Origin of the sequence: Rhodococcus sp. NPDC057297, from assembly GCF_042667435.1 — a bacterium.
Classification (GTDB): Bacteria; Actinomycetota; Actinomycetes; order Mycobacteriales; family Mycobacteriaceae; genus Rhodococcoides.
The window spans coordinates 227,525-275,005 of sequence record NZ_JBHUZE010000009.1 but is presented as its reverse complement, the minus strand read 5'-3'; the positions used below and the strand labels follow the sequence as shown (position 1 = coordinate 275,005).

General features: G+C 62.4%; 43 protein-coding genes and 2 pseudogenes (1 of these 45 running past the window's edge). 27 read left to right on the top strand and 18 right to left on the bottom strand.

The features are described from left to right. The first annotated feature begins 230 nt into the window (after positions 1 to 230). From ACFULT_RS23210 to ACFULT_RS23190, 5 genes are all read left to right on the top strand, one after another. A complete protein-coding gene (locus tag ACFULT_RS23210; RefSeq protein WP_378482667.1) occupies positions 231 to 560 on the top strand; it encodes a hypothetical protein in 330 nt (109 codons plus the stop codon). Between the two features lie 262 nt (positions 561 to 822). Continuing rightward, complete coding sequence (locus ACFULT_RS23205; RefSeq protein ID WP_378482666.1) at positions 823 to 1,623, top strand: GAF and ANTAR domain-containing protein; 801 nt, start codon at positions 823 to 825, stop codon at positions 1,621 to 1,623. A gap of 659 nt (positions 1,624 to 2,282) precedes the next feature. Continuing rightward, positions 2,283 to 2,639 (top strand): hypothetical protein, encoded by a 357-nt coding sequence (locus ACFULT_RS23200; protein WP_378482665.1) that lies wholly within the window; start codon positions 2,283 to 2,285, stop codon positions 2,637 to 2,639. Then, positions 2,639 to 3,250 carry a zeta toxin family protein gene (locus ACFULT_RS23195; RefSeq protein WP_378482664.1) on the top strand — a complete coding sequence of 204 codons (612 nt, stop codon included), beginning with the start codon at positions 2,639 to 2,641 and terminating at the stop codon, positions 3,248 to 3,250. Before ACFULT_RS23200 ends, ACFULT_RS23195 begins: the two co-directional genes overlap by 1 nt. Before the next feature lie 936 nt (positions 3,251 to 4,186). Beyond that, positions 4,187 to 5,155, top strand: a complete 969-nt coding sequence (locus tag ACFULT_RS23190) for a thiamine-phosphate kinase (RefSeq protein ID WP_378482663.1) — start codon at positions 4,187 to 4,189, stop codon at positions 5,153 to 5,155. 117 nt (positions 5,156 to 5,272) lie between these two features. Here ACFULT_RS23190 and ACFULT_RS23185 read toward each other — a convergent pair whose 3' ends face one another. Next, the gene (locus ACFULT_RS23185) at positions 5,273 to 5,668 is read right to left on the bottom strand and encodes a hypothetical protein (RefSeq protein ID WP_378482662.1); all 396 of its coding nucleotides are present in this window, start codon (positions 5,666 to 5,668) and stop codon (positions 5,273 to 5,275) included. 178 nt (positions 5,669 to 5,846) lie between these two features. Continuing rightward, on the bottom strand, positions 5,847 to 6,992 hold the full coding sequence (locus ACFULT_RS23180) for an isobutyryl-CoA dehydrogenase (RefSeq protein WP_378482661.1): 1,146 nt from the start codon (positions 6,990 to 6,992) through the stop codon (positions 5,847 to 5,849). Between the two features lie 439 nt (positions 6,993 to 7,431). Here ACFULT_RS23180 and ACFULT_RS23175 point away from each other — a divergent pair, with 439 nt between their 5' ends. From ACFULT_RS23175 to ACFULT_RS23165, 3 genes are all read left to right on the top strand, one after another. Further along, positions 7,432 to 8,934 (top strand): aldehyde dehydrogenase family protein, encoded by a 1,503-nt coding sequence (locus tag ACFULT_RS23175; RefSeq protein ID WP_378482660.1) that lies wholly within the window; start codon positions 7,432 to 7,434, stop codon positions 8,932 to 8,934. A 67-nt stretch (positions 8,935 to 9,001) separates the two neighbouring features. Then, positions 9,002 to 10,219: a CaiB/BaiF CoA transferase family protein gene (locus ACFULT_RS23170; RefSeq protein ID WP_378482659.1), complete on the top strand. Its 1,218-nt coding sequence runs from the start codon at positions 9,002 to 9,004 to the stop codon at positions 10,217 to 10,219. A 105-nt stretch (positions 10,220 to 10,324) separates the two neighbouring features. Then, positions 10,325 to 11,140, top strand: coding sequence for an ABC transporter ATP-binding protein (locus ACFULT_RS23165; protein WP_378482658.1), 816 nt, complete (start codon positions 10,325 to 10,327; stop codon positions 11,138 to 11,140). Here ACFULT_RS23165 and ACFULT_RS23160 read toward each other — a convergent pair. The 12 genes and pseudogenes from ACFULT_RS23160 to ACFULT_RS23105 all read right to left on the bottom strand — a co-directional run bounded on the left by ACFULT_RS23160 (position 11,120) and on the right by ACFULT_RS23105 (position 20,764). Continuing rightward, a complete protein-coding gene (locus ACFULT_RS23160) occupies positions 11,120 to 11,860 on the bottom strand; it encodes a LysR substrate-binding domain-containing protein (RefSeq protein WP_378482678.1) in 741 nt (246 codons plus the stop codon). The genes ACFULT_RS23165 and ACFULT_RS23160 overlap by 21 nt on opposite strands. A gap of 15 nt (positions 11,861 to 11,875) precedes the next feature. After that, positions 11,876 to 12,100: pseudogene (locus ACFULT_RS23155) on the bottom strand (LysR family transcriptional regulator); the annotation flags it as partial. Positions 12,101 to 12,248: 148 nt separating this feature from the next. Then, on the bottom strand, positions 12,249 to 12,470 hold the full coding sequence (locus ACFULT_RS23150; protein ID WP_378482657.1) for a hypothetical protein: 222 nt from the start codon (positions 12,468 to 12,470) through the stop codon (positions 12,249 to 12,251). 148 nt (positions 12,471 to 12,618) lie between these two features. Then, positions 12,619 to 13,806 carry an NADP-dependent malic enzyme gene (locus tag ACFULT_RS23145; RefSeq protein WP_378482656.1) on the bottom strand — a complete coding sequence of 396 codons (1,188 nt, stop codon included), beginning with the start codon at positions 13,804 to 13,806 and terminating at the stop codon, positions 12,619 to 12,621. Positions 13,807 to 13,981: 175 nt separating this feature from the next. Next, entirely contained in the window at positions 13,982 to 14,578 is a 597-nt protein-coding gene (locus tag ACFULT_RS23140; RefSeq protein WP_378482655.1) for a MarR family winged helix-turn-helix transcriptional regulator, read from the bottom strand. Beyond that, positions 14,575 to 15,747, bottom strand: a complete 1,173-nt coding sequence (locus ACFULT_RS23135; RefSeq protein ID WP_378482654.1) for an alcohol dehydrogenase catalytic domain-containing protein — start codon at positions 15,745 to 15,747, stop codon at positions 14,575 to 14,577. The genes ACFULT_RS23140 and ACFULT_RS23135 overlap by 4 nt, the downstream gene beginning before the upstream one ends. Positions 15,748 to 15,800: 53 nt before the next feature. Continuing rightward, a complete protein-coding gene (locus ACFULT_RS23130; RefSeq protein ID WP_378482653.1) occupies positions 15,801 to 16,751 on the bottom strand; it encodes an SDR family NAD(P)-dependent oxidoreductase in 951 nt (316 codons plus the stop codon). A 139-nt stretch (positions 16,752 to 16,890) separates the two neighbouring features. Beyond that, a complete protein-coding gene (locus ACFULT_RS23125; protein WP_378482652.1) occupies positions 16,891 to 17,187 on the bottom strand; it encodes a hypothetical protein in 297 nt (98 codons plus the stop codon). 5 nt (positions 17,188 to 17,192) lie between these two features. Further along, positions 17,193 to 18,362, bottom strand: coding sequence for an NAD(P)/FAD-dependent oxidoreductase (locus tag ACFULT_RS23120; protein WP_378482651.1), 1,170 nt, complete (start codon positions 18,360 to 18,362; stop codon positions 17,193 to 17,195). Further along, positions 18,359 to 18,559, bottom strand: a complete 201-nt coding sequence (locus ACFULT_RS23115; RefSeq protein ID WP_378482650.1) for a ferredoxin — start codon at positions 18,557 to 18,559, stop codon at positions 18,359 to 18,361. Before ACFULT_RS23115 ends, ACFULT_RS23120 begins: the two co-directional genes overlap by 4 nt. A 1-nt stretch (position 18,560) precedes the next feature. After that, positions 18,561 to 19,754 carry a cytochrome P450 gene (locus tag ACFULT_RS23110; RefSeq protein ID WP_378482649.1) on the bottom strand — a complete coding sequence of 398 codons (1,194 nt, stop codon included), beginning with the start codon at positions 19,752 to 19,754 and terminating at the stop codon, positions 18,561 to 18,563. 167 nt (positions 19,755 to 19,921) lie between these two features. Continuing rightward, positions 19,922 to 20,764, bottom strand: coding sequence for an IclR family transcriptional regulator (locus ACFULT_RS23105; protein ID WP_378482648.1), 843 nt, complete (start codon positions 20,762 to 20,764; stop codon positions 19,922 to 19,924). A gap of 202 nt (positions 20,765 to 20,966) precedes the next feature. Between ACFULT_RS23105 and ACFULT_RS23100 the strand changes: the two genes are divergently transcribed. From ACFULT_RS23100 to ACFULT_RS23060, 9 genes are all read left to right on the top strand, one after another. Further along, complete coding sequence (locus ACFULT_RS23100; protein WP_378482647.1) at positions 20,967 to 21,647, top strand: TetR/AcrR family transcriptional regulator; 681 nt, start codon at positions 20,967 to 20,969, stop codon at positions 21,645 to 21,647. Positions 21,648 to 21,887: 240 nt separating this feature from the next. Continuing rightward, positions 21,888 to 23,492 (top strand): mycofactocin system GMC family oxidoreductase MftG, encoded by a 1,605-nt coding sequence (gene mftG / locus ACFULT_RS23095; RefSeq protein WP_378482646.1) that lies wholly within the window; start codon positions 21,888 to 21,890, stop codon positions 23,490 to 23,492. Between the two features lie 30 nt (positions 23,493 to 23,522). Beyond that, entirely contained in the window at positions 23,523 to 25,361 is a 1,839-nt protein-coding gene (locus tag ACFULT_RS23090; RefSeq protein ID WP_378482645.1) for a thiamine pyrophosphate-binding protein, read from the top strand. Positions 25,362 to 25,387: 26 nt separating this feature from the next. Beyond that, a complete protein-coding gene (locus tag ACFULT_RS23085) occupies positions 25,388 to 26,281 on the top strand; it encodes a sugar phosphate isomerase/epimerase family protein (RefSeq protein ID WP_378482644.1) in 894 nt (297 codons plus the stop codon). A gap of 9 nt (positions 26,282 to 26,290) precedes the next feature. Further along, positions 26,291 to 27,661, top strand: a complete 1,371-nt coding sequence (locus tag ACFULT_RS23080) for an MFS transporter (RefSeq protein WP_378482643.1) — start codon at positions 26,291 to 26,293, stop codon at positions 27,659 to 27,661. Further along, the gene (locus ACFULT_RS23075) at positions 27,658 to 28,656 is read left to right on the top strand and encodes a zinc-binding alcohol dehydrogenase (protein WP_378482642.1); all 999 of its coding nucleotides are present in this window, start codon (positions 27,658 to 27,660) and stop codon (positions 28,654 to 28,656) included. Before ACFULT_RS23080 ends, ACFULT_RS23075 begins: the two co-directional genes overlap by 4 nt. Before the next feature lie 125 nt (positions 28,657 to 28,781). Then, on the top strand, positions 28,782 to 29,756 hold the full coding sequence (locus ACFULT_RS23070) for an amidohydrolase family protein (RefSeq protein WP_378482641.1): 975 nt from the start codon (positions 28,782 to 28,784) through the stop codon (positions 29,754 to 29,756). Between the two features lie 41 nt (positions 29,757 to 29,797). Beyond that, complete coding sequence (locus tag ACFULT_RS23065; protein ID WP_378482640.1) at positions 29,798 to 30,220, top strand: limonene-1,2-epoxide hydrolase family protein; 423 nt, start codon at positions 29,798 to 29,800, stop codon at positions 30,218 to 30,220. Between the two features lie 4 nt (positions 30,221 to 30,224). Further along, complete coding sequence (locus ACFULT_RS23060; protein ID WP_378482639.1) at positions 30,225 to 30,977, top strand: cyclase family protein; 753 nt, start codon at positions 30,225 to 30,227, stop codon at positions 30,975 to 30,977. Between the two features lie 75 nt (positions 30,978 to 31,052). Here the strand turns inward: ACFULT_RS23060 and ACFULT_RS23055 are convergent, their stop codons facing one another. After that, positions 31,053 to 31,538 carry a MarR family winged helix-turn-helix transcriptional regulator gene (locus tag ACFULT_RS23055; RefSeq protein WP_378482638.1) on the bottom strand — a complete coding sequence of 162 codons (486 nt, stop codon included), beginning with the start codon at positions 31,536 to 31,538 and terminating at the stop codon, positions 31,053 to 31,055. A 117-nt stretch (positions 31,539 to 31,655) separates the two neighbouring features. On the opposite strand from ACFULT_RS23055, the gene ACFULT_RS23050 reads away from it, so the two are divergent. From ACFULT_RS23050 to ACFULT_RS23015, 8 genes are all read left to right on the top strand, one after another. Further along, a complete protein-coding gene (locus tag ACFULT_RS23050) occupies positions 31,656 to 32,501 on the top strand; it encodes a p-hydroxycinnamoyl CoA hydratase/lyase (protein WP_378482637.1) in 846 nt (281 codons plus the stop codon). A 10-nt stretch (positions 32,502 to 32,511) separates the two neighbouring features. Then, complete coding sequence (locus tag ACFULT_RS23045) at positions 32,512 to 33,984, top strand: aldehyde dehydrogenase (protein WP_378482636.1); 1,473 nt, start codon at positions 32,512 to 32,514, stop codon at positions 33,982 to 33,984. Positions 33,985 to 33,996: 12 nt separating this feature from the next. After that, complete coding sequence (locus tag ACFULT_RS23040) at positions 33,997 to 35,544, top strand: class I adenylate-forming enzyme family protein (RefSeq protein WP_378482635.1); 1,548 nt, start codon at positions 33,997 to 33,999, stop codon at positions 35,542 to 35,544. Between the two features lie 75 nt (positions 35,545 to 35,619). Beyond that, positions 35,620 to 36,828, top strand: coding sequence for an FAD-dependent monooxygenase (locus tag ACFULT_RS23035; protein WP_378482634.1), 1,209 nt, complete (start codon positions 35,620 to 35,622; stop codon positions 36,826 to 36,828). Continuing rightward, positions 36,825 to 37,904 carry a maleylacetate reductase gene (locus ACFULT_RS23030; RefSeq protein ID WP_378482633.1) on the top strand — a complete coding sequence of 360 codons (1,080 nt, stop codon included), beginning with the start codon at positions 36,825 to 36,827 and terminating at the stop codon, positions 37,902 to 37,904. Before ACFULT_RS23035 ends, ACFULT_RS23030 begins: the two co-directional genes overlap by 4 nt. Then, on the top strand, positions 37,901 to 38,836 hold the full coding sequence (locus ACFULT_RS23025; protein ID WP_378482632.1) for a dioxygenase: 936 nt from the start codon (positions 37,901 to 37,903) through the stop codon (positions 38,834 to 38,836). Before ACFULT_RS23030 ends, ACFULT_RS23025 begins: the two co-directional genes overlap by 4 nt. Next, on the top strand, positions 38,833 to 40,665 hold the full coding sequence (locus ACFULT_RS23020) for an acyl-CoA dehydrogenase (protein WP_378482631.1): 1,833 nt from the start codon (positions 38,833 to 38,835) through the stop codon (positions 40,663 to 40,665). Before ACFULT_RS23025 ends, ACFULT_RS23020 begins: the two co-directional genes overlap by 4 nt. A gap of 271 nt (positions 40,666 to 40,936) precedes the next feature. Then, the gene (locus ACFULT_RS23015; RefSeq protein WP_378482677.1) at positions 40,937 to 42,034 is read left to right on the top strand and encodes an alcohol dehydrogenase catalytic domain-containing protein; all 1,098 of its coding nucleotides are present in this window, start codon (positions 40,937 to 40,939) and stop codon (positions 42,032 to 42,034) included. 500 nt (positions 42,035 to 42,534) lie between these two features. On the opposite strand, the gene istB is transcribed toward ACFULT_RS23015, so the two are convergent. Continuing rightward, a complete protein-coding gene (gene istB, locus ACFULT_RS23010) occupies positions 42,535 to 43,344 on the bottom strand; it encodes an IS21-like element helper ATPase IstB (RefSeq protein WP_378482630.1) in 810 nt (269 codons plus the stop codon). Continuing rightward, positions 43,341 to 44,859, bottom strand: a pseudogene (gene istA, locus ACFULT_RS23005) (IS21 family transposase). The gene istB and the pseudogene istA overlap by 4 nt, the downstream one beginning before the upstream one ends. Positions 44,860 to 45,320: 461 nt before the next feature. Between istA and ACFULT_RS23000 the strand changes: the two are divergent. Then, positions 45,321 to 45,536: a hypothetical protein gene (locus ACFULT_RS23000; protein ID WP_378482629.1), complete on the top strand. Its 216-nt coding sequence runs from the start codon at positions 45,321 to 45,323 to the stop codon at positions 45,534 to 45,536. Positions 45,537 to 45,543: 7 nt separating this feature from the next. Here ACFULT_RS23000 and ACFULT_RS22995 read toward each other — a convergent pair whose 3' ends face one another. Next, positions 45,544 to 46,386, bottom strand: a complete 843-nt coding sequence (locus tag ACFULT_RS22995) for an IclR family transcriptional regulator (RefSeq protein WP_378482628.1) — start codon at positions 46,384 to 46,386, stop codon at positions 45,544 to 45,546. Between the two features lie 135 nt (positions 46,387 to 46,521). Here ACFULT_RS22995 and ACFULT_RS22990 point away from each other — a divergent pair, with 135 nt between their 5' ends. Next, on the top strand, positions 46,522 to 47,481 hold the 5' portion of the coding sequence (locus tag ACFULT_RS22990) for an alcohol dehydrogenase catalytic domain-containing protein (RefSeq protein ID WP_378482627.1). Its footprint extends 171 nt past the window's final position; the window shows 960 of its 1,131 coding nt (coding positions 1-960); its start codon is at positions 46,522 to 46,524; its stop codon lies off the right edge, out of view.

Below are 47,481 nucleotides of genomic sequence, written 5' to 3'. Positions count from 1 at the left end.
GAAGCGAAGCACAGCAACCACCTCCATCAACTCCAGATGCACCCGCCCCTGTAGCGGGCTGCTCTTGACTGTGCGATACAGAAATTAGCACTCTCACCATCCGAGTGCCAAGATGGTTGTGCACAATTTTTCGAAAAATTTTCGGGGCAGGTGCTGTCTCACGAGGACGGCCGATGATGCTGCGCAAGAACCGCATCGGGCAGCATGCGACACACGAAGGAGCACACGCAATGACGTTGACGGCCGACAGGAACAATCCCGAGGGAACCGCCGGCGGACCCGAGGATCGGCGGTGGTGGAACCGGCGGGCATTCGACCGCCGCGAGAACACCGACTCAGCGCTGATGATCGGCGCACTGTCGATCGTGTGCTTCTGGACCCCAGGTTTCGGAGTCGCGCTCGGCATCCTCGCTCTCGGCGCCGCGCTCTGGGCCGACCGCAGCCCGATCCTTTCGGGGCCTCCCGCCCCGCGGGCCGACGCTTTCCTCGCCTACGGCGCCGGCGCCCTCGGCATCATCCTGGGAATCGGATTCCTGACCATCGTCCTTCCGAACTGGTGACCGGTCGCGGCGGAGAAGATTCTGCGAGAACTGAGTGAACGAGTGCCGCTGCCGCGGCCTCTGACCTTGTTGGTTGCATCGCTCGCGCCTCGGTCAGGTCGACGCGCGGTGTGGTGTCGACCGGAGATGGTTCGGCGAACCGATCGAACAGGGGGGAATGTTCGCCGGTTCGGACGCTGGATCGCACTCGGGTGCCCGAAGCGGGTGATTCGGGCCGTAGGGTGAGCGGTACACGGCGTCGGCGCGCTGTTCACCGGTTCTCGTGGAGAAGGGGCGCGGGGCCTGGGTGTGTACGCCGCACGTGCCGAGGCCCACCTTCGACGGCTGGAGCTTTTTCGATGCACGACCACGAACCCGACGCCCCTGCAGTCCACGACCGGGACGCGCTCGAGCATGCGCTCGCGGTCGCCGCCCGCAGCTTCTTCCATCCCCGGAGCGTGGAGGAGACGTTCACCGCTGTGACCGAGTCGGTCACCGAGCTTATCGATGCCGCGACTGCGCCGACATACTCGTCGTCGCAGGCGCCAAAGCGTTCCAGTCGCACGCCGCGACCAGTGAACTGCCTCTTCGGCTCGACTCGCTGCAGGAACGACTCGGCGAAGGACCCTGCGTAGACGCCGCTCGCACCGAGGTGCTCGTCGCATCCGACGACCTCGCAACCGACCCCCGATGGCCACGATTCGGGCCCGCCGCGGTCGAGGCCGGGGAGCGCAGCGCGCTGTCCTTCCAGCTGTACACCAACGAGGACACGGTCGGAGCACTCAACGTGTTCGCCCTGACACCGAACGCGTTCGGTCCACGCGACATCGAGATCGGGGAAATATTGGCCACCCACGGAGCCGTCGCGGTGTACGCAGCGAACAAGAACAAGCAATTCGAATCCGCCCTCGCCTCACGTGATCTCATCGGCCAAGCGAAAGGCATGCTGATGGAACGCTACCGGATCGACGCAGCACAAGCGTTCGCGCTCATGTCCAAACTGTCCCAGGACTCCAACGTCCCGCTTGCCGCACTGGCAGCCGATATCGTCCGTCTCGGATGCGAAAGCTCCGGATCCCGATAGGGCCGTCGGCGCGACCGGTCGGGCACCGATCGCATTGCACTCGGTAGCCCAGGTCGGAGGTTTCAGCCTCCAGGCGAGATGGCAGTACCGCAGGCGGGTGCGGATGGGTCACGCTGTCCGCATTCCACGCGGGTCATCAAGAAGCGGTGCCATGCGGGAGCGTTCTCCCGCACGATCATCGTGCGGGAGAACGTCTTCCCGCCTCAGTGGCATGGCGGTAGCGAGTGGACGCGCAGCCGAGATCTGCAGCCAGCTGCGGTCGTGCTCGCGCCGGCGCCGCGACCCGAGTGCAGCGACGCCCCTCGGTGCCGGTTTCACGATCGAGCTGCCACAGCCTCATTGTCGCTTCGGCCCCGATACTGCTCGGTTGGCCGCGACCACCCACAGACGAGCGAGGGAGAGCGAGCGGTATGCCGCCGGGTCCTTTGCGGTGCCTCGATCGGTCAGGGTGTCGGGCGTTCAGATCGTGAACGCCATCTCGTGCACACCCCGCCCGCATGTTCGACCATACGTACGGTCGTACATATGGGCTTGTGTCTGTATAGCCTGCGGCTTCGCTTCCCACGGCCTGGTCGGCGGGGACGTCTGCAGCGATTTCCGGCCCGTGTCGAGGCCTCTTTGCACGTAGAATTGGGTGTAGCGCGGTGCTACAATCTGGTATGGTCAGGACCAGTCAGCCCACCCGATTGCCGGCGGATGTGTACGAGTCAGCAGCTGCTGCGACGCTCACCACTTCTCGGACGGTGCCGCAACAGATCGCGCACTGGGCGCGAATAGGGCGCGAACTCGAAATGTCGCCGCGTGTGAACCATCGCGCGATCAGTGAGGTCCTCGCTGGAACCGGGAACTACGACGACCTCGGGGAACACGAACAAGCACTTGTCCGTGAGGCATGGTCCGATCGCGCGGCATCTCTGCGCAGTCGACAGGACTACGCAGCCCAGTTCGCGGCGGCAGGGGAGTCCTACTCCGAAGTCGACGAGGACGGCAATCTGGTCGTGCACCCCGCGCACTGATGCCGCTGCTGCACCTACTGGCCGGGCCGAACGGCGCCGGAAAGTCAACGTACGCACGCGATGTGCTGATTCCGGTCACGGGCCTACCGTTCATCAACGCCGACGAGATCGCACTCGAACGATGGCCGGACGCACAGGTCGAACACGCATACGACGCTGCACAGATCGCCGAGGGCCGGCGCCGCGAAAACATCGCCCAGCGTCGCTCGTTCATCACCGAGACCGTGTTCTCGCACCCGAGCAAAGTTCAGCTGGTGTCCGACGCAGTCGACGCCGGCTACCTCGTTCACCTGCACATCGTCATCGTCCCGGTCGCACTGTCGATCCAGCGCGTCACCGAACGAGTTCGCCGCGGTGGCCACGCCGTACCGGAAGAGAAGATTCGGGACCGATACGAACGCCTGTGGACCCATCTCGATGCCGCGATCGACATCGCCGACGAAGTCGGGGTATTCGACAACGGTAGCGCACAGACACCGTTCCGGCCGTGCGCCCGTTACATCCACGGCACCCTCGTCGGACAAGCGAGCTGGCCGAAATGGGCACCCGCCGCACTCCGCGATCGTGCACACGCCGGGCGAGCCTCGCCATTGCCTGAACTCGACAAGTAAATCGATATCCGCTGTGCCCCAGCGACACACACTATTTCGTCACAGTGACGAAATAGTGTTCTTAGCTTGTGTCAGTACTGACAGGGATGAATGCAGGCTGTGGTCGAACATCGATGTCCTGATCGTTTCGTGGCCCATGGAGTTTGCAGGGAACGTGCAGTCGATGGACCCCGTCGCAGCAGTGGCACGAGCGAAACCGGCAAGTGGTGTCGTACATCCGGTCCGTCGGGCATATCTATATATCTTGACGTTAGTGGACGGCAGGCTTGGTCGCGGGTTGGAATGATTACTGCGTTTCGTCACTGGTGACGAAACGCAGTGTTGTCAGAGTCCAGGTTCGATTTGGCCGATCGGAACTGTGAGCAGGCGGCCTTGATCGGTGTGCTGCGCCGGGTCTGGGCGGATGTTCGATCCAGCGTGGGCCCGCTGGCGTGAACTCGCAGGTCCAGGCATGGCCCGCCTCGTGATCGACGGCGTAACGTGGTCGACCTCGAGTTGGCGAGTCTGCATGCTGCTGTTTAAACACGCACTGAATATGATGCAGCACAACGAATTCGGGCTTCAGGTTGTCATAACGTAAATTATCGGCAAATCTAAGTATGCTGAGTTACGTTGGCGCACAACGGTTATTTCTGATAATAGATATTACGTAAAGTAGTAGTTTTGTTATTCGCACTTTTGCGAACCCATCCAAATGGCACCCTCGGTGTAGGGTGCAACTACCGCACTACGCTCCATCGAGTGGCGGTTCAGGTTCTCGCTCGTCTCGGAGCAACGTATCGACAGCGACCATCTCGGTGTTGTGCGGTTCGTCAAAAACACTTCGTTGATCCGATTGCTAAGGTCAGCCAAGTAGCGAGAACAGAGCGGCGGGGCAAATCCGCTGAGCGAGCATCACCCGACGAATCATAGGGGCCAGTCATCAAAGAGCGTGGTTTGTCATGTGGCCAGACGGTTAGCGAAGTCGGCGAGTTTGGAGTCATTGAGCGGGCGACGCGGGATAGGAGACACCCAGCTCCTACGATTCTTGGTCCGGGTGATGACGCTGCGATTGTTGCTGCACCGCAGGGCTCGGTCGTCGTGTCCACGGATATGTTGGTGCAGGGTAGGCATTTTCGGTACGACTGGTCCAGTGCCGTCGACGTGGGTCGCAAAGCGATAGCGCAGAACGGTGCGGACATCGCAGCGATGGGCGCCCGGTGCACTGGTTTCCTCGTAGGGCTCGGATGTCCGCCCGACACACCCGTTTCCGTTGTCGACGAGTTGACCGACGGGTTCTGGCTCGAGGCCGAACGGGCGGGTGCGGGAGTGGTCGGGGGTGATGTAGTGCAAACGGAGATGCTCGTAATTTCCATTACGGCCCTTGGGGATCTCGATGGGCATGCACCGGTCCTTCGATCGGGTGCTGAATCTGGCGACGTAGTCGCGGTGGCAGGTCGGCTCGGATGGTCGGGTGCGGGTCTTGCTGTTCTCGCTGCCGGAATTGATGGCTACGACGGACTTGTCGCTGAACACAGGGTGCCAAGTGTGGACTACGCGCAAGGCCCTGTTGCCGCGCGTGCGGGCGCTACGTCGATGACGGATGTCTCCGACGGTTTGATTGCGGACCTCACACATATTTGTGAGGCATCCTCGGTCGCGATCGACATCGAGGCCGAGCGTCTTGTTGTCAGCGACGATCTCAAGGCTGCTGCAACAGAGCTCGGCGTTGCAGCACTCGGATGGGTGCTCGGCGGCGGAGAAGATCACGCGTTGGTCGGGACGTTCCGGGCCGGGTCGATGCTGCCCGACGGCTGGGTCATGATCGGCACCGTACGTGGGGGCTCGGGGGTCACCGTCGACGATCACGCATACGGCGGAAGCGGTGGTTGGTCTAGCTTCTCGACGGGCGTCCCGACGGTGTAGCCCGGGGGTCTGGCGAAGTATTTCCGCTATCGAACCCATCCGCCACTACTGGCGCGGGCGCGATCACAACACCTGAGGCGACTTGTGCGGTCCTCGTCAGCAGCAGAGGCATCCCTGTCAAAGGCGCTGAGTCGGCGATCCGGGGATACTGCCCCCTGAACGGGTGATAGCGGGGTCGAACCGAAACACCTCCAGTTGAAAGCCCACCGGTCGTTCCGAACACAGAGTTGACAGTGACGAACTCAATGCGCCGTGGAGTCCATCAATAATTTTGGTCAGGGTCGCGTCATCGCGGCCTCCGGCGACCTTGACTCGAACGTGCACGTATCCGTTTTCACCGCCGAAGACGTCCTCCGCGACGCGCGAATTCTCGACCGCGGTCGCGAATGTCCTGATGCCCCATTGCGGGAATATGTCCATTTGTTGCGCCGTGGAATGCAGGGCGTCTACAACATCTTGCACGTTCAGATGCCCCTCGAGGTTGGACGTGTATTCGATGGCTATATGTGGCACTGATTATTTCCTCCGATAGGCGGGACTACTCTAGGTACCTATTTCTGGGGTTGTCGTGGGGTGCCGACTCTTCGAACCTCTCGCCGACTGCTCGTGGTGCGCATCGTGGACGCGGCCTTAGAACGTGGCGGCTGGTCGAGGAATGGTGCTGGTATGAAGTCGGTTCAGACAGCCCACGTCACTCGACGCCTTGGCTCGTCATGGCGCGAGCCACGACGACTCGCATGATCTCGTTGGCTCCTTCGAGGATCTGGTGCACGCGAAGATCGCGGACGATCTTCTCCACACCGTACTCCGCAAGATACCCGTAACCACCGAGAAGCTGCAGGGCATCGTTGGCGACCTGGAAGCCTGTGTCGGTGGCGAATCGCTTTGCCATCGCGCACAGTTCGACCTTGTCCGGCACATCGTTCTGCAGACCGTCCGCGGCACGCCACAGCATTGTCCGTGCTGCTTCGAGTTCGGTCTTCATGTCCGCCAACCGGAATTGCAGTGCCTGCTGATCGAGCAACCTGGAGCCGAACGCCTTGCGCTCGAGCAGATACGAGACTGCCTTGTCGAGCGCGCTTTGTGCGCCGCCGATCGAGCACGCCGCGATGTTGAGCCGGCCACCGTTGAGGCCGTTCATTGCAATCCTGAAACCCTGGCCCTCACCGCCGAGCACATTCGCGGCCGGAACCCGGACGTCCTCGAAGATGACCTGACGCGTCGGCTGCGCATTCCAGCCCATCTTCTTCTCGTTGGCACCGAACGACAGACCCGCCGAATCCTTCGGCACGACAATCGCCGTGATGCCCTTCGGGCCCGGGTCTCCGGTACGGACCATCACGACATAGACGTCGGATGTGCCTGCGCCGGAGATAAATTGCTTCACACCGTTCAGTACGTACTCGTCGCCGTCGCGAACAGCCCTGGTGGACAAGGCCGCTGCGTCGGAACCCGCGCCGGGTTCGGTGAGGCAGTAACTGCCCAGCTGATCCATCGAGCACAGCCCCGGAACCCACTGGCGACGCTGCTCGTCGGTGCCGTAGGTGTCGATCATCCACGTCACCATGTTGTGGATCGAGATGTACGCCGCGATGGACGGATCACCCGTCGCGAGCTGCTCGAAGATACGCACCGAATCGAGGCGCGTCAGGCCGGATCCGCCGACGTCCTCGCCCACGTAGATCCCGCCCATCCCCAGACCCGCCGCTTTGCGCAGCACGTCCACCGGGAAGTGCTTGGCCTGGTCCCATTCCACCGCATTGGGGGCCAAGAATTCGTCCGCGAAATCTCTGGCCGTCTCGTTGATGGCCTTCTCGTCCTCGGTCAATGTGAACATCGATCACTTCCGTCTTCATTCTGGTTTCGAAGGCTCTAAATCCCTTGCTGTTTCGGATTCACGTCGAATGAGTTCACGGAGCGACAGCCGGGATGGGCTAATTGATTGGACGTACTATAATCGAACGCCCACTTATCTGTCCACCTTCAGGTTCGGGCAGGTCGATGGTTTTCACCCATGCCTAGGTGAACGCGGAGCGGGTGTACTGAGACGCCAACGCGTTTCGAGCGCAACTTCGAGCCGAAGTGCCACGGTGCGCAGCCTGGTCGCGAAGTCCACTGCGCATTTTTGCGCCCCCCGGTTGCAGGGATGGTGCTTGATCGCCCACTGGGTGGGCGAGCAGGGTGGGGTTCAGCCAATAATCCGCCCGGGCTGGGCTGCCGGACGCCTGGGATCGACGACTGTCGAATATCGGTCGATACGTTAGGAAGTGCTTGTCGTGACCTCTACTCAGGCTTCGCCCCAGCAGTTGGATATACCTGCCGCGAAGGACTATCCGATGTTCGTCGATGGGGAGTGGGCTGAAGCAGTAGGAGGCGGGTGGAGCGAGGTAACGACTCCGGCCTTGCGGGGACATTTGATCGCTCGGGTCCCGAGTTCGACGACAGAGGATGTCGATCGCGCCGTGAACGCTGCGCGACGTGCATTCAGACCCTGGCGATCACAACATTTCACTGCCCGGCAGCGGGCGCTGGGGAAGATCGCAGAAGCAATCGAAGCGCGTTCAGAAGAACTCGCGCGCCTAACTGCCTTGGACACCGGCAATGCGCTTCGCACACAGGCTCGGCCGGAAGTCACAACCCTGGTCAACCTTTTCCGCTTTTTCTCCGGAGTTGCGGGCGAAATCAAGGGCACAGTGCTCCCTGCAGGCGACGATCAGCTTCAGTATTCGCGGCAAGAACCGCTGGGTGTGGTGGGTTGCATTCTGCCTTGGAATTCGCCGTTGATGATCGCGGGATTCAAGATCCCAGCCGCTCTTGTCGCCGGAAACACAGTAGTAGTCAAGGCAGCCGAAGCAGCGCCGCTCAGTGTCTTGCTCTTGGCGGAAATCTGCGCCGAATTTCTTCCTGCCGGGACGCTGAACATTGTCACAGGTCGAGGTTCAGTCGTCGGAGAGGCTCTTGTCAACCACCCCGGTGTAGACAAGGTGTCGTTCACCGGATCGACGGAAGTTGGCCGGCACGTCGCCCGCGAGGCCGGCGGTCGCTTGGCTCACGTTTCGCTCGAACTCGGTGGCAAGAATCCCTCGATCGTTTTCCCCGACGTCGACGTGGACGAAGCGTTCATTGACAATCTCCTTCTCTCCACCCGGGTTCACAGGCAAGGACAAAGCTGCACTGCGGGATCACGATTGTTTCTGCATCGCGATATCTACGATGAGGTACTCGACAAACTCGTAACGACTTTGGCCGCACTCGAAGTGGGCAATCCCCTCTCGGAAACGTCCGACATCGGTGCGATCATCAACGACAAGCAGTTCTCTTCCGTCTGCAATTTCCTCGAAGACGGCTTGAGCTCATCCAAGGTGACAGCTGTCCTCGACGGCTCACCCAAAGATGGCACGAACACCGATGGCTACTACATGGGTCCCACAGTCTTCTCCGGAGCGGACAATTCGTGGAGGCTCTCGCGCGAAGAAATCTTCGGACCCGCACTCGTGGCCATCCCCTGGTCCGATCAATCGGATGTCATCGACATGGCCAACGACTCGCACTACGGTCTCGCCGCCTATGTGTGGACCCACAACCTGGACCAGGCCTTGTCCACCGCCCACGCCCTGGAGACCGGATGGGTTCAGGTCAATCAAGGCGGCGGCCAGATGGTGGGACAGTCCTACGGGGGCTACAAGCAGAGCGGAATCGGTCGAGAAGTGTCCTTGGAAGGCATGATCGCCGGCTTCACCCAGACGAAACAGATCAACGTCAAACTCCGCACTCCGTAACACCGCGCGACTTCAATTCAGCCGAAGTGCCTGCGTATTCGACACCTTTTGAAGAACGGGAACGACAATGACCGAGGGACCTTTGCAGGATGTGCTCGTGCTCGACCTCTCGCGTGCACTTGCCGGACCTATCGCCGCGATGATGATGGGTGATCTCGGCGCCCGGGTGATCAAGGTGGAGGCCCCCCGAACAGGTGACGATTCGCGGACGTGGGGTCCGCCGTTCGTCGGTCCGGAGGACGATCGGCAGTCGTCCTACTTCATGTCGGCCAACCGAAACAAAGAGTCGATCGTGTTGGACCTGAAGAGCGAGCACGGACGGCAGGCACTCACTCGACTCATCGAACGCGCGGACGTCCTCATCGAAAACCTGCGTCCTGGTGCATTCGACAGGCTCGGGTTCTCGCCGCTCGTTTTGCAAGAACTCAATCCTCGACTCATCACACTGTCCATCACCGGGTTCGGGCACGACGGACCGGAAGGCTCACGCGCCGGGTACGACCAAATCGCTCAGGGCGAAGCAGGGTTGATGGCGCTCACGGGCGATCCCGACGGCGGGCCTACCCGACTCGGCGTACCGATCGCCGATGTCCTGGCCGGCGTACACGGCGCCACAGGGGTGTGTGCGGCTCTGGCTGGGAGGGAAAAGACGGGCCGGGGAACGGTCGTCCGTACGTCGCTGCTCGCTGCAGCTGTCAGTGCTCACACTTTCCAAGGCACGAAATGGACGGTCGGCGAACAGGTAGCGGAACGCAGCGGAAATCAGCATCCTCAAATCGCACCCTACGGAACCTTCCGATGTTCGGACGGATACGTACAGGTTGCTGTCGGCAGCGAATCGATCTGGAAAAAGTTCGCACCCACCGTCGGCCTGAACGCCGAGGATCCTCGATTCACGCTGAACATCGACCGCGTAGCCCACCGTCCACAGCTCATCGAAGCAATCGAAGACCACTACGCAGATCGAACCCGCGCAGAGATACTGGACACGCTGGAGACCGCGGGAGTCCCTGCCGGCTCGATCAGAACGATCGACGAGGTGTACCAATGGGAGCAGACCCTCAGCCAGGGTTTGCTGGTGGATGTCGAGCACTCGGTTGTCGGGCCGGTGCAGCTGCCGGGTCCATCTCTGCGAATGGAGACACCGGACGGGCGGTCGGTGGTTCGGTCAAGCCATCAGGCGCCGCCTACTCTCGGACAACATACAAACGACATCTTGTCGTGGATCGGTTTGGACGCTGAGAAATCCCGAACGGCAGACCGCAGAATCGCGAGCCGCGCATGACCTTGGTTCCAGCTTGTCCGGAACTGAAGCCCGACGAGAGAACCATCTCCACTCGGCACGTCCGACCTGGCCCGGCGCCGAGTAGACCACTGCCCGGAGTGCCCTATGAGACCTGAGTTCGCTGTAGATGTCGTCGACGTCGACGTGGTGCGATCCCAGCGACGTCTTCTCACATCGATGAACCTGCAGATCGAGGTCGGTGAGCAATGGGTGGTGCTCGGGCCCAACGGCGCCGGTAAGTCGACATTGTTGAAGTTACTGGGAGCTCACATCCATCCCACCTGCGGCTCGGTTCGAGTGCTCGGTCACCAGCTGGGACGAGTCGACATGCGACAGCTCCGAACTCTGATAGGCCACGTCGATCCCCGGCATACCCCAGAACCTTTCTTGACCGCCGCGGACATTGTGCGGACGGGCCTGACCAACACCGCGCACCTGATGGAACGCCAACCGCCTTCCGACACTGTTCGGCGCCGGGTCGGCGAACTGTTGGCGCTCATCGGTATGGGTGAACGCACCGACCTGCGGTGGGCCACGATGTCGCAGGGAGAACGCACCCGCACCCTGGTTGCTCGTGCCTTGATGACCCAGCCGAGCCTGTTGTTACTCGATGAACCGTCGACCGGTCTCGACGTCGCCGCGCGGGAGGAACTGCTGAGAGTTCTTGGCGAACTTCAACTGGAAATGCCCTCTCTGTCCACTCTTCTGGTCACTCACCATTTCGAAGAGATACCGGACAGAGCCAGCCATGCACTACTACTACGGAACGGCCGCACGATCTCTCGCGGGCCGATCGACGAAGCACTGTCCTCCGAGCTCGTATCCCAGTGTTTCGGACACCCGTTGCACGTCGAGCAGCATGGAGGCCGTTGGTCGGTCCGGTCGCACCGTTCGGTCTCGTCAACTGCCCTGCACCAGTGATCGATCGTTCCGACCTGGCGGGTGAGGCACCAGTTCAGTACTGCGCCGGCCGACTTCCTCGTGAATGGCGTTGCGTACTGCCTGAACAGCTGGATTGGTCAAGCTCTCGCGACGCGTGGCAAGCGAGAATGAAAGACGGACATCGATGTGTTCGCTCAACACTCTCCGAAGGTCCTCGTGCTGACCAGCCAGGAACGCAGGGAGCAGCCCAATTCCGCCACCTGCGCGGGTAGCTGCAACATGAGCGAAGATATTGGTGGATGTGAATTTCGCAGTCACGCCGGGGAGATGACGGCCCAAGTCCAGATCGCCTACTTGCAACAAGGAGTCGACGAACGAGATCACCGGATGTGCTCGCAGTTCCTCCATGGATCGTGGAGCACCGTAATCTCTCACGTAACTGTCGCTGGCGTACAAACCCATCGAGTATGGACACACTGGCTCGGTGACCAGCCTGGTGCTGACCGGCGTTCCCACCGCGATAGCAAGGTCGAATCCGGATTGGAACACATTCAATTGCCTTGTCGCAGTAATGAGTTCGATAGTCAAATGAGGATGTTTCAACCGCAATTTTGCTAAAGCAGGAGCTACGAAAGCTGAGCCGAACCCGTCGGGAGCGGCGACCCTCAGCGTTCCTCGCAGCGGGTGCTCGTTCATACCCATCGCAACGTCTGCCGATTCCTGGACAGCTACTTCGACCAGCCTTGCCTTCTCGGCCACCGCTCGCCCTGTGTCGGTCAACTCCCACCCGTCAGCGCTGCGTTGAAGCAGCCGAACTCCGAGCGCCTTCTCCAGCGCCCTTACTCTGCGAGTAACCGTAGTGTGGTCGACTCCCAAATCTGCCGCCGCGGAGCGGCGTCGACCACTTCGGGCTATTGCCAACAGGTATCGCAGGTCATCGGAACGAATGCTGCGAACGTCGATCGGCGACCGGCTGTGCCCAGCGGTGGGCGCGGGCATCACCTCGGGCGACGGGTGCGGCTTCGTCATGGCGCAGCACTGGCCCACTCAGGGCTGTCGCTGATCTTCACACTGCGGTGTGGGTTGCGCTTCGACACACGTTCGATACGAGACGGTGTTTCGGCACGTTTTTCGAAACGAGGCGACATCAGTCATCACGCTCGATTTCCTTCGACGTACGCGGCCACGCTGCGATACACACGTGAACGAGGGATCCGATCGCCAAAGACGCGACGATCGACGTACTGAGCGGAGCATCGAAGACAACAGTGCAGATGAAGGTGTAGACACCCAACAGAAGCACGAATCGCAGTACCGAAGCGTCCGCCAGATTGGATGTGGTGGCCGTTCGCCGCCTGTGCCCGCTCACCGTCGAACTTCCCGCGTCGAGCCTGGCCGGCGAGGCAGAACACCAGTTGTGGGGGCTGTATCCGACAGTGGGTCGGTCAACGCTTCCACTCTCGCTGGGCAGGTCTCGCGCAGTGGCAGTGAGCAACCGATCGAGTTCGACATCGGGCTCAGAGGGCTGCGGTGGCCGCGGCTGATGTGTTGGCCTCTTCGACCGCGGCCGCGACCGCTGGAACGACGCGCGGATCCAACGCGCTGGGCACGATCCGTTCTCGATCGAGGTCATTGTAGGCGATGTCGGCAATGGCCCGTGCAGCAGCGACCTTCATGGCCTCGGTGATCGCTGTGGCGCCGCCGTTCAGGGCTCCGAGGAATACGCCTGGAAATGCCAGCACGTTGTTGATCTGGTTGGGGAAATCACTGCGTCCGGTAGCGACGATTGCCGCATGCTTTCGTGCTACGTCCGGATGGATTTCCGGATCGGGGTTCGACAGAGCGAACACGACCGAATCCGCCGCCATGGTCGCCACCAATTCCTCGGATACGTGACCCGATGACAATCCCAGGAACACATCGCTGCCAGCCAGAGCTTCGGCGAGGCCACCGGTGATGTTCGTGGGGTTGGTACTTTGTGCGACGTGTCGTTTGATCGCGTTGAGATCGGTGCGGTCAGCGCTGACAATGCCCTTGGAGTCGACCACGATGATGTTCGAAACACCAGCAGCAAGAAGAATTTTCGTGCACGCTACCCCTGCTGCGCCCGCGCCGAAGACCACAACCCGCTGTCGGGTGAGATCTCGGTCCAGCACAGTCATGGCCCCGTAGAGGGCGGCCAGAACGACGATGGCGGTTCCGTGTTGGTCGTCATGCATGACTGGACAGTCGAGTGCCGCTACCAGTTTGGTTTCCAACTCGAAGCACCTCGGTGCGCTGACATCTTCGAGGTTGACTGCCCCGAAGCTGGGGCGCAGGCGAACGAGGGTTTCGACGATTTCGTCGACATCGGTGGTATCGAGAACGAGGGGGATGGAATCCAGTCCTGCAAATTCACGAAAGAGAGCGGCTTTTCCTTCCATGACCGGTAGCGAAGCGCGTGGGCCGATATCACCCAATCCCAGAACTGCGGTTCCATCGCTCACGACCACGACCAGTCGCGAACTCCAGGTGTAGCGGTTAGCGAGGGATGGGTCGGCCGCGATCGCGCGCGATACCTCGGCAACCCCGGGGGTGTAGGCAAGAGAAAGCGCGCGCTTACTGGTCAAGGGAATTCGGGACGACACGGTCAGTTTGCCGCCGTCGTGAGCTGCGAAGATTTCGTCGCGGGTCAATTCGATTCCGAGGGTGTGATCGAGGGGCATAGATATCCTTGTCGCGTCGAGATACAGAATTTTCGGTGTAGGTCGGGTCGAGCGGAATCGGGTCGGCTTCGCTCGACGAGGTGTGCGGGTTCGGTGCTGTCGGGCAACTGCCGCCGACGATGTGAGCCCTGTGCGTTGGTTTCCCGGTTCGACACAAAACGCCGGATCTGTCGTGTCACAGGAGTGGTCCGTGCGTTGCCACTGTTCGGCGGCGCTCGCCAGGGTTTGTGGGTCTGAGCTGCGGGCGCGTAGCGAGGGCACCGAAAAGCTCGGCCACTTCGGTGGTTTGAGCCTCGCTCAATCCGTCGAGCACGAGGGAACGAGCAACTCTCGAGTAAGCGGGCGCGGCCTGCTCGAGAAGGGCTGCGCCACGCGATGTTAGTGTCACGACCGACCCTCGGTTGCGGTGGGGACGGCGCACGGTCAGCCCGCGCCCTTCGAGCACCACCATGGTGTGCGACACGCGCGATGGGGACGCATCCAACGCAGTGGTGATGTCGATCTGACGCATGCTCTGCTCGGGCGCGGTCGACAGCGTGCACAAGATCGCGGACGCGAAATGGGTGAGGCCGACTGAGCCGAGACAATGTGTGTCCAGCGCACCGGGCATTCGGAACAGCAGCGCGACGAGACTGCGCCATGCTTCCTGCTGTGTGGCATCGAGCCACCGGTGATGGTCTCGATCACGCTCGGGATACGGCACTTCGTTCGGTGTCGGATTCGTGGTCGGCCCTGTGTCCCCTGGTGATGCCTTTCGGTCGACGGGAGTCATGTTGCGGCGGCACCGAAGGGCGCGATGACGACGTTGGTGAAGCCCCCGTCTCGATCACCTGCTGCCAGAGACGCCATGGCAGCATCGATGTCTCCGAGTCCGTGGATTCGATGTTGAAAGACTTCGAAGTCGACGAGTCCGGCCGCGGCGAGTTCGGACATCTCTTGGCCCTCCTCCGATGTGAACCAGAACGACCCGAGATACGTCTGGTTGCTGGTCATGATCCGAGGTGGGCTGATCGACACGTCATCGAGGATGCCGCCGATGTTGACGTGGACGCCACCTCGCGCCAATGCCGCTGCAGCAGCAGTGAATGCAGTCGCGGGGCTTCGTTCGGGCAGGGCGTCGACAACGACATCGGCGCCGTAACCGTCTGTCAGGCCGCGAGCCCACTGCTCGGTCGACCTTTCGTCGGTCGGGGTGTGCACATGGATACGGTCGGGTGCGAGTGCGCGCACACGGGAGAGGCGCTCGGCGTCGCGACCGACACCGAGGATCGTCGAACATCCCAGCGCCAACGCGAACAGTGTCGCGCCCAATCCGAGGGTGCCGGAGATTCCGTTGATCAAGACGGTGGTGTTCGGACCGACGGCGGCGCGACGCAACCCGCTGTACGCGGTACCCAGATAACCCCAGCGAGCACCGGTTTCGAAACTCACGTTGTCCGGCAGCTTCACGACGCTGTAGTGCGGCGCGACCATGTATTCCGCGTACCCGCCCTGGGGGTAGTCCGCGACCATCTCTGCCGACTTCGGACCGGTTCCGAAGTAACCGTTCAACGCTGCGTAGTCGCACGCAAGGGGCTGTCCTTTTCGGCAAGGTCTACAGTTTCCGCAATATCGAAGCGGATTGACGTACACCCGATCGCCGATGTCGATTCCGTGGACGGATTCCCCGACCTCGACAACGACCCCCGCAGGGTCCAGGCCGTAGACGGCCGGCAGAGGCGGCGCCTGCACCATCGGGGGTGGGTCGAGCTGATTGATCGTATTGGGAACCAAACCGCAGGCCCGGACCTTGATCAAGACCTCCGTCGCACGTGGTCGCGGTGTGTCGATGGTCTCGACGGTGAACGGGTCACCTACTTTGGTGTACACCGCCGCTCGCATGCGATCGGGAACTACCGGCGGCACGAGGGCGACAGCTGTTTCTGCTCTCGGAGTGGTCATGTGCTCTCCCTTGGTCGTGACATGCGCTTCCGATTCGATCGGGCTGCGGTTCGTCAAATTCGGCGGCCGCGTAGGTTGTACGGCTTGGGGGCGAAAGAAAGAGCACCCGGGGGCAACGCTCCGGGGTCCGGCACGTCCGCAGAATCAGTGCGATCGACGATCAGCTCGATGTCCGCACCTACATCTTCGAGTGAGAGTTCCGGGTTCGGCCGCGTACCGGTGGTGGTTGCAAAGAAAACTTCCTTCACTCCCCCTGCCTCGGTGTGCAGGATTTTTCCCGAATACGTGCAGTCTTCGTGGGCGAGCCATGCTGCTACGGGCGCGACGACCTCGGGAACGACACCGCGCTTTCGGGCACCTGTACTGAAGTCTTCGGACAGCATCGTCTGCCAGGCGAGGGTGTCCGCGTTGGGCATGATGGCATTGGCGCGAATTCCGTGTTCTGCGCCTTCGGCGGCGAGCGCGCGCGTGAGACCCACGACGCCGAGTTTGGCGGCGCTGTAGATCGATTGCTGCGGAAGCCCTTTGAATGCGACCGATGAACTAACATTTACCAGGCGTCCGTATCGGTTGGCCTTCATATGGGGCCATGCCGCTCGGCACATCCAGATGTGGCCCATCAGATGCACTCCCACCACTTGTTCGATGTCGTGATCGGAGATTTCGTCGAACATCGCGAACGGGGCGATACCGGCGTTGTTGATCACGATGTCGAGTCGCCCCCACCTGTCGAGCGCAGAACTCACCACGCGCGCAGCCCCATCGCGGTCGGCGACACTGTCGTAGTTCGCGACCGCCTCACCGCCTGCCGCGTGGATGTCCGCGACGACTTCGTCGGGGCCGGAGCCGATCCGTCCGCGGCCGTCGGGTCCGACTCCCAAGTCGTTGACCACGACCTTCGCTCCGCGTGACGCCAAGAGCAGCGCGTAGGCCCGCCCGAGTCCGGGATTTCCGCCGGCGCCTGTGATCACCGCGACGCGGCCACTGAAGTCGAGTTCGTTCATGTTGTCCGTTCATTGGGGCGAGGGCGACGTGGCGACCTGTCCGACGTCTATCGAGCACGCCGAAACCCACCCCGTGGCAGGGGTGCGGAGTTTCGACTTTCATCGTTCGGTAGCACGCTTTCTCAGCGCGAGGCTGTGGTCACAACAACGCTGAGTGGCTATCGGTGCGTGTGCGACGGGGAGGACGGTGGGCGGAGAGCACATGGTTGGAGTGGTGTGCGAACCGCCGACACTGATTGAGAACGGTGTTTCGCTGAGCTTCGCTGAGGTCGTATGCCCCGGGTTCGGACAAGGCTGCCACGACACGGATCGAGAACTCCGGCGGTGAGATCCCGAATTCGACGAAGATGTCCCCGGATGCGCATCCCCCGTAGGGTGCCCACCGCGCAGCGAACGTCACCATCTGTTGCAGTTCGTCCACGGGACGGGCGGACATCGACCTCACTGCGCACCGACCGCAGCTTCGTCGGCAAGTCGGCGGAGTTTGACGACCGGCATTTTGCGATTGACGGTGGCGGCCGCAGCCACACGACCGGTCGTCGACGACGTCCATTGGAGCACCATCGAGTTGTTCTCGGCGTTCTGTTCGAGAATCGATGGGGTGTCGTCCGTGGGAATCAGCCCGCACACCTTGATCTGCAAATCGAACGCTTCGGTCCAGAAGTAGTGGTCCGGTTCGGCAATGGGGGCATCGTCGCCGTGAAGGAGGGCGAGAGCTGCACTTCGTGCTTGCCGAACAGCGTTGTTCCAGTGCGGAAGTCGATTCACAACACCGTTGTGGTCGCGGATGGCGGCGACATCCCCGGCTGCTGTGATGTCTCGGGTCGCTCTGCAGTGTTGGTCGACCACAAGTGGGCCCACACTCGCCAGCGAGCTGCCCGCGAGCCACTCCGAATTGGGAATGTCTCCCACAGCCGAGACGACAACGTCGGCCTCGACGGTCCGATCTCCGAAGCGGACACTACTAACAATGTCCTCACCGAGGAGTTCGACTCCGTTTGCTGCGACCTCGAACTGCACACCGGCCGCGCGTGCCTGCGCGACGACGACCGCGGAGAGCCAACTGCCGAGCAGTCGGCGCAGAGGAGGATCACGGTCGATGACGGTGACATCGAGTCCGAGCTTGATGCAGGTCGAGGCGATCTCCATCCCCAGAAACCCTGCGCCGACGACTACGACCGAACGTGCCGTGCGCAGCTGCGGCGACAGGGCACGCACATCGTCCATGTCGCGAATGACGTGTTCGCCGCGTTGCGTCGGTCTCGATAGTCGTCGAGCACGGGCCCCTGTTGCAATGACCAGTCCGTCGTAGCGCACTGTCTGCCCACCCTCGAGATGGACCAGCTTGCTCTCATCGTCCAACGCGATTGCTCGGCTGTGCAGTCGAATGTCGAAGTCGTCGGCGGTTACTGGGAGAGCGCAAGTTTCGTGCCCGGCTACCCCGGACAGAATGGCTTTCGACAGTGGTACCCGAGAATAGGGTGCGCACGCTTCTGCGGAGAGCATCGTGATCTCACCGTCGAAGCCTTCGGCTCGGAGGACCTGCGCGGACGTCACCGCTGCGATGGAGCCTCCGACGATGACGATGTTTTCGCGTTCGATGCGGGTCACTGATCACCGACCACGCGCAGTGCCGCTACGGGGCACACCCTCGCTCCGGCTTCGGCGGCTTTGGTCAACGACTCCGGCAGCGAACCAGCCAGGACGTCGAGCTCTCCTTCGTCGTCAAGGTGATACACGGCCGGAGCGATCTGCTCGCACGTGCCGTGGCCTTCGCACTTGTCTCGGTCCAGTTCGATGTAACTCATGTCAATTCCTTAGTGCGTTCAGCTGCAATGGCAGTCGGCTGATCCCCGCGAATCCGGGGACGTGGGATTGCCCTTCGATCTCGCCGACGAGATCGAGTGATTCCACCCGATTGAGCAGTGAGGTGATCAAGGCTTTGGCCTCGAGACGTGCCAGCCCCTGTCCTGCACAAGCGTGGGTGGCGTAACCGAGAGCGAGGTGATCGACGGGGTTACGGCGGATATCGAAAGTATCCGGATTCTCGTAATGCCGAGGATCTCGGTTGGCGGCGCCGGTGCCGAGGATGATGCGCCGGTTCGCCGGAAGGACTTGGCCCCCCATCTCGACATCGCGGGTGGTGACGCGATACGACAGCTGAACCGGTGAACCCAGTCTGACGGTTTCCTCGAAACCACTGCCGATCAGGGTCGGATCCTCTTTCAACGCTGCCCATGCAGAGGGATTCTCGACGAGATTCTTCAAATAGAAGCCCAGTGTGTGCACAGTGGTGTCCATGCCTGCGATGAGGTACGCGCTCATGAGCGGGACCGCGTGTTCCTGTTGGATGCGTCCGTCGTCGACGGCATCGAGGATGGCAGTGCCCCAGCTGTCGGGTTGAAGGACATCGCGGCTTGTGACGTGGTTCATGTACCCGACGAATTCTTCGATGGCGGGCATCTTCGCCAGCAGTCGCTCGTCGTACGGGCCGAAGGTGCAGAACATGGCTTCGGCGCCGGGGAGGAGAATTTCGCGGCCTTCGACCGGGAGTCCGATGAGGTCGGCGACGATGTCGACCGGAAGGCGTTTGCACAGCCCGTCCATGGCCTCGATAGTTCCGGCCTCCACGGCTTCGGAGACAAGCAGGTCCGCGCGTTCGGTGATGTGCGCGTTCAACTTTCGTAGCGCGCGCGGAGCCAGTTTGTCACTGAGGACCCCACGAAGATTGTCGTGCAGCGGAGGGTCCGTGGTCAGCGGAGTCTCCCCCAGCATCGCGCTCATCTCGTCGCTGTACACCGTGCCTTTGGCGGAGGTGAAGCTCTCCCAATCCGAGAGCGTGTCGCGCACCTCTTCGTAGCGGGTGATGAGCCAGGTGTCCCTGCTGGACAGATAGACGACACTGCCGAGCTCGCGAATGGTGGTCCAGACGGGGTTGGGATCACGAAGGGTGGCATCGCCGAAAATGTCGATGTCGGTCTGCGGCAGATCGGCCAGAGTCATTGCGGCTCCTCGAAATACGGATGGTCACCGATGTGGTCGGGACGCGGAAATCACCTCGAAGTCGGGTGGCTGACACCAGATTGCAGTATGGGGCAGCTCACAGTGGTCTCAATTCCGCTGAGTGGACAACTTTATAAGAGATTCTGCTATCCGACCTGATGTCGCACTCACGGACCTGGTGATCGGCCGGCCAGTCGCGGCGCGCTGATCGTGGGAATGGTGCGCTGGTGGGCCATTGTTGACGAGATTGCAGCAGCGGTGGCAGTAACTGATTGACTCCATCGTCTCGGGGGTCCGTCGCCGGCTGGTGTCACGACCGATATGGCGCCCAGCGCGGTATGACCTGGGCCGGTGATCGCTGCGGCACAGGACACGACGCCGACCGACAACTCCTCGGTGGACGTGGCGAATCCGCGGTCCCGAGTCAGGGCCAATTCTTTGAATAAGACACGCGCGTTGGTCGAGGTGTGTGCGGTGTAGGCGGCTAGTTGTCCGCTGAGATACGTGCCCTGGAAGTCTGGTGACGCAGCCGCCAGCAGTGCTTTTCCCACGGCACTTGCGTGGAGCGGTAACCGGCCTCCGGGTCGGCCGATCGTGGGTACAGCGTGCGGACTGGAGATTTTTTCGATCAACAGTGCATCGCTGCCGTCGAGCAAGGCCAGCTGAACATGGTGGCGACTGGAATCGAACAAGTCCTGCATGAAGGGCATCGCGGTCTCTCTCAAGTCGCAGCTTCGGCGGGACCGCGCGCCGATCTCCCACAGATGCAGACCGACCGCATAGTCGCCGTCCTCGGTTCTCTCCAAGCCGCCCCAGGCAACCAGTTCGCCCGCAAGGCGGTGCACGGTGGCGTGTGGTAGATCGCAAGCACGCGCGAGATCGGACAGACTCATCGCCACCCGATTACCACCGAACGCGTCCAGGATCCGAGTTGCCTTGGCCAACACGCTCTTCGCGGAACTGACGTTGTTTCCCGACACGACCTTGCCTGCTCTTTGACTATTGGTCAATCTTGCCTATGGTGCGAGCCTACTCGCTTGATCCGCTGAGCGGACACGATCGAGGGGCGGAAAAAGAGCGAAACAACCCCTTGGCTTATCAGCATCTCTGATATACGGTGACGTGACACACAGCGGACGAGATCAGGAGGTGGCAATGAGACGGCCCGAACCGCATCTCTCGCTCGACCCACGACGGAAGTAGTCTCCAGGAATGGCTCCGAAGAAGGACGCACGCGGAAAACGAGACTCGGCCCGCCGGCAACACATACTCGACGCGGCTCTGGCCTTGTTCTCCGCCAACGCCTACGAAGACGTCTCGGTCGACGACGTGTGCGAAAGCGCCGGAGTGGCACACGGGCTTATCTCGTACTACTTCGGGAACAAGCGCGGACTGTTCGCTGCGGCCGTGGACCAGGCCTGGAAAGAGTTGGTGGACTTCGAACGACCCACGGAGGTCGAACGGACACCGTCCGAACGTATTCACGGCTTCATCAGACGGCACTTCCAGTACGTGTGCGAGCATCCGACCAGATTTGCCACCTTGATGCGTACCGGTCATGCCGATCGTGAGGTGTACGAGATCGTCATCAACGCACGTGGGCAGGCGTTGAACGACCTACAGCTGAGTTTGGGTTGTCCCGCGAACCCGCCTCCGCACCTACGGGCCACGCTGCGAGCGTGGATGGGGTACCTGGACAACATGACACTCGACTGGGCCTTCCATCGGGACCTGGACCTAAATTTCGTCACAGACTTGTGCGTACAAGCTCTCGTCGGCGCAGTTCGGGCCTCGGGAGGCCAAACTTTCGACACGGCAGAGGAATTGGACGCCCTCGGTAAAGTCGTGACGGCATCACCTGTCCTGGCGGAAGCTGCTCTAACCCTCCGCTGACGTACCACCCATGAAGTAACAGTGCTCGTTCGGTCCAGGCTGGACGACGCGAGTAAATCGTTGCTACGCCCCGGATCGACAGCGCTTAAGCGCTGCCTGGTCCAGCCTCGATACTCCAGTTCGACTCGATTGCCCACATCGCCGGAAAGTCCCGGGGTAATCGCATCTCAGCAAGTTTGACTATCAGTCAAACTAGGCATATTTTGTGACTAGCGTCACCGTGCACGACAGGAGAAACCAATGGAATACGACGTCATAGTCGTGGGATCAGGATCGACCGGCTCGGTCCTCGCCGCTCGCCTGAGCGAAAAAGAAACCCGCTCGGTCCTGCTCGTCGAAGCCGGCGAGATGTATCAACAGTTGTCCGACATGCCAGAGGACATCCTCGACCCATCGAACATGTCCACCTCGATGCCCGGAAACAAGAGCTCGTGGAGTCTGCTCGGAACTCTCATTCCTGGTGTCTCCGTGCCGGTTCCACGCGGAAAGGGCATGGGCGGTTCCAGTGCCATCAACGGCGGATACTGGGAACGTGCCCCACGATCGAACTTCGACGATTGGGTGGGACTGGGCAACGACGAATGGTCCTACGACAAGGTTCTCCCGCACTACATCCGGAGTGAGAACGATCACGACTTCGACGGAGACCTGCACGGCAAGTCGGGGCCGATCAACGTCCATCGCGAAAACCCGGATCGCGCACCGGAATTCACAGCCGCCTTCACAGAGGCGTGCACGAAGATGGGGTTCCGTGAAGATCCGGACAAGAACGGTGACGGTCAGGGCGGAGTCGGACCCGTTCCATTGAACGTGTGGGACGGCAAACGTCAGAGTTCAGGGCTTGCCTATCTCCTGCCCGCGCTGGGTCGGCCCAACCTGCACGTGGTCGGCAAGGCTCAGGCGCGCCGGGTCCTCTTCGAGGGAACTCGTTGCATCGGAGTGGAAGCCGACGTCGCCGGAAAAATCACAACATTCCGCGGCAAGGAGGTCGTGCTGTCGACGGGTGCGCTGCGGTCACCGCAACTGCTGCTGCTGTCCGGTATCGGCCCCGCAGCACACCTGCGTGAGCACGGCATCGACGTCGTCCAGCACCTCCCCGGTGTCGGTCAGAACCTCACCGACCACCCCGAGCTCAGCGTGAAGTGGGAATTCGACGGCAAGTGCACCCAGAGCCCCGGTCGAGGCGTGCTGACCAGCGCCTTGAACTGGACTGCCGAAAACTCCTCGCACGCAGACGATCTGGAGCTTCTCCCCTTCGTCATCTCGTCCGGTGACATGATGCGAGTGACCACGATGGCGAAGAATCCGAAGCAGGCCTTGAGTGCACTGCGCAAGACGTCCACCAAGTTCATGGTCGATCAGGCACTGAACTTGAGGAGACCGTTCACAGTCGTCGGTCTGCAGCAGGAAGACAGCCGCGGCACCGTCGAACTCGACTCCTCGGACCCCACGAAACAGCCGAAGATCAACTGGAACCTGATGGCCGAGGAAAGCGACCGCGTTCGCTTCCGTGAGGGAATCAGAGTGGTCTCCGAGCTGTACGGTAGCGACGCCATGCGCGCCATCGGCGGCAAGATGACCAACCTCGACAAGTCGGACCTCGCCGACAACAAGAGCATCGACGCGTGGGCCCGCAGCCACATCTTCGCCGTCGGACATCCGTCCTGCACCTGCCGAATGGGCGCAGACCCAGACGACGGCGCGGTCGTCGACCAGTTCGGACGCGTGCACGGTGTCGAAGGACTCCGCGTCGCCGACACCTCCATCTTCCCGAAGATCACCAGCCGAGGACCCAACGCCACCGCAGTCATGGTCGGCGAACGACTCGTCGAATTCTTCGACTGACCAAAACGAGAAACGGAGAACAACGAACACATGAGTACAGACCAGACAGTCGAACCCGACACCACCAATCAGACCCCGGACGAAGTGCCCGGCGCCCCCGATGCGGCACCCAGCGAGATCCGCCGCGAAGGATCCGACGCCATCGCCGACTCACTGGTTGCATCCGGTGTGGAGATGATCTTCGGATACACCGGCGGTTCCGTTCCCGCCCTGGCACGCAGCCTGTTCGCGGAAGAGAAGCTGAAGGAATTCGGCGGACGTACCGAGCTCACCGCGGCCTGGATGTCCTACGGCTACAACCGAGTCAAGCGGCGCGCCGCATCAGCGGTCGTCAGCTGGGCCGTCGGAGCACTGCACGTCGCCCCGGCCGTCTACGGCGCAAAGCTCGACGGAACACCGCTGCTGGTGCTGGTGATGAACAACCCGCCGGCTTACGAAGCTCGCGATCCGCTACAGGACGCAGTCGAGGTCTACCCCTCGCTCAAGCCGATCTCGAAGTACATCAAGAAGGTCTCCGATGCAGGTGACCTCCCGGTCATCGTCCGGCAAGCAGTCAAGGAAGCCAGCACCGGCCGATTCGGCCCGTCGGTCCTCGATCTCGCGCAGACCGCGATGTACCAGACCACGAACATGGCAGTCGAGGAGCTCCACCTGCCGCATCCGCCGGCCGCTCGGGCCGACGATGTTGCCGCTACCTTCAAGCTGCTCCTCAAAGCAGAGCGACCAGTCCTCTATGTCGGTGCCGGCGTGCACATCTCCGATGCTGCCGAGGAACTTCGGGAATTGGCCGAACTGCTCAACATTCCGGTTGTCTCGACCTCATGGGGCGGCCGTGGACTGCTCCCCGACGCGCACCCGTTGTACGCCGGAGCGTCGGGCAACTTCGGGTGGCGCAGCGCGAACGACACACTGCAGCGATCCGACCTCTGGCTCGCGATCGGAACGTCGTTCTCACAGATGAGCACAGGATCCTGGTCGCTCAAGAAGCCGGAGACGGTAGTCCACGTCGACGTCGACCAACGAGAGATCGCAAAGATCTTCCAGCCGACCCTGGGGTTGGCGGCGGATGCGAAAGAGTTCATCACGCAGTTGCTCGACCTGGCGAAGCGCTCGCTGTCGGGATCGGCGTCGAACGGCGTGGTTGCAGCGGACACCACCGCATGGCGCGAGGAAGTCACCGGCATCAAAGCCGAATGGCTCGAAGAAATGGCGTCCTGGTACAACGGCACCGAGGTGCCGATCAACCAGTACTTCTTGATCAAGACACTCTCCGACCATCTCCCCGAAGACACTCTTGTCGTGGCCGACTCGGGTGGCAACGCGTTCGGGATGTACCGCGCCTTCGAGTACAAGACCGTCACACCGCTGGCCACGGGCGGGCGTTACATGTCGCTCGGTGCGGGACTGCCGGTGGCGATGGGCGCCAAGCTCGCCGATCCGTCGCGCACAGTGGTCAGCTACCACGGTGATGGTGGTCTGTACTACGACTTCGCCGAGCTCTCGAACCTCACTCAGCGCAACCTCAAGATCATCGTCATCATCGACAACAACCACTGCTTGCTCGCCAACCGGGCATCGGCGAAAGCGTCCGGTATCGACAACCCGTGGGTCGATCTGCCGCAGACGACCGACTTCGTGACAGTGGCCAAAGGCATGGGTGTCGACGGCGAACGCGTGGAAACCCCCGACCAGATCGTGCCCGCCCTGCAACGTGCACTCGACGCCGAAGGAAGCTACGTCCTCGACGTCCACACCGAGCCAGGCCTACGCATCATGCGTGCCCTGAGCGGCATCATCCCGATCGTCGGCGACAGGACACCGAAGAAGGGCCACCTCACCGACGTCATCGAAGGCTCCTGGCCCAGCTGATCCGAATCACCGAAAAGGACAAGCCCGTGTCGTTCACCCAGAGATACACAGCGCACCTCGGCTACGCCCCTCCTGCCCTGCGGCCGCAGTTCTCCGAGACCGTCGGATCCACGGATCCCGTCGATCTCATCGCCCACGCAGCGAGAATCGGTATGGCAGGGGTGTTCGATCCCTGGGCGACGCGCCGTGAAGAGCGCGAAATCGCCGAGATGGCAGCGGCGTTGAGCGACACGGGCTTGTCCTGCAGCAGCATCGTCAGCGTCCCCCTCGAATACATCAGCGCTCCCCTATGGACCGATCGAAGTCCAGCCGGACGCAGTGCACTCGAAGGGCACGTGCGCGCCGCTGCGACAACCGCGCGCACGCTGAGCAGCTCTCAACTGGCTGTTCTCGTCGCCGCCGATCCCGACCGCTCGGCCGACCGTCAGGTGGCGGACGCCGCAGCCAACCTCCGCGAGATGAGCATTCTCGCAGCCGACTTCGGAGCAGAGTTGGCCATCGAACCGATGGTCGCACTCCCGAACATGCTGCTGCGCAACATCACCGACGCCGTCGATATCGTGAAAGCCGCGGACACGACCGGAGTCGGCATCATCTTCGACACCGCACACGTCTCGGTCACCGACGGAGACCTGATGACTGCGCTGAATGCAGCCCGCGGTCACATCACGTCACTACAAGTAGTGGACATGCCCGGTCGAATCGAGCCGGGCGCCGGCCACCTCCCGATCGTGGAGTTGCTGACCGCAGCCCTTACTTCCGGCTACACCGGACTCATCGACCTCGAACACTATTGGCTCGAATCCACTCCCGCCGGTGAACAAACCGGCCTCGAACGCTTGCGCCAGTTCGACGCGCACGTCGCCGACGCCGTTCGCAGCACGACGAACACCCCCACCCCACTCACCGAACACATCTAGGAGACACACATGGCGGTCGAGGAAGGCCCGGTCCTGGGACGTCCCACACGGTCGAGTTCCGAAGAGAACAACGATCCGTCACCTCCGAGCGAGGTCCGGCGCGTCACCATCTCCACCTACGCCGGCAACACGATCGAGTACTACGACTTCATCTTGTACGGATCCGCTGCCGCACTCATCTTCGGCCCCTTGTTCTTCTCAAATCTCTCCCCCACGATGGCCACCATCGCCTCCTTCAGCACCCTGGCAACCGGATACCTGTGCCGGCCGCTCGGTGGGTTGCTCTTCGGATACCTGGGAGACAAGCACGGCCGCAAGCCCACCCTTCTGGCGACGATGGTTCTCATGGGGTTCGCGACCGGACTGATCGGATTGCTCCCGACGACGGCCCAGGTGGGAGTCTGGGCACCGATCATGTTGATCGTCCTGCGTCTGACCCAGGGGATTGCGGTGGGCGGCGAATGGGGCGGAGCAGCGTTGATGACCGCCGAGCACGCGCCACCGGCGCGTCGAGGCTGGATCACCGCTATCGGGCAGGCAGGTCAACCCAGCGGTGGAGCTTTGGCGATGGCAGCGATGGCGTTGGTGGCGCTGCTGCCGAGCGAGCAGCTGCTGTCCTGGGGGTGGCGTATCCCGTTCTTGGCCAGCTTCGTTCTGTTGTTGATCGCGCTGTACATACGCCTCAAGATCAGCGAAAGTCCATTGTTCGAAGAATTGCAGCGCGCCGAAAATGCACAGCGCAAGCGCCGACGCCCGGTAGCAGACCTCTTCAAGGACCACCGCGGAGCACTTCTTCAAGGCATCCTTGTGTCTATCCCGCCGAGCCTCATGGTCACCCTGGTGAGCAGCTTCTGCGTTTCGTACGCAGTGAACGCCGGGCACTCCCGTTCGACTGTTCTCGCAGCGGTGGGCGTTGCGTTTGCCACGGCGATCCCCACCAATCCCATCTACGGACTGCTCTCCGACCGACTCGGACGCAGACCGGTCTACGCGGCAGGGACGCTCGCAGTCGCAGTGCTGGTCTTCCCGCTGTTCTGGGCAATCGATTCCGGGTCCACGTTCTGGCTCTTCACCGCCTTCATCGTGGCCTATTCTCTGGTCGCTCCCGCGATCGGAGCCGGGCTCGCTGCAATCCTGAGCGAAATGTTCAGCACGCCGGTGCGCTACACAGGCGTGTCCATGTCGTTCCAGATCGCCGCGATCATCTCCGGACTCTTCCCGGTGATCGCAACCTCTCTGTTGGTGGTGGGCGATGAAAGCCCGGTCTGGGTAGCGACCTTCGTCGTCGTCATCGCCCTGATCAGCACGGTGATCGTCAGCAAGATCCGCGAATCGAGTGGATCGCGGTTGACTCTCGATTCCACGGAGGTAACACGATGAGTGAATCGGCAGTCTGGTTCGCCGGGCCTCGAAAAGCAGAGCTCCGACCCGCGGAGGCCCTTCCTCCAGGACCCGGTCAAATTCAGGTCAAAAGCCTGTGCGCAGCCATCAGCGCCGGCAGCGAGATGAACCTCTACAAGGGTGAAGGTGACCTACCCAGCCTCGACGCCTTCCCCACCGCAGAGGGCCAACTCCCGTTTCCGGTGAAGTTCGGCTACCAAGAAGTAGGAGTGGTCGAGGCCGTCGGCGAGGGCGCGGATTACGAAGTCGGAGAACGAGTTTTCTGCTTCCACCCACACCAGACCCGGTTCACCCTGGATGCAAACCTGGTGTGGCGCATCCCCCCCGAGGTCGATCCACATCGGGCCGCATTCGCGGGACTGTTCGGCGTCGCACTCAACGCCTGCATCACCACACCCCCGCTGACCGGCGACTGCGTGGTGGTCTCCGGGCTCGGTGCAATCGGCACCTTCGCCGCATACATCGCTCGGCTCACCGCTAGCACTCTGGTGCTCATCGAACCGTCCGCCTCTCGCCGAGACCGCAGTAAATGGATCGGTGCCGATGCCGTCGTTGCTCCCGGTGACGCGGCGGCTGCAGTAGACGAGTTGTCGAAGGGGCGGGGCGCGGACCTGTGCATCGAAGCCAGCGGCGCACCCCCGGCGCTGCAGTCGGCCATCGAACTCACCGGCGTCGAAGGCACCGTCACGGTGGCATCGTGGTACGGCAGCAGGCCCGTACCGCTCGCACTGTCCCGCGAGTTCCATCTACGCAGACAACGCATCGTCAGTACCGGCCCGACCGTACCCGCTCACCTGACCGCGCGATGGGACCGAACCCGTATGCGCGGCGTGTCGTTCGAGCACCTGGGCCGCATCGACGTCGACAGCCACATCATCACCCACCGTGTTCCGTTCGAGCAGGCACCGCAGGCCTACGCCCTGCTCGACGACCCGGCGGCAAACACTCTCGGTGTACTTCTCGAGCACACCTGACCATGTGCCCGGCGCGCCGGCGTACCCGTTCGCGTGCTGCCCACCCGAGCGGTACGCCGGCGCAACCCCCCAGCCGCACCACCAGTGTGGCACCGACCGTTTCGTTCTTTTGATATCGAGGAGAAATGATGCGCCGCATAGCGTTGGAAGAAGCTTTCTGGCTTCCCGAACTCGGTGAGGAAACCCACCCCTTCGGGCACCTCACGCCGCGAAATCGCGTGTGGGTCGATCACGTGCAATCGAGGTTGGTCGACCTGTCCGAAGAACGACTACGAGACATGGACGAGCACGGCATCGACATGCACGTGCTGTCGTTGACATCGCCAGGCGTGCAGGCGCACACCGACGCCACGAGCGCCACCCGTGATGCCCGCCGTTCCAACGAATTCCTCGCGCGCACCATCGCGGCCCACCCCGACCGTTTCGCCGGTTTCGCCGCTCTGCCCACTCAGGACCCGGAGGCCGCGGCGAAGGAACTCGAGTACTCGGTGAAGGAACTGGGCTTGCGCGGAGGTCTGATCAACGACCATACCGGCGGGCGGTATCTCGACGACCGTGCCTACGACGTGATGTGGGACAAGTTCGAGGAACTCGAGGTTCCTCTCTACATTCACCCGAACGCGGTCTCAGCTCAGTCCCTACACGTTCTGACGGACTACGAATACTTGTCCGGTGGCAGTTTCGGCTGGTCTGTCGCTGTCGGTGGTCACGCGCTGAGATTGATCTACGGCAAGGTTTTCGACCGCTTCCCGAACCTCACGGTCATCCTCGGTCACATGGGCGAATTCCTTCCCTTCCAGACGACGCGGTTGGACAGCCGACACGCCAATCTCACTCTGCCCGATCCGCCGAAGCTGACACCGTCGGAATATCTGCGACGCAACTTCATGATCACCACCAGTGGAGTCTGCTCGCATTCGGCCGTCGTCGGGGCCGTCGCAGCTCTCGGTGCGGACCGCGTCATGTTCGCGATCGACTACCCCTACGAGGAAACCTCGACGGCCGCGCAGTTCCTCGACACCATTCCTCTTCCTCAGGATCAGCTCGAACAGATCGCCTACCGCAATGCCGAACGCGCACTCGGACTGCCGTCCGCGTGAGGTTCGACGACACACTCACCCGCACCCGAAAGGAGCTCGCAATGTCGACATCCGCTGACGTTGTCCGCCAGTTTCTCGATCATTTGAACGCCCAACGCATCGACGACGGCATGGACCTGCTCGCCGAAGACGTTTTTTACCACAACATTCCGATGGATCCCATGACCGGTCGAGAAGCCGTGCGCGCATTCGCACACGAGTTCGGCATGGGTTCTCGGCTCCAGGTCGACTGGCAGTTGGTGTCGCTGGCCAGTGCCGGGGACGTCGTACTGACCGAACGACTGGACATCTTCGCTGCCGCAGACGGCAAGCGAATCGCAATCCCCCTCATGGGTAGCTTCCGCATCAAGGACGGGCTGATAGCCGAATGGCGGGACTACTTCGACCTGGCCGACTTGCAACGCCAGATGGCGGCCCTGGAAGCGCCCGCCGATGCTGCTACCGCCGACGGTCCGACGGAGTAGCGCCATGAACACTGAACTGTCCGCCTCGAACCTGGCGGAACTCGGGTCCCTCGTTCGGAATCTCCGAATTCACGATGTGACACCGGATCTGGGTCCTGACACTCCGATGTTCTTCCCCAATCCGGCCCCGATCATGCGGCCGTTCGCGCGCCACGCAACAGAGGGTGCAGCGTCGAACACCTGGGAAATTCACGAACACTCCGGTGCGCATGTCGACGCGCCTTTTCATTTCGACGAACACGGCAAGACCACCGACGAGCTGGCAGCGGATGTGCTGTTCATGCGGCCGTTTAAGAAGTACGACCTGTCGCCGTTCGACCTGCAGCCCGGACAACCTGCGTCTCTGGACCAGATCGAAACCGCCGCAGCGACGGGAGGGTTCACGCTCGACGCCGGCGACGTCGCAGTCGTGGACTTCGGGTACGACAAGTATCTTCCGGGCGAAGCAGCGGCGCGCGAACCACAATGGTGGGGACGCAATCAACCGGGACTATCGGAGGAGGCGTGCGAGTATTTCGCCGCAGCACAGGTGACCGCAGTTGCATCCGATACCTCGGCCTGCGACCTCTCGGTGGCGGACGGTGCGATGTCAGCGGGCACCGGTCACGGTCACCATTTTCTTCCCCGGGGGATTTTGATCGTCGAGTGCCTCCGGGGTCTCGGCGCCGTCCCCGCAACGGGATTGATTGCGGCACTGCCCCTCAAGCTTGCAGGAAGTACAGCTTCCCCCCTACGGGTGCTGTTGCTCACCGACTGATACAGACCGACGTTGCGAAACGTCTAAGGCTTGGATGTCCTGTACCCGGCCTCGCTGGGGCGGGGTGCAGGACACTCAACGACGGGTCGAACCCGCCAAGTTACGGACACAGACGGCCATAGCGTCCCGCATCGCGGATATTTGCGGTGCGGACAGTCCCGCCAGCAGGCGATCCTCCATGGCGTCAGCCTCCTGCTCGCACCGACGCAGCACTTCGGTGCCCTCGGTCGTCAGGTAGTTTCGCAGCACTCGCTTCTTCTCTGGATCCGGTCGCCGCTCGATGTAGCCGTTGCGTACGAAAGCCGCCACCATGACCTGCATCGACTGGGCGGCGACGAATGAGCGTCGAGCCAACTGCGCGGACGACAATCCTGGTGAGCGCAGCAGAATGCTCAGCGCTGCGTACTGCGGAGTCGTCAACCCTTGGGTCTGCAGTCGCGCGTCGAGGTCTTGCCGGACCGCGGACTCCAACTGCTTGACCAGGTACGTAACCCGAGACGGCGCTGCGTGGTGCTCGGCAGCTGCACCATCGGCGTCCCCCTGGAGAAGTTCTGCAGTCATGGTTGACAGGTTATCAGAGTCGCTGATAATTTCGAGTTATCAGAATCACTGATACCACTGTCGGAGCGAACCAAAGCCCGCCCAGGTTCACGCCCGAAATTCGAATGGAGACAACCGATGTCCACTGAGTCAGATCTACCTCAGGGCGAGACCATCCGTGTCGAGATCGACGACAACCGCATTGCATGGCTGTATTTCGACCGCCCCGAAAAGCGCAACGCCATGAATCCCACCTTGAACCGTGAGATGTTCGCTGCCCTGGACGCTCTCGAAGACGACGATCGCGTCGCTGTGGTGGTGCTGACCGGTACCGGTGACTCGTTCTCCGCCGGAATGGACCTCAAGGAGTACTTCCGCGAGACCGACGGCAAACCTCGTTCGGTCCAGCACCGGGTCCGAGGAGAAGGAACCAACTGGCAGTACCGCAAGCTCCTGAACTACGCCAAGCCCACCATCGCCATGGTCAACGGTTGGTGCTTCGGCGGCGCATTCGTTCCTCTCGTCTCGTGCGACCTCGCACTCGCGTCCGAAGACGCCACTTTCGGTCTGTCAGAGGTCAACTGGGGCGTCACACCAGGGAACTTGGTGACCCGCGCGCTGGCGGAGACCATCCCGACTCGCGATGCCATGTTCTACATCATGACCGGACAGCACTTCGACGGCCAGAAAGCAGCCGACATGCGTTTGGTCAACGAGGCAGTCCCTGCCGATCAACTGCGTCAACGCACCATCGACCTGGCGCTGCAGCTGACGAGCCTGAGCCAGTGGGTCGTGCGCGGCGCCAAGATGGGGTTCCGTCACTCACGGCTCATGTCCTGGGAAGCAGCGGAGGACTACCTCTATGCCAAGCACGATCAAGCGATCCTGTTCGACAAAGACGCTCGTGAACAGGGCATGACGCAATTCCTCGACGACAAGACGTACCGGCCCGGGTTGGGCACGTACGCCACCTCGGCAGAGTAGGGCCACCGCCATGACCACGATCGAGTCCGACGTCGCCACCGTCTCCCTGCTGATCGGGGGCAAAGCCACCGAGCCTGAGGGCGCGCGCTACACCGACAAACATCGCAGGCTGACCGGAGCCCGCATCTCCCGCGTCGCCGCGGCGACGGCCGCAGATGCGCGCCGAGCCGTCGATGCCGCCGTCGATGCCGCCCCAGGGTGGGCCTCGACGCCGCCCGCCGCCCGTCGACAGGTTCTCGAAAAGGCGGCACAGCTGCTCGACGACCGAAGCGACACCATCTCGGCCACGATGGGACGGGAAATGGGCGCCGCGGCCGCGTGGTGCCACTTCAACGTCATGCTCGCCGCGGGAATGCTCAGAGAAGCCGCGGCGCAGGTGTATTCCACGGTCGGCCAGGTCATTCCATCGAATGTCCCAGGCTTGACTGCTTTGGCGGTTCGCGAGCCCGTCGGCGTCGTGGTCGGAATCGCACCCTGGAATGCACCGATCATCCTCGGTGTCAGAGCGATCGCGATGCCGCTCGCCTACGGCAACACTGTCGTTCTGAAGGCGTCGGAAGAGACCCCCGCTACCCACGCGGCGATCATCGAATGCCTCATCGACGCCGGTGTTCCTGCCGGTGCAGCCAACCTGGTCACCAACGCTCCGGAGGATGCGGCCGACGTCGTCGAAGCACTCATCGCCCACCCTGGTGTCCGATGTGTCAACTTCACCGGATCGACGAAAGTCGGCCGGATCATCGCCGAGACAGCCGGACGGTATCTCACTCGCTCTGTCCTGGAACTGGGAGGTAAAGCTCCCTTCGTCGTCCTCGCCGATGCAGACCTCGAGGCGGCGGCCGCGGCTGCCTCCTTCGGCGCCTTCATGAATCAGGGCCAGATCTGCATGTCCACCGAGCGGTTGATCGTGGATTCCTCCATCGCCGCAGAGTTCACCGACCTGCTCGCAGCGCGGGCACGCACGCTCGTCGTCGGGGATCCGGACGACCCCGCCACTCAGCTCGGCCCGCTCGTGCACGACGGTGCGGTTCGCCACGTGGAAGAGTTGGTAGCAGATGCGGTTGCACACGGCGCCACCGTGGTCACCGGCGGCACATCCGATGGCCTGTACTACCCGCCGACAGTGCTCACCGGCGTCACCTCCGACGCACGGATCTACACGGAAGAATCGTTCGGACCGGTAGCACCGATCATCACCGTCGACGGCGTCGAGGAAGCCATTCGAGTCGCCAACGACTCCGAATACGGACTCTCCGCGGCCTTGTTCACCCGCGACGTGGGGCGCGGGCTCGAACTCGCACACCGTATCGAGTCCGGCATCTGCCACATCAACGGCGCCACCGTGCACGACGAGGCGCAGATGCCGTTCGGCGGTGTCAAGGCAAGCGGATTCGGCCGCTTCGGGTCGACCGCCGCCCTGGAAGAGTTCACCGAGTTACGTTGGATCACAGTCTCGTCCAGCGATCGTCACTACCCGATCTGACCGGAGCACTTGATGGACACCCTCATCCAACACCGCTTGCGCGAAGTACCGATCGGCGCCGACTCCGGCGTTCGATACGGAGAACTGATCGAACGACGGGCCGCACGCCAACGCGACCGAACTGCGATCGTGTACGCCGACGAGCGTCTGACCTACGGCGAGTTGCTCGAGCGTATTCTGCTCACCGCGCAGGCGCTCGCGGACAGAGGTGTCCGTCGAGGTGACCGGGTGGTCTGCTGGTCGGAGAACCGGCCGGAGGTGTTGATCACCCTGTACGCCACAATGCGCGTCGGGGCGATCTTCACACCGGTCGGAATCGCCTCCAGGCCAACGGATGTGGCGTACATTCTCGATGACTTGGCCGCGACGACGCTTCTGGTGTCCGACCAGACCGCCGGGCAGGTGCCCGAGATACAAGCAGCGGCGCGACCTCGAATTCTGCCGCTGGCAAATATTTCGGATGGGTCCTTCGCATCGTCGTCCACCGAAACCGGCCAACGCACCTCGCAGGGGACCGCTGCAGACACCGAGGCGCTGGTGGTCTACACCTCCGGCACCTCCGGACATCCCAAAGGTGTCGTACTGACCCACGGAGCGCTCTTCGCGAACAGTCTCAACACAATGTTCGGGCTCGACATCGTGTCCGACGACGTCACCTTGGTCAACACCCCGTTTTCCCATGTCGCTGCGCTGAATTCGCTCGCAGTAACCACCCTGGTCAAAGGCGGGACCGTGGTGATCGACAGCAAGTTCGATGCCGCGAGGTGCCTCGAGCAAATCTCCGAGCACAAGATCACCAGTATGTTCGCGGTACCGTCGATGCTCGCACTGTTGGAGCGAGCGCCGGGGTTCGCGACCTCAGATCTGTCGAGTCTGCGGTGGATACTCGGGGGCGGCGCCCCCATGCCGCCGGCCCTCGTCGCCCGCTGGTCAGCGTTGGGAATCCCGGTGCTCGCCAGTTACGGCCTCACCGAAGCTGGGCCGTCGGTCAGCTTCCGCAGGACCAGCGAGGCGGCCGGCAAATCCGACTCCTCCGGCGCGCCCGCACTTCTGACCGACCTACGCATCGTCGGGCCCACCGGAGAGGACCTGCCAGTCGGCACCGTCGGAGAGGTACACGTGCGAGGCGCCCACATTGCGGCGGGGTACTGGCACAACGACGTGGCGACCGAAGAGGCGTTCCGTGACGGCTGGCTCGTCACCGGAGATCGCGGATTGATCGACGAGGACGGCGACCTCTGCATCACCGGGCGATCGAAAGACATCGTCATCACCGGTGGTGAAAACGTCGACCCCGCCGAGGTCGAACACCTCATCGTTCAGCACCCCAAGGTTCGCGAAGCGGCCGTCATCGGACGCCCCGACCCACTCTGGGGCGAGATCGTCGTGGCCGTCGTCGTCTCCGACGAAGAGATCTCACTCGACGACCTCCAGCTGTTCCTGAGGCCGCAGCTGGCGAAGTTCAAGATTCCTCGCGCCATCGAACACCGCACCGAGTTACCCCGCAGCGCCGTCGGAAAACTGCTTCGCCGTCTGCTGAACACCGAATCAACCGACTGAGCAACCAGTCGGTCGCACTCCTCGACTCGGCTGCGGCAGCGAAATTTCCAACGTAAACGAGAAAGGCCAGAGAGTATGAGCACAGCATCGACCGGTACTCCCCGGATCGCCGTCGTCGGAGGCGGCATCGGGGGGTTGAGCGCCGCCGCGTTCATGCACCGTGCCGGCCTCGACGTCACGGTATACGAACAGGCCCCTGCTCTCGGGGAGGTCGGCGCCGGGCTGGTCGTGTCCCCCAACGCTATTCGCATGATCCGCAGACTGGGGCACGTCGAGGCGTTCCTCGACAAAGCTGTAGCCCTCGATGTCGGTTGGGAGTTTCGCCGGTGGCAGGACGGGCGAGTGCTCTCCTCGGAGCAGATGGCCGGGCGCTGCGAAGATCTCTACGGTGAGCGCTCCTACGTCACCCACAGAGCAGACCTCGTGGACGCGCTTCGTTGCGCAGTCCCCGAACATCTGGTTCGCCTGGGAACACGATGCATCGACGTGACCGACCGAGGTGACACCTTCGAGCTGGCCTTCGCCGACGGCTCCACTGCGGTCGCAGATGTCGTCGTCGGCGCCGACGGGATTCACTCGGTCGTGCGAAACCACATCACCGAGCCATCACCGGCCGAGTACTCCGGAATGTGCGCCTACCGCGCCCTCGTCCCCGCCGCCGACGCTCCCGAGCACTTCAGGCGCCCGGTGCAGACGTTGTGGCTCGGACCGGACCATCATCTGGTGCATTACCCCATCTCGGGCGGTAACTACATCAATATCGTGGCTTTCGCTCCCGCCGGCGATGTCGTGGACGAATCCTGGAGCGCCACAGCAACAGTGGACGAGCTCTTGGCCGAGTTCGCAGGCTGGGACAGCAGATTGATCGAGCTGATCGCACGAGCCGACACCCCGGGACGGTGGGCATTGCTGGATCGTGCTCCCTTGCAGAACTGGTCCAAGGGTCGGATGACACTGCTCGGTGACGCCGCGCACCCGATGTTCCCGTTCTACGCCCAAGGCGCAGCTCAATCGATCGAAGACGCAGCTGCTCTCGCCCAGAGCCTGTCGGACAACCCCACCGACCCGGAGACTGCACTGGCGCACTACGAGGCCGTACGCAGACCTCGCACAACCCGAATACAAGAGCTCAGCCGCAACCGCAAAGAGATCAACCACCTACCCGACGGCCCCGAACAGACCGCACGAGACGAGGCCTTGGCCGGCTCCGATGCACTCGCCGACAGCGCGTGGCTCTACGGATACGACGCCGAACTCGAAGCAGGGTCGGCGGTGGCGCAATGACCGCGTTCGTGCACACCACGCACGCCCAGCGCGTGTTCTTCGGAACCGGAGATGGCCCACGTCACCTCGGTGCCGAAGTCGAGCGACTCGGTGCCGAGAGGATCATGCTCATAGCCGCCGACCAAGAGACCTCGCTGGCCGCCGAGGTGATCGCAACTGTACCGGTGACGCGCCGGTGGAACGACGTCGCACCGCACGTGCCGATCGCCACGGCGCAGGCCGCGACCGCTGCCGCCCGAAACGACGCCATCGATCTGATGATCAGCGTGGGCGGAGGATCGACTACCGGTTTGGCCAAAGCCATTGCACTCGAGACCGGCATCCCGATCGTCGCCGTCCCGACTACCTACGCCGGGTCCGAAGCGACCAACGTCTGGGGATTGACCGAAAACTCCCGCAAGACAACGGGAGTCAACGATGTGGTCTTGCCGGTGAGCATCGTCTACGACGCGCGCTTGACGGCATCGTTGCCGGTGGAACTGTCCGTAGTGTCCGGGCTCAACGCGCTGGCTCACTGCATCGACTCGATGTGGGCGCCGCGCACAGACCCGATCGACAAAGCCCTGGCAGGGGAGGGAATCGCAGTTCTCGCACGCGCACTGCCGGAGATAAGGAACGACGCTGGACAGACCCTGGCGGGCCGCGAAGACGCCCTCTACGGCGCGTACCTGTCGGCCGTGACGTTCGCTTCTGCGGGTTCCGGACTGCACCACAAAATTTGCCACGTCCTCGGCGGCGCCTACAACCTGCCTCATGCGCACACCCACGCGATCGTGCTTGCTTACGTGACCGCATTCCTCGCGCCGTTCGCTCAGGACGCAGAACGACGTATCGCCTCCGCTTTCGATGCCACCGATGCCTTGACCGGCCTCAACGACCTCCGCGCGGCCGTCGGTGCTCCTACCGCACTACGCGATCACGGCTTCGATGGGAGCGTCATTTCCGAGGCGGCGCACCTGATCCTGCCCTCGGTACCACCGGGTACGCCACGACCAGTGACCGCCGACGACCTCGAGGTGCTACTACGCGCGGCCTGGGCCGGCGATCCCCCCACGAAGGAGATGTTCCGATCATGAGCAACACGATCGACCACCCACCCCTTCACGACGAACAAACACGCCGCGAGCAGGCTCTGACCGAGACCGTGGTGGCAAGCTTCGACGGCACCCCGGACGCCCGTCTGAAGCAGCTGATGCAGTCGCTGACTCGGCACCTGCACGCCTTCGTCCGCGAGCTTCGCCTCACCGAAGACGAATGGAACACCGCCATCGGCTTCTTGACCGATGTCGGCCACATCACCGATGACCGTCGCCAGGAATTCATTCTGCTCTCCGACGTCTTCGGTGTGTCGATGCAGACGGTCACCGTCAACAACGAAGCAGACGCCGACGCGACCGAAGCAACTGTGTTCGGCCCGTTCTTCGTAGAGGACTCCCCCTCGATCGAACTCGGCGGAGATATTGCCGGCGGTGCATCCGGTCAGCCCTGCTGGGTCGAGGGAACAGTAACTTCCACCGACGGGACACCGATCGCCGGAGCGCACATCGAAGTCTGGGAAGCCGACGAAGCCGGCTTCTACGACGTCCAATACGACGGCACCGAACTCGCAGGCCGCGCGAACCTCACCGCCGACAGTGCCGGCTGCTACTTCTTCTGGGGACTGACCCCCACCCCGTATCCCATTCCTCACGACGGTCCAGTCGGCCGCATGCTCGCAGCCACCAACCGGTCGCCCTACCGAGCGAGCCACTTGCATTTCAAGGTGAGCGCGCCCGGTCATCGAACGTTGGTTACACACATCTTCGTTCGAGGCGACGAGTTGCTGGGATCCGACAGCGTCTTCGGAGTACGCGAATCGTTGATCGCAGAATTCACCGAACACTCGTCGGCGACACCGACTCCCGACGGACGCGCGATCGGGGACCGCTCCTGGACCAGCACCCGATTCGACATCGTCCTCGCGCCCACACGTGCGAAGACCGACTCCCATTCCGAGAGGCACCGATGAGCCATTACATCAGTAATCTGACCGACATCAAGTTCGACCTGCTCGAACTCCTCGATCGTGATTCGGTATACGGCACAGGGGTGTTCGAAGACTTCGGAACCGACTCCGCCGACACCGTCCTCAACGAAGCGGCCCGGTACGCAGAAACCAAACTGGCTACGAGTTTCGCAGACGCGGACCGCGAATCGGTGACGTTCGACGCGGCGACGAACAGTGTGCGGCTTCCCACCGCATACCGCGAAACCGCCGCTGATTATCTCGACTCGGGATGGCTCGATCTGGACCTACCGCACGAGATATCCGAGCAATCGGTGCCGCCGTCCCTGTCGTGGTGCGTCACAGAAATGATGCTCGGAGCCAACGCTGCGATCCCGCAGGGCCTCAACGTCATTCCGCAGGTGGTGCGACTGCTGCATGATCACGGTAACGCCCAGCAGAAGCAGTGGGCGAAGCTGATCGTCGAACGCAACTGGATGGTGACGATGGTGCTCACCGAACCCGACGCGGGTTCGGACGTGGGCGCCGGGCGAACGCGCGCGACACCCCAGGCGGACGGCACCTGGCACCTCGAAGGCGTCAAACGATTCATCACGTATGGCGACCACGATCTGACAGAAAATATCATTCACCTGGTCTTGGCCCGACCGGAGGGAGTCGAGGGTGTCGGCGGGCCAGGGACGGGGGGGCTCTCGCTGTTCGTGGTACCCAAGTTCCATTTCGATTCCGAGACGGGCGCACTCGGGGAACGGAACGGGGTCTTGGCCACGGGACTCGAACACAAGATGGGCATCACCGGAAGCCCGACCTGCGAGATGACATTCGGATCCGACGCACCAGCGGTGGCGTGGCTGCTCGGAGATCAGCATGCCGGAATCAAGCAGATGTTCGAAATCATCAAGCACGTCCGGATGCTGGTCGGCGTCAAGGCGATGGCCGCGCTGTCCACCGGTTATCTCAATGCCCGCGCCTACGCACTGGACCGAGTGCAAGGCCAGCAGCTCGGTGCACCGCATTCGTCGAAGCCGGTCTCCATCATCGATCATTCCGATGTGCGGCGATCGCTGATGACGCAGAAGGCGTACGCAGAGGGCATGCGCGCGATGATTCTCTACACCGCAACCCAACAGGACCGACTCGCCCAAGCGAAGTCACAGGGTATTCACGACGCCGAAGCCGACGCCTGCCACCAACTGATGCTGCCCATCATCAAAGGTTTCTGTTCGGAAACCGCCTGGAGAGTGCTCGGCCAGGAGAGTCTGCAGACATTCGGTGGGTCGGGCTATCTCAAGGACTACCCGATCGAGCAATACGTGCGGGATACCAAGGTGGACACTCTGTACGAGGGCACCACCGGAATCCAAGGCTTGGATCTGTTCAGTCGCAAGATCATGCGCGACAACGGTGCAGCCTTGGAACGCCTTATCGCGGAAATGTCGAAAACGAGCGACTTCTCCGAACTCGGCACGTTCGGCGAGGAACGGGAAGTTCTCGACGCGGCCATCACCGCTGTTCGCGAAATGGTCTCGCTGCTGACCGAACGTTGGGGCAGCTCGACCGACAAGACGCGCAGATCCCTCGCAGCTCAGGACACGACAGGCTTACTCATCGCGCTGGGTACGTTGACGTGCGGTTGGTTGTTGCTGCGTAGCGCAGACGTCGCCGCGGCGTTGATCGAGGGTGGAGCGTCCAAGGACCGCGACTTCCTCACCGGAAAGGTCGCTACCGGGCAGTGGTACGCCCGCCACGTCCTGACCAAGCTGCCCGCAGAGCTCGAGGCAATGAAGCTCAGCGACGCACAACTCAACGAGCTCTCTCGCGACTGCTTCTGAGCTGGTTGACGGGCAATGCGGATCCTTCGGCTTTGCTTGACTGAATCGCTCCGAGAACCGGCGTACGAAGCCTCGGATTTGGCCCCGAACACAACGTAGATGTGGTAGAAAACACTATGATTGACTACCAGTCAAACTGAGCCCCGTAAGGCCGCGGTCGGCGCCACGGCGGAACCCGCCTGCGGCCCCGGTCGCATCTCCACTCCATGGGCACCGAACGACGTTCGTGCCCCTCAGTTCTTGTCACCAACAGGAGACGCACGTGTCCACGATGTCAGCAGCACGGCTGCACAAGTCCAACGATCCGTTCCAGGTGGACCAGATCGACATTCCCGAGCCGACGGGCTCGGACGTTCTGGTTCGAGTCCGTGCCTGCGGGATCGTGCCAAATCTGAAGAACGTACTCGCTGCTGCAGATTTTCTTCCCGAACTCGCTTTCCCCGAGTATCCGGCCATTTACGGACTGGACCCAGCCGGTGAGATCGCGGCAGTGGGCCCCGATGTCTTGGAAATGAGCCCAGGACAACGCGTCTACGTCAATCCTGGTCGATCGTGCGGCAGTTGTAAGCAATGCCGCAACTCCCACCCTCAGAGGTGCAAGTCCTACGGTCTCGGCGGGTACCACGGCTTCACACCGGAGGCAGCACGCCCCTTCCGGCGGTATCCGTGGGGCGGTTTTGCCGAGTACATGATTGCTCCCGCCAGCGCCATGGTTGTGCTCCCAGACAACGTGTCGTACGAAGAGGCCGCAAGATTCGGCTATCTCGGAACCTCCTACGGCGCACTCGCGCGGGCAGAGGCCGGCCCGACGACCTCGGTGCTGATCAACGGGGCGACGGGCACTCTCGGAGTGGGCGCAATTTTGCTCGCTTTGGCCATGGGAGTACCGAAAATCCTTGCCGTTGCGCGCAATGAGGACACGTTGGCCAGCCTCAAAGCGCTGGCACCCTCCCGCATCGTGACCCACTCAAACAACGACGGGCCGTGCACTGATTGGGCCAAGAAAGAGACCGACGGGGACGGTCCGGACATCGTCATCGAAGCACTGGGACCGGGATCGCCGCCAGAAGCCACCACACATGCTCTCAAGTCTTTGGCTCGAGGCGGCCGACTCGCCATGATCGGAGGCGGATTCGACGCACTGCCCATCGAACCGCCGTGGTTCATGGTCAACCAGATCAGCTACCTGGGATGCCTGTGGTTCACCACCGCCCAAGGGGGCGAGATCGCACAGATGGCTGCGGCTGGGACGCTGGATCTATCCCCCCTGACGCACGAAGCGTTCACTCTGGATCAAGTCGACAAAGCCATCGAAGCAGCCTGCAACCGAGAACGCGGAGGACTCAGCAATATCGTCATCACCCCGTGAAAGACCCTGGCTTCAAGCGTGGTCGTCATCAGAGGGGCCAGGAACAAAAGGGACCGGGCGAACCTCAGTAATCGAGTGTGCTGTCAAGGCCGGCGTGGTTGAACCAATCGGCCACCCCATCGTGCGAACTCGACATCGTCGATGGTCTTCATCGGGCGGTTCAGGAACGGGCTCCGCTTCGACACCGTCTCGGTCTTGAGCAACCCAAGTACGCACTACCCAACGCAGTATCACACGCATCCCCGACTTTTCCGATCGATGCCGCAGTATCCGGCGGATTCATCGCAACGTGCCTGATCCTTGAGTGATGATCGAACCAGGTTTAACCAGACGATTCACCACCCACGGGGCAAAGGGTTTTCTATGGACGACCACCGTGATGAGCAGCAGCGCTGACAGGTCGGGCGGTGATGAGATATCCAGGCCTGTCAATGGCCAAGTCGATGTCCCCGCTGGTGGCCAGGTGAAAGTCCCCGGTCCGTGTTGATGTTTCCGGTTTTTCAGGGGCGGTCCTTTCGGTGTTGTGCGTCTTTCATGCGGTAGGACTCGCCGTCGGTGACGACGATGGTGGCGTGGTGGAGCAATCGGTCGAGGATCGAGGCGGCGGTGGTGTGCTCGGGCAGGAACCGGCCCCATTGCTCGAACGGCCAGTGCGATCCGATCGCCAACGAGCGGCGTTCGTAAGCTCCGGCGACGAGACGGAACAGCAATTGCGTGCCGGTGTCGTCGAGCGGGGCGAAGCCCATTTCGTCGATGATGATCAGGTCGACTCGCAGCAGTGATTCGATGATCTTGCCGACGGTATTGTCGGCCAAGCCGCGATACAGGGTTTCGACGAGGTCAGCGGCGGTGAAGTAGCGGACCTTGTGGCCGGCGTGGACGGCGGCGACACCGAGTCCGATCAAGGTGTGCGATTTGCCTGTCCCGGCAGGTCCGATCATCGCCAGGTTCGACTGTGATCGAACCCATTCCAGGCTGGAGAGGTAGTCGAACACCTTCGGCTGGATCGATGACGCGGCGACGTCGAAGGACTCCAACGTTTTGGTCACCGGGAACGCCGCTGCTTTGAGTCGGTTGACGATGTTGGAGGCATCGCGTGCTGCGAGTTCGGACTCGATCAGCGTCCGCAGCACTTCTTCCGGGGTCCAGCGTTGTGTTTTCGCGGTGATCAGCACCTCCGGTGCGGTGCGGCGGATCGCAGCCAGTTTCAGGCGCCGCAGTCCGGCGTCGAGATCGGCTGCGAGATCGGGAACATGCTGGGGTGCAGCAGTCTTCGGAGGCTTCGCCACTGTGGTGGTGGTGTCGGTCATGACGGCACCTGCGTATCGGCGGCAGGCGGCCGGATGGCGTAGGCATCGAGTGAGCGTGTCGGTGCGGTCGGTAGGTCCAGGATCAACGCGTCCCCGGCAGGCCTGGGCTGCGGCGCTCCGGCACCGGCAGCGAGGATCGATCGGACGTCCGCGGCCCGAAATCGGCGGAAGGCCACCGCCCGGGTCAACGCTGCCACCAACTGCGCGGTGCCATGTGCCGCACCGAGTGCCAGCAGGATTTCGAGTTCGGATCCGAGTCTGGTGTTGCCGATCGCGGCGGCACCGACGAGGAATGCTTCTGCTTCGGGTCCGAGTTCGCAGAACTGTTGCTCGACAGTGGTTCTCGGCCTGGGACCGCGATGGGGTGCGGGGCGGGCACCGCCGTAATGCTCGTCGAGGACCGACGCGGTCCCCGGCTGGCCCAGGTCGTGTTCGGCGACGATCTCACCGGTGGCCGGCTCGACAACCACCAACCGCCCCTCGGTCTGGACGAGGGTGACGGTCGCGCCGATCAACCGGATGGGCACGGAGTAGCGCGCGGACGTGAACCGCACGCAGGACAAGCGATCGACTTTGCGGGTCACCGGCGGTGGACCGATCTCCAGTCGCAGCGATGGCAACGGCGACAACAACTCTCGCTCTTCGTCGAGTTTGTTGTTCGGGATCGCGCATATCTCCGAATGGATGCGGGCGTTGACTTCCGTGCACCAGAGTTTCGCGGCGACGTTGGCGGTATGGACGTCGACGGTGGTGCCGGCGATGGCTGCTTCGGTGAGCACCGGGACAGCGAGATCGCGTTGGGCGTAGCCGACGAGGTTTTCCACCACTCCTTTCGATTGTGGGTCGCCTCCGTGGCAGAAGTCCGGTGCGAACCCGTAATGAGCAGCGAAGCGGACGTAGTCCGGGGTGGGGATGACGACGTTCTCGGGCGACTCCGCCTTTGAGGCATGCCATGCGGTCGGCGAGGACTTTGCGCGGGACACCTCCAACAGTGGCGAGTGCTTCGGCGATCAATGCCATTGTGGTGGTCGCCTTCTCGTCGGTGCCGAATGCAGCGAACCGCCACCGCGAGTACGCCATGACAGCGCAGAACAGGTGCAGACCGCCCACGGTGGCCCAGTCGATGATCAGGTAGTCACCCGGTGCCCATACCGCGGGCCGGCGGCCGCGGTGATGGACGGTGCGCCAGCGTTGCTTCTCCTCGGCCACCAGGCGGCGGAAGTTGCGGTCCGAACCGGTGTAGCCGGCCTTGCGGGCGATCGGCAGGATTCGTTTCGCGGAGATTCTGCCCTGAGATTTGTCGACCCGTTCGGCTACCAGGTCGGTGACGGCGGCGTAGTTGCGTTCACGCTCGGCCCGCTGCGGTGGTGATTGGCCGGCCTGGTCGGCTTCGAACTTGTCGATGGTGCGTTTGACGGTCTTGTGGGTGGTGCCGACGAGTTCGGCGGCTCCTCGGTACGACCCGACTTCGCGGTAAGCGGAAATGATGTCCATGCGTTCCTTCGCAGACCGCAATGGAACTCCCCGGGCGGTGCGGTGTGTGGTTGGCACCTTCACCGTCACCGCTCGGGCCAGAAGTTCCTGATCGACACGACGAACACGGGGTTGGGACTTTTAGTTGGCCACCAAGTGGGGACCTCGACCTGGCCACCAGTGGGTACTTTTTACTTTTTCATTTCCACGGACACAGGCCGATCTCTGGTGCGTCGAAAACCTCGAACGCGCCTTCTGGCTGCAGATTGCGTCGAGGTTGACCAGTGAGAACGCGCGATTGCCTGCGGCGTGTCGGAACCGGGCCGGATCGAGATGGTTCCGCGATGCTGGCGGAATGCCACCGATTGGATCGTCCCCGCCATCGAATCGCTAGCTGTCCTTCACCGAGAGGGAGGACATCGCTGTGGTGTTGGGCGTGAGGGGTTAAGGCATGCGCGTGATCGCGGACAGGATCGGTCGATCCGCCCTCGTAGGCTAAGCCGATGTCGAGCGGCGGCCCGGCCCCCATACATCAGCGAATGCTGTGCAGCTACCTCACAACCGAGGGTGCCGATCTGCTCCGGCGAAGCGAGCAGGAACCGGACCGCATGGAAGAACGCATGCTCTCCGGTCTGACCTCCTTGCAAATCTCGGGACTGCGAGAGGTCATGTCGCAGCGCGTACACAACCTCTCCAGCGCAGGCGCCTCGTACTCCTGATGGGTGGTCAGCAGCTCTGATCGGTCTGTGTGAGAGAACTTTTCAGCATCCGCGGCAAGACCGGACTAATAGGATGGCGAGCGCCGCGATCGGCCAACGCACGGGTGATGCCCTGGGCGGCGGAGCGGGTGAGAGCAATCACTTCGTTCATATCGCGCCGACCGGTTGATCCGAGCGCTGACACTGCAGCAATCGTCAGGCCCCCGACGCCGTCTCGGGCGGTGACCAGAGCCGCGCACGACGTCGACCCTGCGGTCAGCTCGTCGCGTGAGGTGGCGAATCCCGCGCGCCGAACGTGAGCGAGCTCGACGCGCAGATCACCTGCATCGACGATCGTGGCCGAGGTGTAGCCGAACAGTTCACTGCTCGCGATCCGGGCTTGAACAGACGGATCCGCGTTCGCCAGCAGTATTTTGCCGACAGCACTGGCATGCAACGGCAGCCGGCCGCCGGCGCGGCCGGCATCGGGTACGTCTTTGGTTCCAGAAATCCTTTCGATCAACAAGGCCTCATTTCTGTCCAAGACGGCGAACAAGACGTGTGCGCGCGTGAGATCCCACAGAGTCTGCAGGAAGGGCAGTGCAATCTCGCGCATCCCGTACGTTCCGCGCGAGCGGGCGGCGACCTCCCACAATCGCACACCAATGCCGTAGCGGCCATCGGCTCTTCGTTCGAGTCCGCCCCACCGCTCGAGTTCCTGGATCAGCCGGTGGGTCGTACTCGACGGTAGGCCCGTGGCGCGCGCAATGTCCGACATCGTCAGTTCGGTCTTCTCGCCCGCGAAGGCCTCGAGAATGGCCAGGGCCTTCTCGGTCACCGATCGACCGGCCGTCGAGTTTCCGCCCGCCACGTCGTCTCCTACCCCTCATCCGCAGTAACTTTCGTTGCCCACTGAGCGGGAACCTTGTGGCCCCAGTCACATAAGAGAGTCTTACATAGTTGGCGGACGATCAACACCCACCGCCTCACGAACAGGAGTGCTCACATGTCTGACACCATGCTCGCTGCCCGCATGCACGTCGTCGGAGAACCGATGGTGCTCGAGCAGGTTCCGCTACCGGAACCAGGACCGACGGATGTCCGAGTTGCGGTCCACGCCTGCAATATCGTCCCTAACCTCGCCAATATTCTGGCGAACTGGACCACATGGTTCCCGCAGAATCCGTTGCCCGCACTTCCCGCTATTTTCGGTCTCGACCCCGCAGGCGTCATCGATGCAGTCGGTAGTGATGTGCACGGATTTGCACCGGGCGACCGGGTATACGTCAATCCTGGACGCCACTGCGGAGACTGCCGATCGTGCCGACGCGGCGAACACATCAACTGCACCAGCTTCGCGTTCTCCGGTTACTTTGGATTCACGGCCAGTGCGTCGAGTATGCTTGACCGCTATCCCTACGGTGGGCTCGCCGAGTACACGCTCGCCCCGCAGTACGCACTCGTGAAATTGCCCGACTCCGTCGGATTCGACGTCGCTGCCCGCTTCGGCTACCTCGGAACCGCATATGCCGCCCTGCGTAAAGCGCACGTCGGCACCGACACCACCGTCCTGATCAATGGAATCAGCGGAACACTCGGACTTGGCGTTGCCCTCTACGCCCTCGCCATGGGGGCCACGAGCATCCTTGGAACGGGCCGCGACCGAGCACTGCTCCAACGAGTGAAAGCGCTTGCACCGAAACGAATCGATGTCTTTTCCTCCCATGATGGAGACATCGACACCTGGGTCAAGAACACAGTACCCGGCGGTATCGACGTCTTCATCGACGCTCTAGGCCCGGGCGCACCCCACGCTCCGTTTCAACAGGGTCTGCGCTCGATCCGCCGCGGCGGGTGCGCGGTCAATGTCGGAGCAACCTCGGGCGATGTCCCCATCGACGTACACCACTTCATGGACCAACAGATCCGATTGCTCGGATCATGCTGGTTCACCGCCGGCGAAGGC

Bases quoted from the DNA above. Each gene is read 5' to 3' on its own strand.
- ACFULT_RS23210 (WP_378482667.1), top strand. From the start codon at position 231: ATGACGTTGACGGCCGACAGGAACAATCCCGAGGGAACCGCCGGCGGA.
- ACFULT_RS23200 (WP_378482665.1), top strand. From the start codon at position 2,283: ATGGTCAGGACCAGTCAGCCCACCCGATTGCCGGCGGATGTGTACGAG.
- ACFULT_RS23195 (WP_378482664.1), top strand. From the start codon at position 2,639: ATGCCGCTGCTGCACCTACTGGCCGGGCCGAACGGCGCCGGAAAGTCA.
- ACFULT_RS23180 (WP_378482661.1), bottom strand. From the start codon at position 6,992: ATGTTCACATTGACCGAGGACGAGAAGGCCATCAACGAGACGGCCAGA.
- ACFULT_RS23170 (WP_378482659.1), top strand. From the start codon at position 9,002: ATGACCGAGGGACCTTTGCAGGATGTGCTCGTGCTCGACCTCTCGCGT.
- ACFULT_RS23165 (WP_378482658.1), top strand. From the start codon at position 10,325: ATGAGACCTGAGTTCGCTGTAGATGTCGTCGACGTCGACGTGGTGCGA.
- ACFULT_RS23145 (WP_378482656.1), bottom strand. From the start codon at position 13,806: ATGCCCCTCGATCACACCCTCGGAATCGAATTGACCCGCGACGAAATC.
- ACFULT_RS23140 (WP_378482655.1), bottom strand. From the start codon at position 14,578: ATGACTCCCGTCGACCGAAAGGCATCACCAGGGGACACAGGGCCGACC.
- ACFULT_RS23135 (WP_378482654.1), bottom strand. From the start codon at position 15,747: ATGACCACTCCGAGAGCAGAAACAGCTGTCGCCCTCGTGCCGCCGGTA.
- ACFULT_RS23130 (WP_378482653.1), bottom strand. From the start codon at position 16,751: ATGAACGAACTCGACTTCAGTGGCCGCGTCGCGGTGATCACAGGCGCC.
- ACFULT_RS23125 (WP_378482652.1), bottom strand. From the start codon at position 17,187: ATGTCCGCCCGTCCCGTGGACGAACTGCAACAGATGGTGACGTTCGCT.
- ACFULT_RS23115 (WP_378482650.1), bottom strand. From the start codon at position 18,559: ATGAGTTACATCGAACTGGACCGAGACAAGTGCGAAGGCCACGGCACG.
- ACFULT_RS23110 (WP_378482649.1), bottom strand. From the start codon at position 19,754: ATGACTCTGGCCGATCTGCCGCAGACCGACATCGACATTTTCGGCGAT.
- ACFULT_RS23100 (WP_378482647.1), top strand. From the start codon at position 20,967: ATGGCTCCGAAGAAGGACGCACGCGGAAAACGAGACTCGGCCCGCCGG.
- mftG (WP_378482646.1), top strand. From the start codon at position 21,888: ATGGAATACGACGTCATAGTCGTGGGATCAGGATCGACCGGCTCGGTC.
- ACFULT_RS23090 (WP_378482645.1), top strand. From the start codon at position 23,523: ATGAGTACAGACCAGACAGTCGAACCCGACACCACCAATCAGACCCCG.
- ACFULT_RS23080 (WP_378482643.1), top strand. From the start codon at position 26,291: ATGGCGGTCGAGGAAGGCCCGGTCCTGGGACGTCCCACACGGTCGAGT.
- ACFULT_RS23075 (WP_378482642.1), top strand. From the start codon at position 27,658: ATGAGTGAATCGGCAGTCTGGTTCGCCGGGCCTCGAAAAGCAGAGCTC.
- ACFULT_RS23070 (WP_378482641.1), top strand. From the start codon at position 28,782: ATGATGCGCCGCATAGCGTTGGAAGAAGCTTTCTGGCTTCCCGAACTC.
- ACFULT_RS23065 (WP_378482640.1), top strand. From the start codon at position 29,798: ATGTCGACATCCGCTGACGTTGTCCGCCAGTTTCTCGATCATTTGAAC.
- ACFULT_RS23060 (WP_378482639.1), top strand. From the start codon at position 30,225: ATGAACACTGAACTGTCCGCCTCGAACCTGGCGGAACTCGGGTCCCTC.
- ACFULT_RS23055 (WP_378482638.1), bottom strand. From the start codon at position 31,538: ATGACTGCAGAACTTCTCCAGGGGGACGCCGATGGTGCAGCTGCCGAG.
- ACFULT_RS23050 (WP_378482637.1), top strand. From the start codon at position 31,656: ATGTCCACTGAGTCAGATCTACCTCAGGGCGAGACCATCCGTGTCGAG.
- ACFULT_RS23045 (WP_378482636.1), top strand. From the start codon at position 32,512: ATGACCACGATCGAGTCCGACGTCGCCACCGTCTCCCTGCTGATCGGG.
- ACFULT_RS23040 (WP_378482635.1), top strand. From the start codon at position 33,997: ATGGACACCCTCATCCAACACCGCTTGCGCGAAGTACCGATCGGCGCC.
- ACFULT_RS23035 (WP_378482634.1), top strand. From the start codon at position 35,620: ATGAGCACAGCATCGACCGGTACTCCCCGGATCGCCGTCGTCGGAGGC.
- ACFULT_RS23030 (WP_378482633.1), top strand. From the start codon at position 36,825: ATGACCGCGTTCGTGCACACCACGCACGCCCAGCGCGTGTTCTTCGGA.
- ACFULT_RS23025 (WP_378482632.1), top strand. From the start codon at position 37,901: ATGAGCAACACGATCGACCACCCACCCCTTCACGACGAACAAACACGC.
- ACFULT_RS23020 (WP_378482631.1), top strand. From the start codon at position 38,833: ATGAGCCATTACATCAGTAATCTGACCGACATCAAGTTCGACCTGCTC.
- ACFULT_RS23015 (WP_378482677.1), top strand. From the start codon at position 40,937: ATGTCAGCAGCACGGCTGCACAAGTCCAACGATCCGTTCCAGGTGGAC.
- istB (WP_378482630.1), bottom strand. From the start codon at position 43,344: ATGACCGACACCACCACCACAGTGGCGAAGCCTCCGAAGACTGCTGCA.
- ACFULT_RS23000 (WP_378482629.1), top strand. From the start codon at position 45,321: ATGTCGAGCGGCGGCCCGGCCCCCATACATCAGCGAATGCTGTGCAGC.